Origin of the sequence: Anoxybacillus sp. B2M1 (genome assembly GCF_001634265.1) — a bacterium.
Lineage (GTDB): Bacteria > Bacillota > Bacilli > Bacillales > Anoxybacillaceae > Anoxybacteroides > Anoxybacteroides rupiense.
Window position 1 is genome coordinate 2,575,001 of the sequence record NZ_CP015435.1, and the last position, 55,000, is coordinate 2,630,000.

The window sequence follows — 55,000 nt, forward strand, 5'->3', positions numbered from 1 at the left end:
AAAGTCGGCTGAATGAGTTTATCTTCTACCTTTTGCTCGAAAAACTCATTGACAATATGACCAAATGTCATATGTGGCGCTACCTCCACGCCATGTTGTTTTGCCAATTCGCGAGCTTGCTCATCCGCCATTTGCTGCCAAAAATCTACTCCCACATATTCTTTAATAGCATCCACCATGTGAAGCCGTTTCCATTGTGGGGTTAAGTCTACTTCGTGCTCTCCGTATTGAATTTTTGTTGTACCTAGTACTTCTTGAGCGATATGGGCAATCATATTTTCCGTCAGGTTCATAATATCTTGATAATCCGCATACGCTTCATATAACTCAAGCATCGTGAATTCTGGATTATGTCGTGTAGAAACTCCTTCATTGCGGAATACACGGCCAATTTCATATACTTTTTCTAATCCACCTACAATAAGCCGTTTCAAATGCAATTCAATGGCGATCCGCATATATAGCGGGATATCTAGAGCATTATGATGCGTAATAAACGGACGCGCCGCTGCTCCTCCAGCGATGGAATGCATCATCGGTGTCTCTACTTCCAAATATCCATGCGTATCTAAATAACGACGCATCGATTGAATAATTAAACTACGAGTAATAAATGTATTTTTGCTTTCTGGATTTACAATTAAATCCAGATAACGCTGACGATAACGCTGTTCAATATCCTTCAAGCCATGATATTTTTCTGGAAGAGGCCGCAAAGACTTTGTTAGCAACTCATAAGCGGATACTTTAATCGACAATTCGCCTACTTTAGTTTTAAAAACGGTTCCTTGAACACCAACGATATCTCCTAGATCGGAAGTATCAAATATTTCATATTGTTCTTCACCAACATCATCTTTTCGCACATAAATTTGAATTTGACCTGTCAAATCTTGAATATGGGCAAATCCAGCTTTCCCTTTTCCCCTTTTTGTCATAATGCGGCCTGCAATGGCTACCTGGATCTTCTTTTCTTCCAATTCATCTTTTGATAAATCCCCATATAATTCAAAAAGCTCTTCGGCTTTATGCGTGCGTTCAAATCGTTTTCCAAATGGGTCAATACCCTTCTGTCTTAGTTTGCTTAGTTTTTCTCGACGTACTCGTAATTGGTCATTCAATTCTTCGTGACTCATATTCCATTCACTCCATTTTTTTAATTTATTAAAAATACTGTCAGCAAAGGCTGACAGTAAATAGTCATGACATATATTCCTTCACTTACACAGCCTGCGCATCACTCTGTTGTTTTGCTTCTACTTCTTCAACAAACTGTCTTAAAAGACTGACCAGCTCTTCCCGAGTATTGCATTCGTTAATGGCATTTCTTACCCTTGCATTTCCACGTACGCCTTTTAAATACCAAGCGGCGTGTTTGCGCATTTCTTTGACTGCAATATGCTCATTTTTTAAAGCAATGAGACGATCTAAATGCAAAATGCACACATCTATTTTTTCTCGGACAGATGGCTCTGGTATCAATTCTCCAGTTTCTAAATAGCGAACTGTTCGATAAATCATCCATGGATTTCCCAAAGCAGCACGACCGATCATAACACCGTCAACGCCTATTTCATCAAGCATTCTTTTGGCATCTTGAGGAGTTTGTACGTCTCCATTTCCAATCACCGGAATATTAACAGCTTCTTTTACCTGTTTAATGATATTCCAATCTGCTTTTCCTTCGTACATTTGCACTCTTGTTCTCCCGTGAACAGCAACAGCCTTGCCGCCTGCGCGCTCTACTGCTTGGGCATTTTCCACTGCATAAATATGATCTTCGTCCCAGCCGATACGCATTTTTACTGTTACAGGTTTTTCAACCGCATCGACGACAGCACTTACGACATCATAAATTTTATTCGGATCTAGCAACCATTTAGCTCCAGCGTCACATTTTGTGATTTTTGGAACAGGACATCCCATATTAATATCAATAATATCAGCATTTGTATTTTTATCGACAAATTTCGCTGCCTCGACAAGCGTTTCCTTCTCTCCGCCAAAAATTTGCAAACTTAGCGGCTTTTCACGTTCATCAATATAAAGCATATTTAATGTTTTTTCATTATTGAACAAAATTCCTTTATCACTGACCATTTCTGCGCAGACCAAACCCGCACCAAATTCCTTCACCGTCAGGCGGAACGCAGAATTACACACTCCTGCCATTGGCGCTAGAACAACACGGTTATTGATCTGAACATCACCAATTTTAAACATTTCTTGCCCTCCTTTCTTCTCCCGCTATGATCTCTGGTGGCGAGAGTTCCTCAACCGTAATGTTTAAGCATTGAGCTACCATTTGCAAAAACTGTTCTGTCGGCAAGCGATTGCCTCGTTCAATTTCCCCTAACACCGATACAGAAATGCCCAACTGTTTGGCAAATCTCTCTTGTGTGTAGCCTTTTAGCTTTCGAAAAGCGCGAATACGTCTCCCCCACTTTTCTGCTTCCATAAATATACCCCTTCTTTATTTAATAATTGATCTATACATAACGATAAATCACCATTCAAATTTGGAATGTATATTCTCTCATTAAGCTCAAACAACGGGACTAATACAAACGCTCTTTCTGCCATTCGCGGATGCGGAATGGTAAGTCGTTCTGTTTCAATATTTTCATGATTATATAATAAAATGTCAAGGTCTATCGTACGCGGTCCCCAGCGAATCTCTCGTTTTCGCCCAAGCTCCTGCTCAATTTTTTGCGTTTCTTCCAATAGTTCAAAAGGAGATAGCAATGTCTGAATTTGCACAACCATATTTAAAAATTTGTTCTGTTGGATGTAGCCAACCGGATCCGTTTCATAAATAGAAGAAGTTTGAATCACAGAGATTTGCGGATGTTCCGCTAGTTTTTGAACAGCTTTGTATAAATAAAGCATACGTTGTCCAATATTAGATCCCAAGGCAATATATGCGCAGTTTTCCATTTAACGTCTCCTTACTATTTCTACCGCTACAGATTGGTAATGGCCTTTAATAGGCGGGTTCGGCTTTACAACTTTGACCGTGCATTGCAGAATCGAAGAAAACGCAGATAAAACACGGCAAGCAATTTGTTCCGCTACCGCCTCAATCAGTTTAAAGCGCTGCTCCTCGACGATTTCACGGCATATTTCATATAGAGCGGCATAATTAATCGTATCATCTAAACAATCGCTTTCTCCTGCTTTTTTCAAGTCTGTCTCAATCACTAAATCCACTATAAATCGCTGCCCCAATCTATTTTCTTCTGGGATGGCCCCGTGATATCCATAAAACTCCATTGCGTTTAGATAAATTTTATCGATGACCATCGCCCCCTTTGCCTATCATGGCATCCATCATTTTTGCCATTCTAGCGATCGGCTGAACATCGTGGACACGAACGATGTGAACCCCTTTCGCAATCCCTAAACAAATCGTGGCTCCCGTCCCTTCCATACGCTCATGAACTGGCAAATCAAGAACATGGCCGATAAATGATTTTCGCGATGTTCCTAATAACAATGGATAGCCTAATTGTACAAACTTGTCCAAATGTCTCATGACTTGCAAATTATGCTCGGCTGTTTTTGCAAATCCGATGCCCGGGTCTAAAATAATATTTTCGTCCTTCACCCCAGCTTTTTTGGCTAACTCCACACTTTCCAACAGATCGGAAATCATATCGTTAATTAAGTCTCTATAATCTACTTGATGGCGATTATGCATTAAAATAATCGGCACTTGATAATGGGCAGCTACTTCTGCCATTTTCGTATCGGCTTTAGCCCCCCATATATCGTTAATTATATGCGCTCCCGCCTCAATAGCTTGCTTCGCTACTTCTGCCTTGTAAGTGTCTACAGAAATAGGAACCTTTATTTCATTGGCCAACGCTTTTACTACAGGTATCACTCGTTTTAATTCTTCTTCTAGTGCTATTTTCTCAGCTCCGGGGCGCGTCGATTCCCCCCCAATATCAATAATATCTGCTCCAGCATCTACCAATTGCTTGGCATGTTCAACAGCGCGATCGATTGCATTAAATTTTCCTCCATCCGAAAATGAATCAGGTGTTACATTTAAAATTCCCATGATGATTGTTTTTTGCTTTATATCAAGTGTATACGGTCCACACTGAATCACATTCATTTTTCCATACTGATCCTTTCTGTTAATTGATATCTTGTCCATAAAGAATGTGTGAAGCGAGCATAATGGGCCTTCAAAGATTGAACAAAGACGCCGCGTTCACCCGGATAAACGAAATGATCGATTCGCGAAACGGGAACAATTTCTTGAATTGAGTTCGTTAAAAATACCTCTTCTGCTTGTTCTAAATCCTTTAAGGTGTAAAGTCCTTCTTCACAGCGAATTCCTGAAACGCCGAGCATAGCCATGACAAACTGTCGTGTAACTCCATTTAAAATTCCTGTTTCTAGCGCTGGAGTATATACAATTCCGTCTTTCACCCAAAACAGATTGGAGACAATTCCTTCAGCAAGAAAGCCATAATCATTCAGAAAAATCCCTTCCATGTGAGGATGGTTTCTCATCTCGCGCTTACCAAGCACATTATTAAAATAATGATGCGATTTAAGACGCGTTTCTCCCTCAGGACTATTTCTCCTTGTTTTTAAAATGGTACCCATTTTTTCTTTTACAGCTATTTCCGGTAATGATTTCATATATACAATAACAGTCGGCTCAGTATATGCATCGATTTGCAAACCAATATCGCCAATTCCCGCTGAGATATTTAAGCGAATATAAGCATCTTCTAAGCGATTAGCTGCTAATAGCTGCTGAATGATTGCGATTGTCTCTTCCCGGCTAACTGAAAAACGGATTTGCATATCCACTAAACTTTTATGAAGGCGTGCAAGATGGTCATCCAGTAAAAACGGATGACGATTATAAGTACGAAAGGTTTCAAAGACTCCTAATCCATACATAAAGCCGTGATCAAATGGCGAAATACGGGCCTGTTCATTCGGAATAACTTCACCATTTATATATACATACATGGATTATCGATTCCTTTTATATGTTTGAATAAAATTGTTCAAAAGCTCCATCCCATATACAGTCATGATCGACTCTGGATGAAACTGAACCCCCTCTATAGGCAGCGTTTTATGACGGATTGCCATAATCTCGTCGTCTTCTGTCCACGCTGAAATGTCAAAGCATTCAGGCAATGTTTCTTTTTTTACAATTAATGAATGGTAGCGGGTAGCTGTAAATGGATTTGGAACCTCCGAAAAAATCGTTTTTCCATCATGTAAGATTTGTGATGTTTTTCCATGCATCAGCTTTTCCGCGCGAACCACTTCCCCGCCAAATACTTGTGCAATGGATTGATGGCCGAGACACACTCCGAAAATAGGAATTTTGCCAGCGAAGTGCTCAATGGCTGCCAAGCTGACCCCCGCTTCATTCGGACTGCATGGCCCAGGGGAGATCATTAGAAAATCAGGATTCAATTGTTGTATGCCCTGCACATCGATCTCATCATTTCGTTTGACAATTAACTCCTCACCTAATTCTCCTAAATATTGAACTAAATTGTACGTAAATGAATCATAGTTATCGATCATTAAAATCATCTTTTCTCACCTCGTCATAAATAATCGCTCTGCTTCGCTCATCTCTTTTGCTTGCCACAGGGCTCTTGCTTTTTTCAAACATTCTTTGTATTCATGCGGTGGACGAGAATCAATAACAATCCCGGCGCCAGCTTGTACGTGCGCCATCCCGTCTTTGGCGATCATGGTTCGAATCGCAATATTAAACTCCATATCTCCATTAAAGCCGATCCAACCAATTGATCCGGTATAGATTCCGCGTCGCACTGGCTCTAATTCCTCAATGATTTCCATCGTGCGCACTTTTGGAGCCCCGGTAATCGTCCCGCCTGGAAATACGGCCTTTATCACATCAAAAACATCTTTTTCCTTTTTCATTTCTCCTGATACATGCGATACAATATGCATGACATGAGAATATGCTTCAATGGTCATCCATTCATCTACTTTTACTGTACCATATTTGCATACTCTGCCTAAATCATTGCGCTCTAAATCAACAAGCATGAGATGCTCTGCTCGCTCTTTCTCGTTTTCTAACAACTGATTAGCGATTTGTTGATCCTCCTCCGCTGTACTGCCTCGCGAACGTGTCCCCGCAATCGGTCTTGTACTCAGACGAGATTTCCGCTTTTTTATGAGCAATTCTGGTGAGCCGCTCACCACCTGAAATTCCGGAAAATGAAGGTACCCCATATATGGAGAAGGATTTAACAGACGCAGCTTTTCATAAATGTGAAATGGATGTGTGAACAAAGGCTTGGATTGCCGCACTGACAGGTTGACTTGAAACACATCTCCTTGCCCGATATATTGCCGAACTTTTTCAACCGCCTCCATAAACTCCGTTTCTGTCATGGAAACAGATTCGCTTTGCGCCTTTGGAGTAAAAAACCACCCATTCGGCTGCTTGCTCTCCTGTAACCATAAGAATTCATAAAGCGAAAGACGCTTTTGTGCATCTTCTTGTTCTTCCTCTACATAATGAACAATGAGATGCAGAGCTTGTTCCTCATGATCATAAACAACAATATCGTCAAAAATTAAAAAATAAAGATCTGGAACTTTAAGATCATCCTCTGCTTGGGAAGGAAGGCGTTCGATATAGCGGACACAATCATAGCTAACATAGCCCATCAATCCTCCTTGAAAATCGGGACCATCATCATCAAAATCCGTCTTCCATTGCGCAAACCATTGCTTTAGTAAATGTAACGGATTTCCTTGTAGCTTCATTTCTTCTCCTCGATAGCGAAGCAAAAGCTCCTGTCCGCTTCCTTGTACCATTCCGGCTGGGCGCAAGCCGATAATGCTGTAACGCCCGGAACGTCCACTTTCTAGCAAAATATGATAAGGCTCAGCTTGTGCGAGCCATTGATATTGTTTGAACCAATCCTTATGCTGATAAGCAATCTTTTTTTTGAGTATTCGCCTCTGTCTCATAAAAGATCAATACCTCCCTTCCTTTGTTGCACCATACTTATTGTACTATAAAAAAATTTCGACAGGGAGTACTCCCTGCCGAGATATGCGACTTTTCCTTATTCTTCGAATTGATATAGCGCTGTACTTAAGTAACGTTCTCCATTACTTGGAACAATTGCTAATACTTTTTTTCCTTTTCCAAGCTGCTTGGCCACCTTTAGCGCCGCATGGATAGCTGCCCCTGATGAAATGCCTCCTAAAATTCCTTCTTCGCGGGCAGCGCGGCGAGCAGCCTCAAATGCTTCCTCTGTCTTCACAGCAATGACTTCATCGTAAATATCCGTATTTAAAATATCTGGGACAAATCCAGCTCCAATGCCTTGAATTTTATGCGGTCCCGGTTTTCCTCCTGATAACACAGGGGAATCTGCAGGCTCTACTGCATAAATTTTAATATTTGGGTAGGCTTCACGCAGTACCTCGCCAGCTCCTGTAATGGTTCCACCAGTACCGATTCCAGCAATAAACGCATCCAGCTGATCGCCCATTTGCTCTACAATTTCTTTTCCTGTCGTAATTCGATGGATTTCCGGGTTCGCTTCGTTTTTAAATTGCTGCGGCATAAAATAGCCGTGTTCTTTAGCCAACTCTTCCGCTTTGTTGATCGCTCCTCGCATTCCTTCACTGCCTGGTGTCAATATAAGCTCCGCACCATATGCCCGCAATAGATTACGGCGTTCCAAGCTCATTGTATCAGGCATGACCAGAATGGCTTTATATCCTTTCGCAGCCGCTACCATCGCTAAGCCAATTCCAGTATTGCCGCTTGTCGGCTCAATAAGTGTATCTCCTGGCTTTAGCTTTCCTTCTCTTTCAGCAGCTTCAATCATTGCTAAAGCAATACGGTCTTTCACGCTGCTGCCTGGATTCATAAATTCCAGCTTTACGTATACATCTGCGCTGTCTTCGTCCACGATGCGATTTAATTTTACTGCTGGTGTGTCTCCGATTAATTCTGTAATAGAGTTTACTGCACGTGCCATTTTTTATCCACCCCTAATCCCGAGTAATTTTATAGAATTTGTTTAAAATTTATCAACTATTTTCTCAATTGTCAATTATTTAATTTTTTACTCGGTCGACGATTCAGCCATTTTCTTTAATTCATATAGCTCCCGTGTTGTAAAATGATACGCTTCATTGCAAAAATGGCACATTGCCTCAGCCTGCCCTTCTTCATCAATAATCGCTTGAATTTCTTCGGGGCCTAAGCTGATAAGGGCATTTGCAATTCTTTCTCGTGAACAGCTGCATACAAAAGCAACGGGAAGCGTTTCAAGAATTTTTACATTTCCTTTGCCTAGCAATTCTTCTAAAATCTCTTCAGGAGTCACTCCTTTTTCAATCATTTTTGAAACCGGAGGAATGGCTTGAAGCCTTCGTTCAATTTCATGAATCGTTTGTTCTTCTGTATTAGGCATCAGCTGAATAATAAATCCGCCGGCTGCTAGGATTGTATGATCAGGGTTTACAAGTACCCCAACCCCAACAGAGGAAGGCACCTGCTCAGACGAAACAAAATAGTATGTGAAATCCTCTCCAAGCTCTCCAGACACAAGAGGAACTTGACCAGTGAAAAAATCACGCAGCCCTAGATCTTTCACAATCGTCAATGTTCCGTTTGTCCCTACTGCTCTGGCTACATCTAATTTGCCGTACTGATTTAAGTCAAAATGGACTTGCGGATTGGTCACATACCCTCTGACTTCTCCCTGGGCATTGCTGTCAACCATAATGGCGCCAAGCGGGCCCCCACCCTCGATTTTAATGGTGAGCTTGCTATTTCCTTTTAGCATCGCTCCCATCATAACACCGGCTGTCATAGCGCGGCCAAGAGCGGCAGAAGCCGTTGGCCATGTTTGGTGACGTCGCTGTGCCTCTCCAACGGTCGCTGTGGTTCGTACTGCATACGCCCTTACTTGTCCATCATAAGCCAAAGCTTTTACTAAGTAGTCTGACATTTCATTCACCTTTTCTTATTTTTTATCTGCATTTTTTACATAAAGGAGCTGCAGTCCTTTTAATGTTAAAAATGGATCAACGACATCGATTACGTTCGATTCGTTGGCAATCAAAGAAGCCAACCCTCCAGTTGCAATCACCTTCGGAGGAATGGCACTTTTTTCTTTCATTCGTGATACAATGCCTTCTACCTGTCCAACATAACCATATAGTATACCAGCCTGCATCGCACTGACAGTATTTTTCCCAATAATATCATCTGGACGCGCAATTTCAATCCTTGGCAATTTAGCAGCACGAGAATACAAAGCTTCTGTTGAAATCGTGATTCCCGGAGCAATCGCTCCCCCCATATATTGTTTATGTTCATTAATATAGCAATATGTTGTGGCAGTTCCAAAGTCAACGATAATTAACGGGCTTCCATAAAGGTGGATACCCGCAACAGCATTGACAATGCGGTCTGCCCCTACTTCTTTCGGGTTATCATATTTAATATTGAGCCCTGTCTTAATTCCTGGTCCAACAATGAGTGGTTTAATATGAAAATATTTGTGACACATTCGTTCAAGCGCAAACATGATCGGCGGCACAACAGAAGAAATAATAATTCCATCAATATCAGAAAAATCAAGATCGACATGATTAAGGAGTGCTTTAATCGTCATTCCATATTCATCTTCTGTTTTTCCCCTGCTTGTTTCAATACGCCAATGATGCTTTAGCTCATCTCCATCATATACCCCTAATACAGTATTAGTATTTCCGACATCTAACACAAAAATCATCGCTTCATCCCCACTTTTCACACATTCTCGCCTTTCCATCATACCATAAGAATAGAAAAATTGCCTGTAAGGTAGAAGCACGCAAAGTGTCCACCGATGGCGCTTGAAGCTAGACAGCGCCTTACTTCTAAAAAAAGAACCGGCGGTAATTTCTGATATGATGAAAAAAGATGCCTCTGTAAAAAGAGACATCTTATTCTTCTTCTTTCTTTGTATGAATATTTACTTTTACGTCTTCTTGTTGCTCTCCATTTCCCGTACGATTCGGAAGCGTTCCATGCTCAAAAAGATGTTTAATTTGCTCGGCATCTAACGTTTCCACTTGGAGTAATGTTTGGGCAATAAGCTCTAGTTTATCCCGTTGCTCTGTTAGGATATTTTTGGCTTTATCATAGCATTCCTTAATAATTCGCTGGATTTCTAGGTCAATTTCATATGCGATTTGATCGCTATAGTTTTGCTCACTATGCAAATCGCGGCCTAAAAACACTTGGCTATGAGACTGGCCGAACTGCATTGGGCCAAGCTTATCGCTCATTCCGAACTCTGTTACCATCCGGCGAGCAATGTTTGTCGCACGCTGAAAATCGTTATGGGCTCCTGTGCTCACTTCATCAAAGACGATTTCTTCAGCGACACGGCCGCCCAGCAAGCCAGTAATTTTATCTAACAACTCTGGCTTGGTCATAAAGTAACGATCTTCTTTTGGCAACATTACCGCATAGCCACCTGCTTGCCCGCGTGGCACAATGGTTACTTTATGAACCATTTCCGCATCAGCTAATACCATGCCGATAACCGTATGTCCCGCTTCATGGTAAGCAACAATGCGACGCTCTTTCTCAGAAATCACGCGGCTCTTTTTCGCCGGCCCGGCGATGACGCGATCGGTAGCTTCGTCAATATCGCTCATATCAATTTTCTTTTTGTTTTGCCGCGCAGCTACGAGAGCTGCTTCATTGAGCAAATTCTCTAAATCAGCGCCAGAAAATCCTGGAGTGCGCATAGCAATGGCTTTTAAATCAACAGATTCATCCAATGGTTTGTTGCGGGCATGGACTCGCAACACCGCTTCACGCCCTTTCACATCCGGGCGATCTACCGTGATTTGACGGTCAAAGCGGCCCGGGCGCAGCAATGCTGGATCAAGAATGTCTGGACGGTTCGTTGCCGCAATAATAATAATGCCTTCATTGCCGCTAAATCCATCCATTTCCACAAGCAATTGGTTCAGCGTTTGCTCGCGTTCATCATGTCCACCACCAAGCCCCGCACCACGCTGACGGCCGACCGCATCGATTTCATCAATAAAAATAATACAAGGCGCATTCTTTTTCGCAGTTTCAAACAAATCACGCACGCGTGATGCACCGACACCTACAAACATTTCTACAAAGTCCGAACCGCTGATGGAGAAAAACGGAACTCCTGCTTCTCCAGCTACCGCACGAGCTAACAACGTCTTCCCTGTACCAGGAGGTCCAACAAGCAGCACTCCCTTTGGAATGCGAGCACCCAACTCGGCAAATTTTCTCGGGTCTTTTAAAAATTCCACAATCTCTACAAGTTCCTGCTTCTCTTCATCTGCGCCAGCCACATCGCGGAAGCGCACTTTTTTCTTTTCTTCGTTATAAAGTCTTGCGCGGCTTTTTCCGAAATTCATTACTCGGCTACCGCCGCCTTGCGCTTGATTCAGCAAGAAGAAAAATAAAATGAAAATGATAACAAACGGAATAATCGACGTAAAGAACGTCACCCAACCGCTTGTTTCATCCGCCGGCATCACTTCTACTCTCGTCCGTTTAGCCGCCGCGTCAATACGGTTTAAAACAGGATCACTGTTCATTACATACGTAGAAAAATACTGGCCTTCACGATAGTCTTTTAGCTGGCCTCTAATCTCGTATACGCCACGTTCCGGCTTCATGGAAAACGTTTTGACATCACCGTTTTCTAGATGGGTAATAAAAGCATCGTATGTCATCGGTTCAGTCCGCTGGTTGCTCCCATTAAAGAAGCTGACAACGCCAATGACCACGAGAAAAATTAGTAAATAAAATATCGTATTACGGAAGATCCGATTCATTTCTTGCCTCCTCCCATATGAAACACGCTATATTCAATAGTACCATAGAAAATCATTCCAACACAACCAATTCACCGTATGGACTGCCGCTTTATTTGCTGTATACTTCAGGCTTTAACACACCGATATAAGGAAGGTTGCGATATTTTTCACAATAGTCTAGCCCATACCCCACCACAAACTCATCCGGAACGACAAAGCCAACATAATCTGCTTCAATATCTGCTTTTCGTCCAGCCGGTTTATCTAAAAGCGTCACAATCTTGATCGATTTTGCTTTGCGGTAGCGGAACAGCTCTACCAAGTAACTCAGGGTCAGACCGCTGTCAATAATGTCCTCGATAATTAAGATGTCACGTCCTTCAACAGACGTATTCAAATCTTTTAAGATTTTGACTTCTCCAGATGACACCGTCGCATTTCCATAGCTAGACACATCCATAAAATCCATTTCTAAGTATGTATCAATATGCTTTAGCAAATCCGACATGAAAGGCATTGCCCCCTTTAACACGCCCACAGCCAGCGGAAACCGTCCGTCATATTCCTCTGTAAGCAGTTTACCTAGCTCCTTTACCTTTTCCTGTATTTGTTCCTGTGTCACTAAAACTTTTTGAATATCTTGATTCATCCCCATTTTCTTTTTTCCTCCTAGATGTTCATTGCTCTTTATAGTGTAATACAAGATATCGCATTTTTGTAACATCAGTTGCTTCAAAAGCGGATTTTTTTAGCTTTGGAAGCCACAAAATTCTCCCTTGTCCATCTTCAAGTACAGGCCAGCTATCTCGTTCATGCAAAGGGATTTTTTTTTCAATAAAAATATCCTTGATTTTTTTTGTTCCCTTCATCCCTTTTAATGTCATGCGATCACCCTTGCGCCTTGTTCGCACACGCAGAGGAAGTTCAAGCGTTTCTGGATCTAGAACCAGTATGTCATTTCCCTTTCGCTCTCTCGGATAGTGTTCCCAAAATTCGCTTATGATTGCACATCCATTTGGCAAATACAACGTTGTTGGTATGGCTGCATCAAATTCGACCATATAAGCCCCTGTTTTCTTTTCTTGGAACGTGAAGGTACAGCTATCATAAGAACGAATGATTTTTAGACCATTTGGAAAATCCAGCCTGCCTGAAGGATGGTTATTGTTTAAAATGGCTAACACATTTTTTATATGTAACGAGGACAAAGAGGAAGGCTTTCCATCATAAAGACAGTTCAATATTAGTTGAATCCCTCTTCTTTGTAAAGGCTTAGGCATCGCTTGAAACGGCTGAATCCGCAAAGTAATTTCGCCAGATTGCTTTTCCATTACCTTATTCATCGCTTGCTCCGTTAATTCCTCTAAAAAGGCTTCATCCTCCATCATCGTTTCACTATAATATTGAAACCGTTCATGGACACGCGGATTTTCTTTTTTCAAAAAAGGAAGGAGCACGTGGCGAAATCGGTTTCTTGTATAGCTATCTTTCGTATTGCTTTCATCGTAGCGAGGCTGAAGGCCATGATCATAACAGTACGCTTCAATATCATCCCGACTGATGCATAAAAATGGACGGATGATATAACCGTCGTGAAAGGGCCGCTTAACCGGAATCCCAGCATATCCCTTCTGGCTACTTCCACGAACAAGCCTCATTAAAATTGTTTCAATTTGGTCGTCACCATGATGCGCCAACGCTACATAAGAAGCAGAATGCTTCTCCATGATTTCCTGAAAAAAACGGTAACGGCATATGCGAGCTGCCTCCTGTACACCTATCTTGGTCTGACGTTGGAAAGAAGGAACGTCAATTTGTGTTGCCTCACATATAATACCGAACTGAGCGCAAAAATGTTTCACAAAATTCATATCTTCTTCTGATTGTAGACCGCGAAACATATGATCTACATGAGCAGCAACAAGCTTGATTTTCCATTCATGCCGAATAGTATAAAAAAAATGTAGCAAAGCAAGAGAATCAGGTCCACCTGATACACCAACTACAACAGTCGAATTCGGCTCAAGCAGCTGATGCGTCTGAATAAAGGAACGGACGGTCGAAAGCATATAGCAAAAACCCTCTTCTATCAATTTTCTTCATTATTTATCGTATCATTAATGAAATATTTTCTCAAAAAAGAAGGTTTGTCAATTTAAAGAACTTGTCCATATAAGTATAGTACGTATACGAATAATAAAATGGCAGCAATAAATGCCGTTTCAATCACTCCTCCTCGCCGCTTTTTTGCTTTCCGCCGTTTTTTCCTGCTTCTTGATGAAGGAATTGTTTGGGGAGGAACATGCTTTTCTTTTGGCGGGAGATCAGAATGATGAATAGCTGCTACCAGATCTCGTTTCATTTCAATCGCTTGCTTATAGGTTCCATCAATCGCTTTCATAAGGGCTTTGCGATATTTTCGCAATGTCGCATCCGCTTCAATCATAGATAGTAACTGCTGACGCGCATTTTCCTTTTTGGTAAATTGTGTAGGATAGCAAACATGAATCATCATCATTGCGACTGCGAATAGATCATAAGCAGGGTCTGCTTTTCGTGAACCAAGTCCCCAATATCCCCGATCATAAAATTCAGTAAATTCTTTAATTGCTCTTCCTTGCAAAGTCGTACCGCCAACATCAAGTAGCCGAATAGTTGGTGGCATTCCTGCCACTAGCAAATTCTCTGGTTTTAAATCTCCAAATACCCAGCCTTCTTTATGCAGCTTATCTAATGCAGATAGCAATTGCAAAATTAAAATGATCATCCATTCTTTTCCTCTTTTTTTAATAAAGGAAAAGAACTCCTCTCCTTTAATATATTCCATTACATAAAAAGGAGTCAGGCGATTGGTAGAGGGATCAAGCCAGTCATCCACGTCTAGCAAAGAAGGCCCAAGGGCGGCTCCTTGGACCTTGGAAAAACGTTTTAATACATTTACTTCAGATAAAATGGTGGTGTTATTATCACTTAATTTAATCGCCACAAGCCCCTTTTGGCTTTCCGCCAAATAAACAACCCCATTTGCTCCGTTGCCGAGCAGCTTAATCATTTTGTATGCTTTGCGATGCCATTTTCCCGTAATAATCGTTCCAGTCGGCAGCTTACATAGATGATTCTTCAAAGTATGATTCATCACCAGAGATCAAACTCCTTAAGGAACGTTTTTTATTGAAGTAGTAGGAAACCGCTTCACGTAATGCAGGACCTGTCGGTGTAAGTCCTCCAGACGTTAATTTCGGAAATACGGACGATAGTGCCTCCAGATTAGGTGTCCAGTCCATCACTTTTTCTACATTTCCTTGTTTCCCAGGAAATACGAAAACAGAGAATTGGTTATCTCCGGTACGGGCATTTAAGCTCAACGATAAATCAAATAATGCTTCTTTGACTGTTGGCAGCTTGGTTTTCATGCTTCCGCTTGTGTCTATTAATATTAAAACTTCCAATTCAATCGTTTCGCCGAGTTCATCGACAACTTCCATGACTTCTCCGCGCTTTTCTGGAGGCAGATCCTCTAACGATGTATCGGAACCTAAAATCTGCTTTAGCTCTTTATTAACCACTCCTTGCAATGTTTGTGTCATCGCTTTTCGTGTGACCATTTGCACGGTTTGTGATAGCTGTTTAGCATAAACAACCTGACTAACTCCACCTCCCGCCATTGCAATTCCTTCTATTTCACGCAAGCCGTTTTCATCAATCGTATCTTGATCAAGCACACCAATGACATTGACTGTAATTCCCTGCTCCTTAGCTAGAGAAGCCATTGCGATCGGATCTTCTCCGTGGTTGGAGCAACCATCCGTAATTAATAAAATTTGCCGTAATGTTCCTTTTCGCACCTTTCATTCCCCTCCTCAAATGATGTATTACCATCATCGACGGAATGAAAGAATTTTATACTTATTGAGCTTTTTTCGCATACATATAAGCCGGAATCGTTGCCCATTTTGGCGTATTATGCTTAATCTTAGCTACGATTACGGTCATATCATCCTCGATTTTTCCAGAACGAGTTCGAATCACCTCTTCCATGATTAAATCTGCTACTTCTTGTGGATCATTGGTTTGCAATTCGGTAATTTTTCTTTTCATCCATAGCTCATGATTCTCGACATGGGAAGGCCCTTCAAATACTCCATCGCTCATCATAATTAATAGATCGCCCGCTTTTAATTGCTCGCTAACCATTTCAAATTCGAATTCTTTAATAATTCCTATTGGTAAATTGCTTGATTCAATTTTTATCACTTTATTTCCTCTTTTAACAAAACTAGGAATAGATCCGATTTTCAAAAATTTCGTGGCCGCATTTTGCAGATCAATAATCGCTAAATCAAGTGTTGAAAAAATTTCATCCGTCGTTCTCAGTGAAAGAATCGAATTAATCGACTTAATGGCTACTGTTTCATCAATACCTGTTTGTAAAATTTTTTGCAATAACCGAAGCGTTTCATTGCTTTCATTATGCGCTCTTTCTCCATTCCCCATCCCATCGCTGATTGCAATCGCATATTTTCCTGCGCCAAGCTCAATCATGGAATAACTATCACCAGAAACAAATCCCCCTCCTTTTGCTGCAAACGCTACCCCTGTTTCGACAACAAAAGCTTTCGTTGATCCGAATGCAACACGGCAATATCCATTTGGATAGGCGGCACACTCCTCTCTTTTGACAACAATGGTTTCATCTAAAATATCAGAAAGCATCGGCGCGATTAATTTTTCACATTCCCCTCGCCCCTCGCAATATGGAATGCTCATCTCAATATCAATATTTCCTTTTTCCAAACTATAAATATCAACATGCCCCACCTCGATGCCAAACTCCTGCAACGCGTGGAAAATTTGTTCCTCCTGTAAATAATGATTTTCGCGCTCCCGTTGAATCTCTTTAGCGAAATCTTCCATAACTTGCGAAACTCCCATAAGTTGTTCAGCCACAAGCTTGCGGCTCTCTTGAATTTGCTTTCGCAGTTTTTGATTAGCTTGATAAATCGCAACATCCTTTTCCATCACTTCAACCATTTTTTTGGCCTTCATGCAGTAGCGATCCCATTCACGCAAAAGTTTATGGTTTTGCATGAGATTTCCTGTCTCAGCCTCTGTCATAATCTGTTTCATATAATCATATGTTGTATCAAACTGTTGAGACCAGCATTGTTCTTTCCTAAAGCATGTTTGGCATGTTTTCTCAGCAATATTGCTAAGGAAATAGTCAACCTCTTTTTCGCTATATTCATGATCTGAAAGAAGCCGATCGCTAGAAAAACTGTTAGCCAATGCCTGAAACACACGGGAAAATTGCGAAACTCTCTGAGCAGTCACATCGCGCACTTTCCGCACATATTGCTGTTGTTCATTCATATACTCGACAGTGCCAGGTACATACTTGGCTACCTTTTCTATTAACGAGCTAGGAGTAAGCAGAAACAACAATGTCGCAACGCAAGATTCCAATATGGTTGGAACGACATCCATTTTTCCGTTTCCATACAATCCGATCAATAAAGTAGCAACAAGCATTCCAAAAGCAGCACCAATTTTCTTGCCTTCTTTCAATAAGCCGCCTAAAAGCCCAGCAAATGCAAGCAATCCCATTTCATATAAATTGTCCACATTCGCTAAGCTTAAAATCAGTCCTGTTACTACTCCTACTGTCGAACCAACTGTTGTACCTGCCACAAAAGCAAATAGTAATACGAGATAACGGGATAAAATATACTCAGCAGATAAATCAGATAGCTGCCAACCAATCGTACCTGTTAGCATCGAAGCAAGTAAAATAACGAGAGAAATAATTTCCTCAGATCTTAATGATTGCTTATATTTTTGCATGGTTAACAGAGGAATGCTTTGCAGAAAAATTAGAGTAAGGACAAACCCAAGACCAGCTTCAATCAAAGCCATGATATTTTCGTACATTGTCGGTGTACCCGATAAAAGGTAAATAACCGCCAATTTTGTAGAAAAAGAGAGACAAAATACAACAACAGGGAGCGTTTTCAGTGATTCATCAAAAAATTTCTTAATGAATGGATAGAGCAGCAAAAAGCTAACCATCCCTCCCAAAACAAACAACGCCGTTTCAAATGATACCGTTAGTGATCCTGCTACTAAAGCAATAAAAGCTAACCCTGCTTTTTCACGGCGCATCATATAAACAGACACAAAAAATGGCAAAGCAAATGGAATCAGCTTTGATAAAATGAGCGCGCGCCCAAGCAAAAAACCAATGACTAATAATAGAAATCCTTTATGAATAAACAAATGCCCTAACCTTAATTTCAAATGCTTCGTCCAACGTGAGAAAATAGCTGGTGTGTTGTTAAGCGGCACCTCTGAAATTTGGTTGATTAAACGACTTTCAATTCTTTCCACTTCCGAACCACTCCTTTGTTTTTTCTATTAGCCCTATTATATCTCCTGAATTATCAAAAATTTGTCAAAAAAGGAACGCTGTATAAAAAACTGTTCGACGAATTTCATGCTCACTTGCCATAATGATACAGGCTCTGCCTTGTTTGAAAAAAATAAAAAAGGATGCTTCCTATTGCTAGGAAGCATCCTCCTGTAGTGACCCGTACGGGATTCGAACCCGTGTTACCGCCGTGAAAGGGCGGTGTCTTAACCACTTGACCAACGGGCCTTATTTTTATGATAGCGGCGGAGGGAATCGAACCCCCGACCTCACGGGTATGAACCGTACGCTCTAGCCAGCTGAGCTACGCCGCCATATAACGACAATTATAATTTTAATTTTCTACCTTTCTTTTGTCAATATTTTTTTATCTATTTTTTGAATGCAAAAAGGAATATGGCCACTGTTCTGCCTTGCCTGTACTTACATAACAAGCATCGCTGTCTATCGCATGATGATCCCTGTATTCCTTGACAGAACAAGCCACATTTACGCATGTCAGCCGCTTGAGTTTGTATGACCTTCATCAGATGCGACATAGAAAAAGCATCCATAAGCTGGATGCTTCTATACGTTCATCATTTACTTATCTGCCCGATTATTATGGTAATTCAGCAGCAAGTCAACCGCGTCTCGCGCCACGACCTCCTCGTTTTGATTCAGTATGACGTTTTATAGAGGCTAAACGATCTTCGCTTTCTTTTAAAAAGCGGCTGATTTTTTGTTCGAAACTCTCTTTTGCGGCACGATCATTTACTTTCGTACGCGGGCGCTGTGAAGACTGCGATTCTTTTGCCTTTTTAATCGACAAGCCGATTTTTCCGTCTTTTTCAACATTAATGACTCTGACATCTACCACATCGCCGACTTTAAGATGGTCATTAATATCTTTTACATAATTATCGGCTACTTCGCTAATATGCACCAAGCCTGTTACGCCGTCTGGCAGCTCCACAAACGCTCCGAATTTTGTAATTCCCGTTACTTTGCCTTGTAACTTGCTGCCTACTTCAATTGACATAAAAAAAGTGCTCCTCCTTAATCATTAAAAAAGTAAAAATTATTTTCTTTATTATAACGAATGCGAAAAACAGGTGTCAATAAGCTCAATGCCCATGTCTTGAGGGATTCGCTGATTATTTTTTCGGAACAGCAAATATGATTTCCCCTTCTTTTGATAAATAATACTTTTTTCGGGCCAGTTCCGCAATATAGTCATCGTCATGCAGCTTTTTAATTTCGTCCTCCAATTGCTTTTGCTGCTTCTCCAACGCTTTTAATTGTTTCTCGAGCTTCTGCTGCTCTTTTACCTTCGCCTCAATATCTGCGGACTGAGAGTGGAGAGAATATAAAAATACAGTGGACAGCGCCATGAGCACCGCACATAAAAAAGCAAAACGAATAACAACCATACGCCGTCTTTTTGCCGTTTTCCTTTCTTTTTCTTCGTGTGCTAGAGCATATGAAGAATGAAGCTTTTTCACATTGTTTTTATGTAAAGCACTCACATTTTATACCTCCACTCCTATTTTCGGAATTTAGAGCTCCTTTTTATGATGATATTCTTGACTCTTTGCACAACTCCTGCCGCCCAATCAAAAAATTTAGCTATTTTCTCTCTTTGCTTAAGCGGAACCATCATCCAAAGCCATTTTATCAGCCAAAAAACAGGCATTAGCAAAAAAATGGCACAACGATAGAGCAGTTTACATGTCGAAAGAATCAATTTCCATATCACAAGCAAAAGCAGCAGTAATAGATGCAGAAGCCCTTGTAGAGGGCGAACCACTACATAATAGCATGTCCTGACAAAAAAGCGGAACAATGCTGTAAAAAAGCGGATTAACATTTCTAATAGCCGCAAATATAGGGCGCGCAACAAGCTTTGATAAGCGGCATAACCACATAAAATAGCTAAAAAAATATAAACTCGCAGTTCCCCTTCATTGACAAGCAATAATACATAAAAAATAATGAGACCTTGGAGGAGCCAGAATAAAACATCATTAATAAAAACGATGAAACGAGCCCGCTTCCGGCGTTGTAAAAAGCGGCTATATGTGTCGATCGACAGGCCGAGCCAACCGCCCATTCCAATCATAGCAAGCATCGTTTCGAGTTGAGTGGTTACACTCATTTGAACAACTTGCTAAAGAATCCTTTAGCTTTCTCCTGATGATGTTCATCTAAATAAATCAAATCGAAAATTTTCCCCTTGATGGAAACAATTCCTTTATCAACATCTAAGTTTTTCATTTGCAAGTTTTGTCCCCGAATAGACAAAAATCCCATCACTGTTTCCAACAAAAACTCTTCGCTGTCAAAGCTTTCTACCTGCTTGACACCCGTAATATCTAAAAGCCGGCGCCCCCGCATCACCACATCATGCTCTTGCACAGCTCCTTTATTGTTCATTCCTTCGTAATGTTGGCTCATATTCATCCCCCGCAATCATCTCACATTTGTACCATATGTATGAATGCGAGGGACATTTTAGAACAAGCTATCATCATTCATTTTGTGGGAGTTCCGCTTCGATACGCTCTTCCTTTATAATTTCATAAAGCTGCGACGCTTCTTCTTTTTTTGTCGTTTCTTTTAAATCAGTAATTTTAACAGTCAATTTTTTCTGTCCAAATTGAATCGTCACTTCATCCCCTATTTTCACTGTTGAGCTAGCCTTTGCAATGGTATCGTTGATCGCGATACGCCCTTGCTCTGCCACTTCTTTCGCTAAGGTCCGCCTTTTAATAAGGCGTGATACCTTCAAAAACTTATCAAGCCGCATTAGCCTTCCTCCTTTTATAGACCTTTCTCCTTTGCTTCCTCCCACCATTGATCAAGCTCTTGTAGAGATAGTGCCTCCATGCGCAAGCCGCGCGTCTTCACCTGCTCTTCAATATAAGAAAAACGACGGTAAAATTTCATATTTGTTGCCTGTAACGCCTCTTCCGGATTGATCTTATAATAACGAGCGATGTTGACAAGAGCAAACAATAGATCTCCGAACTCATTCATTTGCTTTTTCACATCTTGGTGTCCTTGCAAAAGCTCCTGTTTAAATTCTTGCATTTCTTCTTCTACTTTCTCCCACATCGGTTTTACGTCATCCCAATCAAAGCCGACTTTTGCTGCTTTTGCTTGAAATTCATAAGCCTTTAGAAGACTTGATAAACTTTTCGGCACTTGGTCAAGCAACGATACAGAACGGTCTTGTTTTTCTTTTTCCTTAATCAGCTGCCAATTTTGCAAAACTTCCTCTGCATTTTGTACCTCTATGTCTCCAAATACATGGGGATGGCGGCGAATCATTTTCTCCGTAATTCCTTTGATGACATCAAATATGGAAAAAAGACCCTCATCCTCACCAATTTGCGCATGCAGCATCACTTGCAATAAAACATCTCCCAATTCTTCAATGATGCCGTCATCGTCCTGCATATCAATAGCATCAAACAGTTCATATGCTTCTTCTAGCAAATATTTTTTTAATGATTCGTGCGTCTGCTTACGATCCCATGGACAGCCATTTGGTCCGCGGAGTGTAGCAATGACATGACGCAATTTCTCAAAACGATGATACAGCCACTTTTCTTCCTTCACAGGCGGAACGTAGACGCTCGTTAAATTGTTCAGCTCCGTAACACGATCCAGCTCATATAAAGGAACTTGAATCACTTTTTCTGCTGCCGTCCCTGCCGCTGTCACCACATAAACAGGATAATCATCTGGCAGTTGTTCCATTAATGTGAGTTTCACTTCAGAAGCAATGAATGAATCATATACTTGACAAAAAACAACGTGATTCGTTAACTGCCACTCCTCTTGCTGAAACGATGTTGCATCCAGAAGCTGAAAGCCTTCAATTGGATCGATTTTCACAGCGGCAAACAGCGGATCCAAAAAGCTTTGGCCCCCTGAAACCACCACCCGGCATTGCTGCTTTTGTTCAGCCTCTAATAAAAGCTGTACCGTTTTTTCTGCTACGAGAGGATGTCCAGGTACCGCATAATATACATCGCTCGTTTGCGCTTTGTTCAACAGTACACGAACAATCGCTTCATATACTTCTTCAAACGTTTCATATGTTTGATATAACTCATCAAAAGAGGTGGCCGAGACCCCTTCATCAATAAGTGCTTGTACAACCGGATGCTCTTTTGTGCGCAAAAAAAGTGGAGAAGCCGTTTTTAATTGACGGTAAATGCCAAGCGGCAATTGATCTATATCTCCCGCACCCAAGCCAAAAATAAAAATCGTATTCACTTTTCATCACCTATTTTGCCAAGAAATATGCATAATTTTTCTCCAAAAGGAAATAAAGCAATCTCTTTTGGAGAGAAAAGCTTTCCTCTTAAAATCATTATAATATAAACGCTTCCTCCAAGCAGCACGCCAAGCAATGCTTGACCTGTCGCTCCCAGCCGGCTTCCTCCCCACAGCTGCGTTCCCCACATATATAGTTTTAATGATACCACCATTATAAGCGCCGCTTTCATTACAGCATATACATCTTTCTTCCTAATAAACCAAACACCTATCTTCTTTCGTAATACTTGATACAGAAACAAAAACATCACGATGTATGAAAGCCAGGTAGCCCATGACGCTCCGGCAATTCCAAACATAGGGACAAACCAAAGATTGCCCAACCACTTACTAATAAACGCAATGAGTACGCCAATGACGGCAAATTGCTCATATCCAATCCCTTGTAAAAGGGCGGAAGCTGTAAGAGACATCGTGGTAAAAAAAATAGATAGCGATAAAATAGCTAATGGCCAAGAGCCGGCATCATTTTTGAACAGCATGATGTTGACCGGACGGATTAACGCAGCCAAGCCAAAAGCCGCACCGATACCGACAACAAGAGCAACCCGCAAGGTGACGTCTATTTTTTCTAAAATAAATGTCTCGTCCCCGCGTTTTTTCGCTCCTGCAATGAGCGGCACAAGCGTTAATGAGAACGACGTCGCAACAACGGTTCCTAGCTGCACAAGCGGCTGACCGCGATCATATACTCCTTTAAATGCTTTCGCAGCCTGCTCCTCTATTCCTTTTTCCATTAACAATGATAATAACGACATCGCATCAGCAAGTTGAGTAAGCGTTAGTGCCATATTGGCTATACAGATCGTCAATCCTTGTACAAATAAATACCGAATAACACTTTGAGCAGACAGCCTCGAAGCTTCGTAGAAATACAGTGAACGTGCGCTACGCAGCCAATACGCACTTAAAAGCAAAAGCGCTGCAAACCCTCCCGTCAACGATCCAAAAATAGCACCTGTTCCAGCTTCATACATGGTATGTCCCGTTTTCACTAAAAGATATGAACAGATGATAATCGTGGCTACTCGCACGGATTGCTCTGCTACTTGTGACAGAGCCGTTGGCATCATCTCATTTTTTCCTTGGAAATAACCGCGTAATACGGAAAGAAAGGGCAGGAGTAAAAATGAGAAAGAAATGGTACGAATCAGCGGTGTCAGCTTTTCATCTCCCATCCATCGCGCAATCCACCCTCCCCCTACGTACAACACACCGAAGCAAAGCAGGCCCATAACAGCTAAAAACCAGAATGAGACTTGCAAAACATAGCGAATTCCCGCTTCATTTTTTTCTTCTGCTTGCTCCGCTACAAGTTTAGAGATGACAACGGGATAGCCGTATGTAGCTAAAGCTATAACCATTGCATAAATCGGATAAACCTGCTGATAAATGTAGAAACCGATATCGCCTACAATATTTTGATAAGGGATACGGTAAAAAGCGCTCAATATTTTCGTTACAACGGCTGCAATAGCCAAAACAGTAGCTCCGCGCCATATGCTTGCATTTCGCGATTCACCATTTATAGCCATTTCGCTTCACCTTCCAACACTCTAAAAGCTAGCCCTTGCCATTATAACGCAAAAAGAAAAAGACAGCATAGCAGCTGCCTTTCTGAAGGAATAGAATGCTGTTTATTCAAAACAGCCCGCTCGCCTCAAAGCTCGTTGCATAAAGTACAAACATTCCTTAAGGGGATCACATTTTATTGGGCGTCCATTCTGTTTTAAAATCTCAAGCGCTCTTTTTAGCATACCCCGTAAACGATAACCCAATAGCAAGCAGGTCGACATTGATAGCCGTTATAACATTTGCCTGCTTTAGACATGCGAGCGGAGGCCATTCACGTGTTACCGCTCAAAATATAGCGATATCGTTTGTTAAGTAATCCACTTTATTTCATTATTGCTCCATTTGCCGCGCTAAAAAGCTTGCAGCAGTTTCCGCTGATTTGTGCTCTACTTCGCCAATCGTTTTGTCTTTTGATAAAATGACAACAGCTCCAATTGGATCCCCGTTCGCCACAATCGGTCCGATTGTATATGATTTCAATCGTTCTTCATGGCCATCGACAAGCTCCACTTCACTCTCTTCTGTATGGATCACAGACTGGCGCTCCTCCATTGCTTTCTCAATAAGAGAGCTTACACCTTTATTGAGAAATTCTTTTTTCGACACACCAGCTACGGCGATAAAGGTATCTCGGTCACAAATTAAAACCGGATGACCTAAGCTGTCAAACAATGCCTCTGCATATTCTTTCGCAAAATCACCAAGCTCGCTAATAGGCGAATATTTTTTTAATATAACCTCACCATCACGATCAACGAATATTTCGAGCGGATCTCCTTCTCGAATACGCAACGTTCTGCGAATTTCTTTTGGAATGACAACGCGTCCTAAATCATCAATTCGACGAACAATACCAGTTGCTTTCATCTATTGATGCCTCACTTTCATCTAAATTTAAAAATTACATCGATGAATCCTTCGTTGAAGAATTCACCATTGTTGTGATTAGTATCCTTCACAACCCAACTTCTATACACGATGAAAGTGATTTTTTCAATTTTAGATAAAATTCCCCAACCTCCATGATCGACAACATTCCTAAAAAATAAACATGAGATCCCCATGATGCTAGGTAAGCATTATGCTCAACTACTATTATAGATACATCTTGATACATCAACATTTGTCCCATGCGAACAAGGGATGATCCGATTGGAATGATCGGACAACCCAATAAAACCGCTTCCAGATAAATTCATTTATCTGGAAGCGGCTTGTTGGTTGGCTTTGGCGTCCCCGAGGCAGGTCGGTGACTTTTCTTCCGGTCCCGGATTTTTGTAGATAACGTTCGTTGATATTTATACAGCACAAGGGCAACAAATAAACCAAGTATATCCGACACCACGGGTAAACATGGGATGCTTAAGCTGTCACCGATTTTCCGTCTTTCTCATATACTAACTCTTTTAAGGTTTCATATAAGATGACCAGCCATTCCTGAGGCTTTAGCCCCTTTACATACAGCACAATTTTTAGCTTTGGACCTTCCATGCCAAATCCAAATATTCGTCCATATCTGTTTCCTATTTTCGATAAACGTTGGATTTGTACATCCTTAGAAGCCTGATCATTAAATAGTAAATCAATTTGTTGCTTATGCTGTTTAATGGACTCGACTCCATTTTGTTTTGCATATACCTTCATTTCAGCAATTTGGAATAAATAATCTACCTCATCTGGATATTCTCCAAAACGATCCAACATTTCTTCGCGAAGCTCCTCCAACTCTTCTAGGGTGCTGATCGCTTTAAAGCGTTTATACATATCAATTTTTTGCAAGCCATCAGAAATATACGTATCAGGAATATAAGCATCGATTTCGATATCGATTTCCACATCAGCTGGCTTTTCTTCTTGTTCCACTCCTCTTCGTTTTTCAATCGCTTCTTTCAGCATTTGTGAATACAAGTCAAAACCAACCGAGTCAATAAATCCATGCTGCTCAGCTCCCAGTATATTTCCGGCTCCACGAATGGATAAATCACGCATGGCAATTTTAAATCCCGATCCGAGCTCTGTAAATTCTTTAATTGCCTGCAGCCGTTTCTCAGCAACCTCATTTAATACTTTATCCTTTCGATACGTAAAATAGGCATACGCTACCCGATTTGAACGGCCAACGCGCCCTCTTAACTGATAAAGCTGAGATAGTCCCATTTTATCTGCCTCATATACAATCAATGTATTAACGCTTGGTATATCAACGCCTGTTTCAATAATTGTCGTCGTCACTAGCACATCGTATTGTCCCTCTAAAAATGCAAGAAGCACAGATTCCAGTTCGTTCTCGCTCATTCTCCCGTGCGCATATGTGACACGAGCGTCGGGTACAAGCATCGAGATCTCTTCCGCTCTTATATCAATATCTTCAATGCGGTTGTACAAGACAAATACTTGCCCATCTCTGGCAAGCTCTCGCTCAATGGCCTCGCGAATGAGCTCTGGTGTATGTTCCATCACATATGTCTGTACAGGAAAACGATTTTCCGGCGGAGTCTCAATAATGGATAAATCACGCACGCCAATCATGGACATATGCAATGTTCTAGGAATCGGCGTTGCAGTCAATGTTAGCACATCAATATTCGCTTTTAGCTGTTTGATTTTCTCTTTATGGCTTACACCAAACCGTTGCTCTTCATCAATAATGAGCAGCCCTAAGTCTTTAAAGGCTACATCCTTTGATAATAATCGATGGGTGCCAATCACAATGTCAACCGTGCCATTTTTCAATCCTTGGATCGTCTCTGATTGCTGCTTCCTTGTGCGAAAACGATTAAGCAGGCCAATTTCAATCGGATATCCTTGAAACCGCTCTCGAATCGTTTCATAATGCTGCTGAGCCAAAATAGTGGTTGGAACTAAAAAAGCTACTTGCTTTCCATCCATAATCGCTTTAAAGGCTGCGCGAAGGGCCACTTCTGTTTTTCCGTAGCCGACATCGCCGCATAATAAACGATCCATCGGCTTTTCGCTCTCCATATCCCGTTTAATTTCCTCAATAGAACGCAGCTGATCATCTGTTTCTTGATAAGGAAAGGCTGCTTCAAATTCGCGCTGCATTTCCGTATCTGGAGAAAACGCATATCCCTTGCTTGCTTCCCGCTCTGCATAAAGTTTAATTAAGTCTTCCGCAATATCTTGAACAGACGACTCAACCTTTTTCTTTACCTTTTTCCATTCCGAACCGCCCAATTTATAAATTTTCGGTTCTTTTCCCTCTGAGCCTACGTATTTTTGCACCTGATCAATTTGATCAACAGGAACATAGAGCGTATCGCTCCCTTGATATTGAATATGAATATAGTCTTTATGAATCCCATTGATTTCTAACGTCTCGATGCCTAAGTATTTACCAATCCCATGATTGACATGGACCACATAATCTCCTACTTGCAGCTCTGAATAGCTTTTAATTCGCTCTGCATTTGATAATTTCTGTCGGCGAGCTGGTTTTTTTGCCCGCTTTTTAAATAGTTCTTCTTCAGTAATGACCGCCAGCTTTTGCATCGGCAACTCAAAACCAGTGCCCAAGTCTCCTTGAATAATCTGGATCTTGCCATGCATCGGCAGCGCTCCTCCAGGCAAAGGAGAAGCATCCATCTCATAATCTTCCAAAACAGATTGTAATTTTCGCATTCGTTCTGCATTCGCAGCTAAAAAAACGATGGCGTATTTCGCCTTTTTCCATCTTTCTAGCTCCGCCTTTAGCAACGGCATTTGTCCATGAAAATTTTGCATTTGCTTGCAGGAAATATTGACGATATTTTGCGGATGAGTGTGCGGAACATGCCGTAAAAAGAGCGATAAATATAAAATCGGCCTTTTGTTTTTCTGCAATAGATCAGAAAATGAGTGAGAAACAAAAGCAGTATGAATCGTTTTACCCTCTGCAAGTAAACTTGTCTGCCACTCTGCTTCCTCTTCATCTAAATTTTCTGACGTTTCTTGCAGTCGGCTCACTTCATCAAGCAACAACAAACCGTTTTCTGGCAGATAATCTAGCAAACTAGCAGGCTGCTCATAAAAAAGTGCCGAATATTTATATGGCTGCTCAATTTCTTGCCCTTGCTTCAAGCGCTCGAGCTCATATGAAATATGCTCCAATAGCAGCTGCTTCGTTTTTTCATCTTTGACCTTTTGAAGACTTTCTTTTAATCCCATCTCAATGCGCTTGATTCCTTGCTGCAGCGCATCCCCATATACAAGTGTCTCATTTACAGGTCCGATTAAAACTTGCTGCACTTCCTCATGAGAGCGTTGATCGTCAACCGTAAATGTTCGAATCGATTCTACCTCTGTATCAAATAATTCCATTCGGTATGGCAATTCAGCTGTTAACGGATAAATATCAATAATACCACCGCGGATGCTAAATTCTCCCGGGGTTGATACAACGGACACACGCTTATATCCCATTTGAACAAAACGATGTTTATAAGCTTCAATATCGAATTCTTGCTCCACAGTAATTTTCAGTAAATTTTCTTTCCATAACGACTTTGGCGGCAATAAACGCCGCACCCCAGCAACAGGAGCAATCACAATTCCTCTTTTTTGCTCTGACCAATAATTCATGACCTCTAAACGCTGAGCCTTTAGTTCCGGGCTAGCAATGGCCATTTCTGCGGCAATCATTTCATTAACTGGATACAGAAACACTTCCTCTGATCCTAAAATTTGAACAAGATCATCATATATTTTTTGCGCTTGAAATAGGTTATGAGCAACAATAAGAAGCGGTCTTGCTGTTTCTTTATAAAGAGCAGATAAAAATACGGATCGAGCAGAGCCAGATAATCCTGTTATAAGCTGCTCTTTTAACCCCGCCTCAATTCCTTTCATGATCGATTGAATATCTTGGTTTTCGATAAAATAATGATGCAACGAACGCACCTTGCTCTCCCTCCTCTCGCAAAGCAATAAATGCAAAAATGCTTTGGTCACCCAAAGCGATCTACTGAATAAATTTTTCGCATTGATGCAGTTCCGGATTTCTCTCAAGCGCCTCATAGCAATCTTCACAAATCGTTTTTACATGAATTTCCCCGTTTGGAAGATAGGAGATCATATCTAATCGCTCTTCTTCTGTTAAATGGTGAAAGCCCAGTTGTTCACTATATATCGGCACTTGACTGATCGTTCCTATTTTTACTCCACAATGCCGACAATAATAGTGTAATGCCATATGGATAACCTCCTAACGGTCTCTTGCTCACATTCATTTTTTACCATTTAGGAGGATTTTATTCATGCATTAAATTCATTCATCACTTGCAAAAAAGGTTCGGTCATAAATTTTTCGCAAGCGTCAGCCGCACGTATGATAGCATGCTGAATATCCGGTTGTTCCTCGCTTATAAACCGTCCTAATACGTAATCGGTTACTTTTTGACCGTTTTGTGGACGGCCAATACCAATGCGAATCCGTTTAAATTGATCTGTGCCTAAATGATGGATTAACGATTTAATCCCGTTATGACCTCCGGCGCTTCCTTTTACCCGTAAACGAATTTTTCCTACTGGCAGATCTAAATCATCATAGATAACCAATAAATCATCTATATCCATTTTAAAATAATCCATCAACGGGCGAACACACTCGCCTGATAAATTCATATATGTTAGCGGCTTACATAATATGACTTTTTCTGTTCCTACTATGTGTGATGAAAACAGCCCATTAAATTTAGTTTGATTGTATGAAAGATTCCATCTTTTCGCAAGCTCATCGATGACCATAAATCCGACATTATGTCTTGTCTGTTCATATTCTCTCCCCGGATTTCCTAGACCGACCAGTAACTTCAATGCCTTTATCTCCTCTCTATATGACACGTTCTTTCGATCTTTTCATTTTCTTGGTGTAATCCCTTGTCACGATATCGCTCTCATGGAATGTGTCAACGCTACCCCAGCATCTGGACACACGAACACAAAGCCCGTGACGGCTGTCATCGGGATGGCGAACGTAAAATTTTCACTTTTTGCTGCGGATATCATAGCAGGAAAGCCAGCAGCCAAAAGTGCAGATCAACATTCGGCCGCAAAACAGACACACAACCCTACGTCAAATATTATCACAAAAGACGTAACCGAAATACGGTTACGTCTGTCATCATGATTCAGGCGTAGTTTCTCTCCCCTCTTCAGCTTCCGGGTGACCTGGTTCCTGTTGTTCGCCGCTATGAATTTCCTCTTCCTGCTTAGGCGGTAAAATCGAGGCAATCACTTCTTCCGACCCATGATTGATTTCGTACATACCACCTGTTTGCACATCGCCCACTGTAATGGTTTCACCAACCTGTAATGTGGAAATGTCAATATCAATTGAGGAAGGGATGTTGGCTGGCAACGCCCGAATCGACAGCTGATGTAAAGACTGCTGTAATACACCGCCATCTTTCACGCCAGCTGCATTACCAACTAAATGTACATTAACAGCCACATCAACCTCTGTTGACATATCAACGACTTGAAAATCGACATGAATAATCTCATTGCGAATCGGATCTTTTTGAATATCACGTAACAACGCAGAATGACTTTCACCATTTACCTTTAACGTGATTAAGCCATTTCGTCCTGCTTCGCGAACGGTTTTCAAAAAATCTGCCGCATTCATATAAACGACACGATTTTTCACATTTTTTCCGTAAAGTACTCCGGGAATATTTCCTTGTAATCGGATTTTGCGCAATCCAAAGCCTTGCCCTTCTGTACGCTCTTTTGCTTCGAGCACAGCCATGCGTCATCCTCCTCCTGTTTAAAGACTCTACGAATTACTTTGTCCTAAAACAGGAAGATTTAAACATCTATTTTTCTCAATCAAACAAGGCACTAATCGATTGCATTTCATAAATACGAATAATCGCTTCGGCAATCAACGGGGCTACTGATAGTTCTACAATTTTATCAATTTTCTTTTCTTCTGGAAGAGCAATCGAATTTGTCACAACAAGCTCTTTAATTTTTGAATTTTGAATTCTCTCAATCGCTGGACCTGAAAGTACCGGATGCGTACAACACGCATATACTTCACTAGCTCCATTTTCTACAAGTGCATTGGCCGCCAATGTTATCGTTCCAGCGGTATCAATAATATCGTCAATGAGAATGGCCGTTTTGCCTTCCACTTGTCCGACGATATTCATAACTTCAGCAACGTTTGGTTTAGGGCGGCGTTTATCAATAATCGCAATCGGAGCTTTTAACCGATCAGCTAACCGACGGGCCCGTGTTACTCCTCCATGGTCTGGGGATACGATCACGATGTCTTGAAGATTTTTGTTTTTAAAATAGTCCGCTAAAATTGGCACACCCATTAAATGGTCGATTGGAACATCGAAAAATCCTTGAATTTGTGGAGCATGGAGATCAAGCGTAATCACGCGAGAAGCCCCCGCCGTTTCTAGCAGATTCGCAACCAGCTTAGCTGTAATCGGCTCGCGAGAACGCGCTTTACGATCTTGTCTAGCATATCCATAGTAAGGCATAACGATATTAATCGTTTTGGCTGACGCCCGCTTCAGTGCATCAATCATAATTAAAAGCTCCATTAAATGTTCATTGACAGGGGCGCTGGTCGATTGGATAACAAATACATCTCCGCCGCGAATGCTCTCCTCAATGTTGATTTGAATTTCTCCATCACTGAATCGGGATACAGAGCATTTTCCCAATTGTACCCCAATCACTTGAGCAATTTCCTCTGCCAGCTTCATATTCGAATTTAACGAAAATAATTTTAGACTGGAATCAAGATATTGAGACATGATAAACCTCCATCAGGAATTTTTCTTGAAGTTAAGGCGATCCACATAATTTTCTTTATTAACCTGGCGGGCGCGAGCAATCGATAAAGCATTTCCCGGGACATCGTCTGTAATGGTAGAGCCAGCAGCTACATAAGCGCCTTTTCCAATGGTCACTGGAGCAATCAAGTTAGCATTGCAGCCGATAAATGCGCCATCTTCAATTTTGGTTAAATATTTATGCTTTCCATCATAGTTCACTGTGATAGAACCGCAGCCTAAATTGACATCTTCCCCGACCTCAGCGTCGCCAATGTAGCTTAAATGCGAAGCTTTGCTGCCTTTGCCAAAGGTGGATTTTTTAATTTCAACAAAATTGCCAATCCGAACATCATCGCCGATTTGAGACGATGGACGAATATGAGCAAAGGGACCAATCGTTACTTGATGTCCAATTTCACTGTCATGGGCAACTGAGTGACGAACCGTCGTGCCGTCACCAATCGAACAATCTTTAATTTCAGAATGAGGGCCAATGATACACTCTTTTCCAATCGTTGTTTTTCCTTCAATGATCGTACCAGGATAAATGATGGTGTCACGTCCAATTTCCGCTTCTGGTGATATATAGGTATGCTCTGGATCAATAATTGTCACGCCATTGGTCATATGCGCATAGTTAATCCGTTTGCGCATAATCGCCTCAGCTTGAGAAAGGGCAATGCGGTCGTTGATCCCTATTGTTTCCTCAAACGAAGGGGACTGATAAGCAGAAATGATTTCGCCTTTTTTTCTTAAAATTTCAATCACATCAGTTAAATAATACTCGCCTTGAACATTCTGATTCGATACATTTGTAAGCGCTTCAAACAATGCTTTGTTATCGAAACAATACGTTCCTGTATTAATCTCTTGAATAGACCGTTCCTCTTCTGTAGCATCTTTATGCTCTACAATTTTTTCTACGCTTCCTTCATCATTTCGGACAATCCGGCCATATCCGCTAGGATTTTCTGCAATTGCCGTTAAAATCGTCGCTTTAGCCTTGGTTGAAAGATGATGCTCTAATAGCGCTTTCATCGTTTCAGCCGTGATGAGTGGGGTATCACCGCACACAACAAGTGTTACACCTTCCAGTCCTTTCAAGTAAGGAGAAGCTTGCATAACAGCATGAGCAGTCCCTAGCTGCTTTTCTTGGAGAGCAAATTCGCTTTTATCACCGATTTGTTTTTTTACTTGTTCCGCACCAAATCCAACTACGGTAATTAACTTCTCAAGATCAAGCCGCGATACTTGATCGACTACATGCTGAACCATTGGCTTGCCGCAGACAGGATGTAAGACTTTATATAGGTTTGATTTCATTCTTGTTCCCTGTCCCGCCGCCAATATTATCGCGTATCGTTTTACCATAAACAGGGCCTCCAATTACCTTTTTATCCATAATTGAATATATCCTAATTAGCTATGTATTTCAAGGAAACATTCCATTTTACCAGAAAATAAAAAAAGCCTGTTGCACAGAACAGGCTTTTTTTATTTAAGAAGCACCGGCTTCTTCTAACTCTTCTTCAAGTTCCCCTAAACGGTGATACTCAGCTAATACTGCTTCTTGAATTTTTCCACGAGTTGTGGAATTAATTGGATGTGCGATGTCGCGAAACTCCCCGTCAGGAGTACGCTTGCTTGGCATAGCCACAAACAAGCCGTTATTGCCATCAATTACGCGAATATCATGCACCACAAATTCGTTATCCAGCGTAATAGAAGCAATCGCTCTCATACGTCCTTCGGTATTCACGCGGCGTAATCTAACGTCGGTTACTTCCATTCTGCTCACCACCTTTTCCCTATATAAGAACTTGGTTAATTTATTCCACATTCATCTCGCATTTCCTTCTTTTAATTTAAAAAATTTCATAAAAAATAGATAAAATGACCTGTTTTTGTCAAAATAAGTGTTTATTCTAGCCGATGCTGTCGAATGAAGATATGCGGGAAAATCTAATAAGGGAAAAGGAGAGTAGAAAAGCTATCATTCACTCGTGGGGCCTGATAAAATGGATTTGCTTGTTATTCTTGCGCCTCATAAATGATGAACGGACCGTATCTATATCTGTAAAAAGCCTCGATCGAAAGGCAAGTGGGTGCACGGTCACGCTTTGGCGTGACCGTGCACCCGCCAACAAGTATCTTATAGTTGGGATATCACTAAACTTATTTCACTAAAGCAATCACTTCAATTTCAACAAGTGCGTCTTTTGGCAGCTGAGCTACTGCTACGCAAGAACGCGCTGGTTTATGCTCATTAAAATACTGGCCATATACTTCATTCACAGCTGCAAAATCGTCCATGCTTTTTAAGAAAACGGTTGTTTTTACCACTGTTTCAAGTGATGCTCCTGCTGCTTCCAGAACGGCCTTCAAATTTTTGAACACTTGATGAGTTTGCTCTTTGACATCTCCCTGCACCATTTCTCCTTCTGGTGTCAAGGCAATTTGACCTGAGCTGTAGAACATATTATGAACAATGATTCCTTGGGAGTATGGGCCAATCGCCTGAGGCGCTTTCGATGTTTGTACTTTTTCCATCTTTGTATGACTCCTTTCTTTTACTCGAGAAAATTTAAATAGTTTCCTTCTTTTACAGCAATGTGCTTCTCTTTTATATTAACAGAAGAAAGCTTCACTAAGGAAACGTATTCATCCACAAGCCGTTCACTTATATCTTCTGACTCGACAAGCACTCCGATTCCAGCCAAACGAGCGTTAAACTCATTTAATAGACTGGTCATACCATGTATCGTGCCGCCTGCTTTCATAAAATCATCGATAATTAATACGTTCGTTCCCTCTGCTAAACTGCGTTTTGCCAATACCATTGTTTGAATGCGTTTAGACGAGCCAGATACGTAATTAATGCTAACCATCGATCCTTCTGTCACTTTATTATCATGACGCACGATCACCACAGGCACATTCAAAAAATGGGCTACAGCATAAGCTAACGGAATCCCCTTTGTCGCAATGGTCATAACGACATCAATAGTCCGTTCGGCAAAAAGAGACGCATATAATTGGCCGATTTTATTGACAATTCGCGGATCTCCAAGAATATCCGTCATATAAAGATACCCACCGGGCAGCAATCGATCCGGATTTGCCAGCTGCTCACATAAGTAATGAACCGTCTCTTTGGCTTCATCAACAGAGATTTTAGGAATATATTGAACTCCGCCTGCCGCGCCTGAAAGTGTTTTCAATGTTCCGATCCCTTGCTGTTCAAATGTTTGCTTAATAATCGCTAAATCCTCACTAATGGAAGATTTGGCCGACTGATAGCGTTCAGCAAAAAAAGTGAGCGGGACCAGCTGATGGGGATGTTCTAGGAGATAGTGCGTCATATCGACTAAGCGGCTACTGCGCCTTAATTTCATAAACGAACCCCCTAAAAACCGAATGTTATATGGTAAATATAACATTAATGTACGTATTTAATCAAGCGTATTCCGCTCTCCTAATAACCTCACTGTAAAGACTTGGTCACAAAAACCTCTTAAACCGTTATAAATGCGCTGCAATCGTGAATCATACTGGACGAGTCCAAAAACCGTCGGGCCGCTTCCGCTCATTAATACCGCATCAGCCCCGAAACGCTTCATTTGCTCTTTAATATGGGCTACCTCTGGATATTTTTTTAACGTCACATCTTCCAATACATTTCCAACAAGAGAACAAATTCCTTCGTAATCTTGGTGTTTAATGGCTTGTACCATTCCATCGACATCAGGGTGCTCAATCGTGTTGACATTTAAACTTCGATACACTTCGGCTGTTGAAACCCCGATGGCTGGTTTTGCTAGAATGACCCAGCACGGTGGAGGAGCAGGAATATGTTCAATTTTTTCTCCTCGTCCGGTGGCAATGGCTGTTCCGCCATAGACGCAAAACGATACGTCAGAACCTATTTTTGCACCAAGCTCGGCTAATTCATCGAGAGTAAGTCCCAGTCTCCAAAGTTTATTTAGTCCTCGCAGTGTAGCTGCTGCATCACTGCTTCCTCCAGCCAAACCAGCAGCGACCGGAATCGCTTTCGCAATTGAAATAGCGACCCCCTTGCGAATTCCAAACGTTTCTTTCAGCAATTTTGCTGCTTGGTAAGCTAAATTCCGATGATCGTCAGGAACAAATCGATTATGTGAGACAATTTTAATTATATCGCTGGCTAATGGGACTAGTTCGATTCGGTCAGCAAGATCAATCGTCGTCATCACCATTTTGACTTCGTGATATCCGTCTGGCCGTTTATGTAGCACATCTAACGATAAATTGATTTTAGCCGGAGCTTTTACCAATAGTCTCAAACTTTCCACCTACTTTATCCACTTCAAACTTATACGAACATTTTACCACAAACCAACGAACTCCATTATGCAATCTTTCAAGAGCCTTGTCAAAGAAAAACCGAAGCCATTAAGCTTCGGCTGCCGCGGTTATCATTTTTATTTAGTGATTTTGACTACTTTGTCCTCTCAGCCAAATGACGTTCCGCCATTTGTATCGCTAATTTCACCATATTTCCCGCATCTTTCGCGCGAATAGCTCCCCAGCCTTCTTTTTGAACGACATCGTAAAATCCTAACTCTTTGGCCAACTCTTCCTTAAACTGCTGTGACATCATTCCTCGACGTCTGCTCAATTGCAAGCAGCTCCTTTCCTTTCAAAAACCGCGACAATTTTATTATTTAAAAACAGACGCATCTTTATGTTTCCTTCATAAAGAAAAGTACAAAACAAAAAGCAGCAAACAAATGTCTACTGCCCGCCCATTACCATATGATCGTCATCTAAAAAGGTTAATTTTACTGTTTCTGTTAACACGTCAGCATAGCTATAAGATACACGCTCGAATGCGTTTTCCGCTTGATCAAGCTCAATGACAAAGACAGATGGATACGTTTCTGCAAGAATCCCACAGCGTTCAATGGTTTTTCTTCGCCCACCGTTCGCTTTTAATGTTAGGCGTTTACCGATGTTAGAGTCTAACGCCTTCTTAATATCGGATAAAGTTTTTGCCATCATTCGCCCTCCACCTCACTGATTTAATTATAACAAATTATTACTCAAAAATCAAAAATAAAAATTATACCAGCCATTTTTTATTTATGTCAATGTGTATTTTTCTACATTTTTCTCATTTCTGTGCATATTATATACTGTTTATGAAAAATTATGTATCAAACATAGAAAAGATCGCCCGACTATCTCCCGTCGTAGCGACCTTGCTGATTTTCTTTTTCAATTAGACGAAATGGCATTCCTGTGCGCAGGACTCCTTTCGTTTCTATGCCTCCGAGCCCTTTTTCACCAGTCAATGTATTTCGTAATACATCCCAAACATGAATCGTTTCAATAAAAGGAGTAAAGCTAATCCTAGAAACAATATAGACAGGGTCAAGGGCATGAATATTGACCCGAGCTGGAGAACTAGCAAAGTTGGCACCTGCGCGAATAAGCGATTCAAAATATGATTGACAAGCTCCTGCGAAAATGACGAGCTGGTCGAGATGAGGTATTCTTTTGCGCGCTTCTTTCACAGTCTGCACAAAATATCGCGAGTGACGATATGCCTTTAAATCCGTCGCTTTTCCTTTCGATTTCGAATAAGAGTCATGTCCTGTAATCACTAAAATATCAGGACGAATTCGGTCGATAAGCTCCCCAACCCTTTCTGGCATTTCCTTTTCTTCACAATATATTCCATGTACCGGGACGCCAATTCGCTCATACATGCTTAAGCATTTTCGTAAATACACAGGGTCACCGTCCATGTGCAGAACGCGCCCCGGGATTTGAAAAAAATCTTCCTCTGTTTGATAGCCTCCTGTTGCTCGGTACTCTGATTTTTGCTTCAATAAGTGATAATCTTGCCTGAACAATTTATACGACTGCTCGATTAATTCACTTTCTTTTTTCTGTCTCATTTGCTGCTCTTGCTCATCAATAATGATTAAATCATCGAATGGAGCATCAGCTATTAATCGCACATCTTCTCCATGCAAAATGACTTCTTTTTCTCCGTCATTCTTCACCTTAATGTCAATGACTCGGAATAGCAAATCGCATTCATATGACTTCCTAGCGACAATATCGCCGATTTTGATATCCATTGCCTCTTCACTCCAAAAATATACGATTTATTAAGTACAATATGCATAGATTTTCAAGAGGTGAAGCGAAAAGAAAAAAAGGTCTAGAGCTAGACCTTTTTTTCAAAAATATCCACTAAGCGATTACTAAGAGCAGCAAATTCTTGAATGGTCAGCGTCTCACCTCTTCTTTTTGAATCAATGCCACTATCCGCTAACCCGCGCTCAATATTTTCTTTTTGCTGTTTTCCGTTGGGCAGATGGCTTATTAGATTATTTAAAATCGTTTTGCGCCTTTGTCCGAAGCTAGCCCGAACCACCTGAAAGAAAAATGATTCATCAACGACTTCAACCGCTGGCTTTTCTCTTTTTGTTAAACGAATCACAGCAGAATCAACATTTGGCTGAGGCATAAAAACCGTTCTAGGCACATTCATCACGGTTTCAGCTTTTGTATAGTATTGAACAGCAATGGATAAAGAGCCATAATCTTTCGTACCAGGAGAAGCAGAAATGCGGTCTGCCACTTCTTTTTGCAACATGACCACAATGCCACGGATCGGCAAACGATCTGTAAGCAGCTTCATAATAATAGGTGTCGTTACATAATAAGGCAAATTGGCCACAACCATAATATCATGAACTTCTGCCAATTCTTCATCAATAATGTGCTGAATATTAGCCTTAAGTACATCTTGATGAATAATACGAATATTGGAATATAAGGAGAGGGTATCCGCTAAAATAGGCAAAAGGCGCTGATCGATTTCAAAGGCAATCACTTTTTTGGCCTGGCGCGCCAGCTGCTCAGTAAGGGCCCCAATCCCTGGGCCAATTTCAATTACGCCTGTTTCGTTAGACAATTCTGCAAAATCGACAATGCGACGCAAAATGTTCGTGTCAATGAGAAAATTTTGTCCTAAACTTTTCTTAAATGAAAAACCATATTTATTTAAAATTTCACGCGTACGTGCCGGTGTAGCAATATCCTTATTCATTGTTTTTTTCCTCCTGAAGCACTTGCTCAAGCGCATGATAAAACGCTTCTTTAGAAATTTGAAACATGAGCAGCCGTTTATAGAGCTGCTTTCCATTTGTATAGCCAATTTTTAATATTTGCCCTAAACGCTGCCGCCGAGCTTTGGCTAATGCTCCGCCAATCAACCCAGCAGCTATGAGGTCATCCAGCGTAATATCTTCTCGCCATTCTGCCGCTTCCTCATATACGTGTCTTAGTGCTTGCTGAATCGCTTCAACAGAAGCATATTCAACGCCAACTCCCCTTCCTTTTTTAGAAAGCGCCTCCTGCTTTGGTAAAAACGCATGTTTACAACCAGGTACGCGTTCAGCAATTGTTTTTCGAATCTTTTCACCAGGGAAGTCTGGATCAGTAAAAATAATAACGCCACGCTTTTCATTTGCCAGCTTGATCCGTTCAATCGTTTCTTCTGTAATGGCAGAACCATTCGTTTCAATCGTATCTGCTGTAACCGCGCGCTGAATGGCTACTGTATCATCTCGTCCTTCAACAACAATAATTTCTTTAATTTTCAATCCTTCTGCGCAGAAATATGGTTCCGCGCTTCCCCCTTTCTTTCACAAAAAATGTTCCATGATGATCCTATAAAACCGAATGAACAATTGTGTCCCAGACTTTATTTAATATTTTTTATCATTACTACATAAAAAACGCGAAACTTTTTGCCCATTTCTTCGTCTAATAATGTAGAAAATCACTTCCCATTATAACGAAAAAAAAGAGGGGAGAAAAACCCCTCTCTTGCGTTTTGCCTATTGTATAATTCTTACCTTTACGCGTTTCGTTCCCCAACGAAATGCAGCGGACTTATTTGGAAAGAAAACATCAATTTTATACCCATTAATGCTGCCTCCTGTATCAGCAGCAATTGCATAGCCATAGCCTTCTACGTATACTTTAGAGCCAAGAGGAATAACGCGAGGATCCACAGCAATGACTTTCATATGCGGATTCGCCCGCAGGTTGATTCCTGTACTCGTTCTTCCCGAACAGCCGCCGCAATAGGCTGTATACGCTGTCGCATTAACATAAAGTTCTCTAGATGATGCTGACGAGCCGCGCGATGTCATCGCTGGCCTTTCTTTCGTACCCACAGCGATCACTCGATTTTGGCTTTGCTTCACGGTTTCAGTTTTTAATAGCTTCCTAGATATTTCCTTTCCGTTTTCTAGCACAACCTCATAATGCTTTGATAAAAGCCCTTTTTGACCTGGATTAATGACTCGTTGCTCACCTTTAGGCAAGCTAGCATCCTTCTGAGTAACGACTGCGAAATTTACCGGTTCTTCCACTACATCGGTGACTTTTTGAACTTTCGTAACCTTCACAACCATATTCGCTTTTATTTGATCTTGTAATGCTGGCTCTACACGGTCGAGTTCATTTAACGTGATATGGTGCTGCTTTAAAAAGTCAGCGACAGTAGTCGAAGTTGCCCACACTTGCTGTTGCTTACCGCCGACATTCAACTGAACAGGAAACGCTTTTTGCAGCGAAATGCTCATCCCTTTTTGGATCGGTGCATCCAGTGATGGAGATACTCGATCATATGGTCCGACGGTAATATGCTGGCTCGCTAATAACTCTCTTACACTTTCAGCAGTCGTCCATAGTTCCTTTTGCTTTCCATCTATTTTGACGGTAACTTGTTTGCTCGCTTCCCAGACAATATTCAAATCGTCTGTAACAACCGTATCAAGAGAAGGGTACACATGATCCTCTGGACGAAGGTCAATATGCTGCTCCTTTAACACTTCTTTCACTGTGTTAGCGTGTGTGCGAATCTCTTGCCTCTCTCCATTTTTAGTAAGAACTACATGCTCCTTTGTTGCTTCATATCCCGCAAATCCAGTCGTCGCTGAAAAAGCTATTAAACTACTAGCTGTTACTGTAAAGTTTTTCCTTAATGAATCAGAAAGCAGACTCCTCATGCTAGTCAACACGGTCTAAACCGCCTCCTTCATTTGCCTATATTTCCCCTTTCCCTAACCTTTACGCATAAGCACACTCTATTATGCAAAAAATAAAGGTAAAAGGGAAGGAAGACTTGTCGACATGTCTATACTATGCATCGTTCTAAATTTGTAGAACTCTTTTTTATTTCTCGATGATTAGACAAGCCTTCTCAAAAAACGACACATTTTGTTAGCGATTAATGCCGAATAATTTTTTCGCATTTTCAGTTGTTTTCATCGCTACTTCCTCAAAAGAAACCCCTTTCAGCTCAGCAATCGCTTCGGCAACATACTTCACATAGCTCGGTTCATTGCGCTTGCCTCGAAAAGGATGCGGGGTTAAATAAGGACAGTCCGTTTCTATAAGCAAATGTTCAAGAGGGATTTCTTTCGCAACTTCTTTAGGCTTCTTCGCATTTTTGAATGTCACAGGTCCGCCAAACGAAAGATAAAAATTCATATGGATGCACTGCTTTGCCACCTCAATACTGCCGGTAAAACAATGCATGACCCCGCCGACTTCTTGTGCGTTTTCCGATTGTAAAACTTCCAAAATATCCGCTGTCGCCTCGCGATTATGTATAATAATCGGCAGCTTCACCTTTTTCGCCAGTTCAATTTGCTGCCGAAATACTTCTTTTTGTATTTCCTTCGGTGATTTATCCCAGTAATAATCTAATCCCATCTCTCCTAATGCCACTACTTTAGGATGCGATGCTAGTTCTTCAATCATTTGCAAATCTTTGTCCGTCATATCAATCGCATCGACAGGATGCCAGCCAACCGCAGCATAAATAAACTCATATTGCTCTGCCAGTTCCATCGCACCGGCAATCGTCGGACGATCAAATCCCACGACTACAATATGAGATACTCCTTCATCCCGGGCTCGCTGAATGACCTCTGTCACATCCTCGCTATATTGCATCGCATTTAGATGTGCATGCGTATCAAATAACATAAGCAATGACCCCTTTTCTAACCTGTTGTTAAGTGTAGCATACAAAGCGATTACATATATCACATATCCTTAACATTTATATTACAAAATGACAACAAAGAGGTGTCGTGTGTTTCATTCACGTCCACCTCTCTGATTGATGCTACTTAATTTTGGTTCCGTTCGGCAGATTCTCATCAACAGTTGCTAAAGAAAGCATTCCATTTGTCTCGCCAGCCAAAATCATTCCTTGAGATAGCTCTCCTCGCAACTTAACTGGCTTCAAATTCGTTACACAAATCACTTTTTTGCCAATTAATTGTTCAGGTTGATAAAATTCAGCAATTCCTGACACAACTTGACGCTTTTCATAGCCAAGGTCGAGCTGTAGTTTAAGAAGCTTGTTGGCTTTTTTTACCGGTTCAGCATGGAGAATTTGCGCCACTCGCAAATCTACTTTCATAAAATCATCAATTGTAATTTCCGCCGCCGTTTCTTTGGATGGATCGTTTGCTGAAGGATTTTGTGCCGCTTGATCTCCTTGCATGTGCGATTTAATATACGCCACTTCCGTTTCCATCTCCAATCTCGGAAATAAAGGCTCTCCTTTTTCAACCTTTGTTCCTTCTTTTAAAAGGCCAAATTGATATAAGCTTTCCCATTCTTTTAATTCTTGTTGTTTGATGCCGAGCTGCTGAAAGATTTTGTCTGGAGTGCGAGTTAAAAATGGCTGAAGCAAAATCGCCATGTGACGGAGCGATTCTGCCAAGTGCGTCATGACGGACGCCAATTTTTCCTTATTTGCTTCCTCTTTCGCTAATATCCACGGTTGTGTCTCGTCAATATATTTATTAGCTCGGCTGATGAATTGCCACAACGCTGTCAGAGCAACAGAAAACTCCATTTTTTCCATTGCCTCTTCATAATGCTTTACCGTTTCCTTCGATGTTTCAACAAGCTGATTATCGAACGCGGTTTTCGGTCCATCATAAACCGGAATCACACCATCAAAATATTTTTGAATCATCGCAATCGTACGATTTAGTAAATTTCCTAAATCATTGGCTAAATCATAATTAATTCGTTCGACAAACCCTTCCGGAGTAAATACCCCATCTGAACCAAATGGAACTTCGCGGAGTAAATAATAGCGAAGCGCATCTAAACCATAACGGTCAATTAATGTCACAGGATCGACGACATTTCCTTTAGATTTCGACATTTTCCCATCTTTCATTAGCAGCCAGCCATGGGCAAATACCTTCTTCGGCAACGGTAAATCCAGTGCCATTAGCATAATCGGCCAGTAAATCGTATGGAAGCGAACAATTTCTTTCCCTACCAGATGAACATCTGCCGGCCAATATTTCAAAAACTTCTCATCATTTTCCGTACCATAGCCCAATGCTGTAATATAATTAGATAACGCATCAATCCATACATAAATCACATGTTTCGGATCTCCCGGCACTTTAATGCCCCAGTCAAAGGTTGTTCGCGACACAGCTAAATCTTCCAAGCCAGGCTTAATAAAGTTGTTAATCATTTCATTTTTGCGAGATTCTGGCTGGATAAATTCCGGATTTTCTTCGTAATATTGAAGAAGACGATCGACATATTTGCTCATATTAAAGAAATACGATTCTTCTTTTACCTTTTCAACCGGACGCCCGCAATCTGGACAATTACCATCTACCAACTGTCTTTCTGTATAAAATGATTCACAAGGTGTACAATACCAGCCTTCATATTGATCTAAATAAATATCTCCTTGTTCTACTAGGCGGGCAAAAATCTTTTCAACCACCTCTTTGTGGCGATCCTCTGTCGTACGAATGAAATCATCATAAGAAATATCGAGCTTTTTCCATAGCTCTTGAATCCCAGCAACGATTTCATCTACATATGCTTGAGGTGTAACTCCTTTTTCTTCCGCTTTTCGCTGAATTTTTTGTCCGTGTTCGTCCGTTCCTGTCAAATACATCACATCGTATCCGCGAAGCCGCTTATATCGAGCCATCGCATCTCCAGCCACCGTCGTATAAGCATGGCCAATATGTAACTTGCCGCTTGGATAGTAAATCGGTGTCGTCAGATAAAAGGTTTTCTTCTCCATTTTATACCCTCCTCGATATGCAAAAACCCTCGTCCAAAGACGAGAGCAATTATCGCTTATTATATATTTTATATGATTTTGATGGTATATAAAAACATCTATTTCTCTCGTCTTGGAAAAATATACATAAACACTTGAACAAATGTCAACCAATACAGTTGATTTTTGTCGAATATTCTTTATGAACTTATATTTATAAAAAAAGAAGTGGAAAAAATAGAAAAATATGCTTATTTTTTGATAAATTTATATATTTTATTGCTTTCCTAATATATAAATAAAAAGATATAAACTCTGAATTGAAAGCATGTGGTATTGAATAAAATTTTTCTGAAATAACAAAATACATTTTTTTTAAATTTTACATATAAAAGGATTGACGTATAATGGAAACATTGATATGATTAGGTTGTAGGAATTTTGTCGAATATTGACGAATAAACAAACAGGCACATAGAATTTATGATGGAGAGGAGATTATTTCAATGAAATCTACAGGTATCGTTCGTAAAGTGGATGAATTAGGCCGTGTTGTTATTCCAATTGAGTTACGCCGTACATTAGATATCGCGGAAAAAGATGCGTTAGAAATTTATGTTGACGATGAGCGCATCATCCTCAAAAAATATAAACCAAATATGACATGTGTCGTAACAGGTGAAGTTTCTGACGATAACTTCAAGCTTGCTGGCGGCAAAATCATTTTAAGCCGTGAAGGTGCTGAAATCCTTCTTAAAGAAATTCAAGAACAATTAGAAACATCAAAATAAAAGTTTCTCTAGATTTTCTAGAGAAACTTTTTTATTGGTGATACTCTTGATAGATTTCCCGTTTCGGCACCTTTCGATCTTTTGCTACTTCTTTTATTGCATCCTTGACGCTCAAATGTTTTTCATCAATATAATATTCAACATGTTCGCTGACTGAAAGCGAATGCCACCAATCGCTCACCTGTTCCTCGTTTTCCTTTGCCCCTTCCACAATGATGCAAAATTCGCCGCGAATCTCCCCATTCTTTGTCCATTCGATTACCTCGCTTATAGTACCGCGAATAAATTCTTCAAACCGCTTAGTTAATTCGCGGCCTATCGCAATTTTCCGCTCTCCCATGACTTCATGCATCATCGCCAGTGTATCGGCCAATCGGTGCGGCGCTTCATAGAAAATCATGGTGTCACGTATATTCTTTAATGCTTCAAGCTGTTTTTTCTTCTCTTTTTTCGCCCGATCAAGGAAACCAAAAAAATAAAAATGTTCAGTTGGCAGCCCAGAAGCAACAAGGGAGGTGAGCGCCGCATTCGCTCCCGGCAATGGTACAACAGGGCAACGCTCTTCCAAAGCGGCAGCAACGAGATCATAGCCTGGATCAGAAATAGCAGGCATTCCAGCATCGCTCACCAATGCAATCGTTTTTCCTTCTTGCAGCCATTCGACAATTTTTTTGCCAGCTGTATATTTATTATGTTCATGATAACTGATGATTGGTGTCGTAATTTCAAAATGGTTAAGCAACTTTTTCGTTTGTCTCGTATCTTCTGCTGCTATCATATCTGCTTCCTTTAACACCCGCAATGCACGAAATGTTATATCCTCTAAATTGCCAATCGGAGTCGGCACAATATATAAAATTCCTTGATGAGTTTGCTCTGCAAAGCTTTTCTGCTGCCAAACCATAATTTTTTCTCCTTTTTATCACATTCCATATAATATTTGTCTTACTTCTTCTGTATACTCATTATGATCATTATATACAAATAATGGTGGCAAAATTTTTAAATCAGGATTCCCATCTTTTATCCCTTCGATCAAAAGCGTATTGGCTTCCTTCCCCAGTTTGGGGTATACGAAACGTAACCGCTTTGGCTCTAAACGATATTTCCGCATCAGGGTCACAATATCTAATAAGCGACCCGGCCGATGAACAAATGCCGCTTTTCCTCCTTGCTTAAGCAGCTGGCTGCTAACCTTCATGACATCCTCTAGCGTACAATAAATCTCATGACGCGCAATCGCTAAATGCCTATTTTTATTCATTTCCTCCTCACTTACAGTCGGAAAATATGGCGGATTGCATGTCACCACATCATATTTGCTGTAACCGAGCTTCTGAGGCATGTCCTTAATATCTCCATGAATCATCTCAATTTGCTCTGTCAGCCCATTATATTGCACACTTCTTCTAGCCATATCATAAATTCGTTCTTGAATTTCAACACCGATAATTTTTCCTTTCGTCCTTCTGCTGAGCAAAAGTGGAATCACACCATTACCTGTACATAAATCAACAATATGGCCTTTTTGAATGGGCAAATATGCGAATTTCGCCAACAACACTGCATCTAATGAAAAGGCAAAAACAGATGGACTCTGAACAATGCGCATATCTTCATTTAAGAGATAATCGAGTCTTTCACCGTGCTGCAATTCAATCATCGTTCTAATCCCTCTTTCATGTTCTTTCAAGAAAAGAGCCTCTCCTTGTTGGAAAGGCTCCGTTATTACTTTTTATTTAAAAAAGACAAGCAAAATAAGCAATCTTCCGTACGAACGCTGCCATAATGAACATTGCAAATATGAAACCCTTCTTGATAAAGCCGCGCCAAATTGTCATATCCTTCACCAATATCAATCGGCTTGCGTTCATTTTTTACCTTATGGCTTTTTTCTTTTCGTTTTATGCTGACCGCATCTTCAGTAAGTTGCTCGAGACGCATGCGCAAATGGCTGTTCTCCATTTGCAACTGCCGGTTCTCCTCAAGTAATTGAGCAAGATGTTCCTTCAGTTCAACAAGCTGACTATACAAATGGCTGATTTGTTCTTCCATACTTGTTACTGATTGAAAAATCTCTTTCTTATCCACGCAAATCCACCTCAATTAATCTGTGGCCTGAATCGACAAAACTCCTTCTTTTACTAGCTCATCAATGGTATATTCGACTACTCGTTCGTGCTCTGGCAATTCCACTTGCAGCACTCTTTCCAAAATATTTAAGCCAACTACTCTGCCGAGGCCATGCGGGGTTTCAATATATTCCCCTAAATCAGGCAACTGCTCTTTTGCTGTTTCATATTCGTCGTTTTCATATTTTAAGCAGCACATTAGCCGTCCGCAAAGACCAGAAATTTTGGTAGGGTTTAAAGATAAATTTTGATCCTTCGCCATTTTAATGGATACAGGATCAAAATCCCCTAAAAAAGTAGAGCAACAAAGCATTCTTCCGCAAGGCCCGATTCCTCCAAGCATTTTTGCTTCATCGCGAACACCTATTTGTCTTAGCTCGATGCGAGTGCGAAAAATAGCTGCTAGATCTTTCACAAGCTCACGGAAATCAACTCGTCCATCAGCTGTAAAATAGAAAATCACTTTATTGCGATCAAACGTGTACTCCACATCAACAAGCTTCATTTCAAGCCCGTGCTCTTCAACCTTTTTTAAACAAATTTGATACGCTTCCTGCGCTGCTTTTTTGTTTTCTTCAACGACCATTTTGTCTTTCGAATCTGCTATGCGAATCACCTTTTTTAAAGGCAAAACGATATCATTCTCATCCACTTGTTTATTTCCAATAACGACCTTACCGAATTCAATGCCACGAACAGTTTCTACAATGACAAACTCTCCGGTTGGAATCGTTAATTCTCCAGGATCAAAATAATAAATTTTTCCTGCTTTTTTAAAACGGACGCCTACTACATTATACAAACGGTCTTCCCTCCTTTAAGTTGAGGACAAGCTGCTCCATTAAAAGCTGGGTATTCATATTTGTATTTAAACGTGCTTTTGCTTGTAAAATCGTCGACATATTTTGGATCATTCGTTTTTGCGAACAGGCAAGAGCCCATTGCTGCAAGCTATCTAATCGATCGCAGTAAACAATGTTTTCAAGCTGATCGAGTTGCAAATACATTAGATCCTTATATAAATACAACAATAAATCCAGTCCTATATCCATTTGCTGCTTCTCTTGAAAATGGGGCATCCATTTTTCATGTATCATGAAAAGTGCATATGAGGGGTTTCCCTGTAATGCTTCATATAATTGTAACACTATTTTTCGGGCATCTGCAAACCAATCATCTCGACTTAATTCGAGAGCTTCTTCGCGATTGTTCGTAACATGTGCCGCAAGAAGGGCGAGATGGGGAGGAATTTGTTGTTCTCTTAAATAATCAGCGATGGCAGTAGGCGGCAACGTCCGAAATGATAAAACTTGGCAACGGGAAATGATGGTTGGTAACATGCGATGATATTGCTCTGTTAACAAAACCGCCGTTGTGCCTCGGTGAGGCTCCTCCAAAAACTTCAGCAAACTATTAGCCGCATTGTTTGTCATTTTATCTGCATGCCTAATGATGTAAAGCTTTTGGTTTGATTCGACTCCCGTTTTAGAAAATTCCTCTTGCAATGCTTCAATTTGCCCTTTTTTGATCGATTGACCATCCGGTTCAATCCAGTGTACATCCGGATGGTTTCCTGAATCGATCCTTCGACAATTTCTACATTCATTACAAGGTCTATACGTTAAACGGTTGAGACAAAATAAACTTTTGGCCAGCAATAAACTGACTTCTCTTTTGCCTGTTCCCCGTTGTCCTTCAAATAAATAAGCATGTGCCACACGCTCTTTTTCAATGCTGCGAGCGAGCATCTTCATCACAATCGGTTGATACTGCTCAAGCCGGTCCCAAAGAACAGCCACATCCATCACTCACTTATCTATGATCTAAAATCGAAAAACGCTCCCGTTTTGCATTGATCCTGCTGCTTATTCAGGATGATGAGACAGACATCGTCTTCGTTCAACTGCATCATATTTATTATGAAGCAATAGCCCCCAAAACGGGAGACCTTATTTTTATTCTAACATGTCTTATGAATTTCATCATTTTATGTTTCATGGTCGAACGATTTTTCCTGTTCTCCAAGCTTCTTTAAGATAATATGGGCCGTGTCAGCCAACACCTCATCAACTGGTTTTGAAGCATCAATTTGTACAATACGTTCAGGAAAACGTTGGGCTAACTGCAAATATCCTTGCCGTACTTTATGATGAAACGACAAGCTTTCCATATCCAGTCGATTCATTTCACGCTGCTGGCTTTTACGAATTCGCTCTAAGCCTACCTCCGGTTCTAAATCAAAATAAAACGTCAACGATGGAAAGTATCCATCAATGGCAAATTGATTAATACTTAATATCTCATCCATTCCCAGCCCTCTTGCAAAGCCTTGATAAGCAAGGGAGCTATCAATAAAACGATCACACAATACAATTTTCCCGCTTGTCATGGCAGGAATAATTTTTTCTACAAGATGCTGTCTTCTTGCTGCAGCATATAATAAAGCCTCGGTTCGTCCATCCATTTTTATATGTGCTGGATTTAAAATAATGGAACGAATTTCCTCGGCAATTTCAATTCCTCCTGGTTCTCTTGTCGCCACAACCTCCCAGCCCCGCTCTGTCAAAAAGTCCTTCAACATAGCCATAATCGTCGTTTTTCCTGCTCCTTCTGGTCCTTCAAATGAGAAAAATGGTCCTACCACATCTGTCACCCTTTTCATTTTCTTTTTTATTATTCGAACACCTCAATTTGATGAAAATCGAGTCGTTTTCCTCCTTGGAAATGAGAACCGTATTGTCGTAATTCAAGAAGCGAGGCAATATGTTCTCCGTTAATGATTTCTCCAATAATCAATAAAGGAATCCCTGGGGGATACGGTATAATGGTTTCTGCTGCTATGAGCCCCTCTGCTTGTTCCATATGAACAAATTTTCTGTTTCGCTTCTTTAATGATGAATATGGAATGACCTCTGATGCTGCCGCAAACGAAATGGGCGAGACAGAATCAAGGGAACGGTCACAACGGTGAAGACTAGAAAATGCCTTTTTGATTTTTTCAATAATCTCCTCCAGATTTTCAAATAATGCTAAGGGATAAACAAAAAGAACATTCAATGGATCAGCCAATTCAGTAAAAATCCCTGCTTGCTCTAAACAGCGCTGCAATTCATAACCTGATAACGAGCTTCTTGTTTGAACCGTAATTTTTAATAAATCGGTCATCACACATGGATCAGTGGATTCCACTACCGCTATTCCTTCTATTCCATTTAATGCTTTTTTAAATAAAGATACTTGAGCTTGTATATGACGGATCTCTTCTATAGATAAATGAGCTAAATAGCTTCGAGCTAAATCAAGTGAAGCCATAATTGGATAAGATGGGCTGCTCGATTGAAATATTCGCAAAAAGTGATGCAGTTTTTCTTTGTCGACTAACGAGCTGTTTACATGTAAATACGACCCCATTGTCATAGCCGGCAATGTTTTGTGAGCGGATTGTACAACCACATCAGCACCATATGTTATCGCTGTTGAAGGAAAAGGATCTCCTAATATAAAATGAGCGCCATGAGCTTCGTCAACAAGCACAGGGATACCATAGCGATGGGCCATACTCACCGCTTCTTTTAGATCAACTGCCATGCCATAATAATTGGGGTTTGTCAAAATCAAAGCTTTAGCGTTAGGATAAGCTTCCATCGCCTGTTTAATTGTCTCATTAGAAACATAAGAAGCCACTTTCACCTCACCATCAAACTGAGGAGAAAGAAACACAGGCACTGCTCCTACTAGCTGCAACGCATGGATAATTGATTTATGGCAATTTCTTTGCACAATGACCGGCTCGTCTTCTTCGCACGTAGCAAAAATCATGGCTAAATTGCCAACAGTTGAACCATTAATCAAAAAAAAGGTTTCATCCACTCCATACAACTCAGCTGTTAATCGTTGTGCAGCTGCAATCACAGATTCCGGTTGATGGAGATCATCCAATCCATTCAATTCAGTAACATCAATCTTTAATAAATGCTCATAATGGTTTTTTGATTCGTTTAAAAATACATTTCCATATTTATGTCCTGGTACATGGAAAGAAATTGGATGTGCAGAGAAATGCTTTTTTAAAGCCGTATATAAAGGTGTTTCTTGTTGTCGATGACTCATACGAAATCATTCCTTTTTTATTCTATCAATTAAATATATTAAAATAAAATAGGTCCTATTAATAGGACCTTAAACTATGAATATATTTCTCGATTGATAATTTTTTTTAGTTGCTGTAAATAAAATTGGTATTTGGGATCATCTATCTCTGTATGAACGATTTCTTGTTCACAATCGATACAAAGGAATTTTGTATAGATTCGGATGCCTTGATGCTTTAGTTGCTCACAAACAATACACGTATCACCTACTGTATGATTGGTCGTAGACTGGTTCAACTTCTCCACCTCCCATTTGTCAGGATTGCCATCTTTATGAGTTTCTATACTTACAAGATATGTATTTTTAGTTTGTTTGTATTAAGATGAAATAAAAAAACCTGACTAAACTGATGTTTGAATTGACCTCATAAAGTTAGACAGGTGATTTTGTTAGGCGGCTGTTTGGGCATGAGTTCGGAATTGTACCGGGCTCATGCCTTTTAATTTTGCCTTCATTCGTTTGTGATTGTAATACTCGATATATTTTGCTAATTCTTCTTTAAAATGGACCACACTTTCAAATTCTTTTAGATATAAGAATTCGGATTTCATCATATCAAAGAAATTCTCAATGACTGCATGATCGTAACAGTTACCTTTTCGTGACATACTTTGTGTAATCCCTCGTTCTTTGAGGACATCCCGATACTGGCGCATTTGGTAGTGCCAACCTTGGTCTGAGTGTAAGAGGAGGGCGTCACCATCTGTCAACCGTTCAAAGGCCTGCTCTAACAATTTCAATTTGTTATCCACTTTTCATTTGGTTTTTCTGCCTTGAAATTACGTTCTAAAATGTTTGGCGCAATCTTGCCGACTTTACCTTTGTCTGAACGATAGTTCTTTATACGAACAATACTTTTTAATCCCCATTTTTTCATGATACGTTGCACCTTTTTGTGATTTACTTTGTGTCCACGATTTGTCAGTTCATCGCGAATACGGCGGTAGCCATAACGACCTTCATGTTCATCATCAATCGCTTGAATGATTCCTTTCAGTTCTGCATCTGGATCGGGCCGACCAAAGTTTTTCACCCAATAATAATATGTGCTACGCGGAATATCAGCGAGTGGCAGAAGTGCTTTCACCGGAAATGCATGCCTTAGTTCATAGACTACTTGCGCTTGGTCTTGTGTAAACTTCTCCATAACAAAACTGCACCTCCAACTGTTAGTTGTGTCTAACAATTGGAGGTGCAGTTCAAACTGATGTTTAGTCAGGTTTTTAGTTTGTTTGCCTAGCAACGTCCTACTCTTGCAGGGGCGTTAGCCCCAACTACCATCGGCGCTGGAGAGCTTAACTTCCGTGTTCGGGATGGGAACGGGTGTGACCTCTCCGCCATCGTCACTAGACTATTCGAAGGATGATTCCTTCAAAACTAGATAACAGATCAGAGAAGAAAGGATAGGCGGTGCTTTTCTTGATGTCTAGCTCCGCTTTCCATCGACATGCAAACATGTCTCGTCGGAAGAACATTTTCCTTCCGGCGCTAAGCGCTCGCTTCCACTTTTCGTATTGCCTAGTTCCGCAAGCTGCATCCTACGGTCGTTTCCGCTTCTTCTGTCCAAGTCTCCTGACTTGTCCGTCAGAAGCTTGAACGCCCTATGGATGCAAGCGAGCTTGCTCCCCTTTTCGTATTGGTTAAGTCCTCGATCGATTAGTATCCGTCAGCTGCACGTGTCGCCACGCTTCCACCTCGGACCTATCTACCTCGTCATCTTCGAGGGATCTTACTTGCTTATGCAATGGGAAATCTCATCTTGAGGGGGGCTTCACGCTTAGATGCTTTCAGCGCTTATCCCTTCCGCACATAGCTACCCAGCGGTGCCCTTGGCAGGACAACTGGTACACCAGCGGTGCGTCCATCCCGGTCCTCTCGTACTAAGGACAGCTCCTCTCAAATTTCCTGCGCCCGCGACGGATAGGGACCGAACTGTCTCACGACGTTCTGAACCCAGCTCGCGTACCGCTTTAATGGGCGAACAGCCCAACCCTTGGGACCGACTACAGCCCCAGGATGCGATGAGCCGACATCGAGGTGCCAAACCTCCCCGTCGATGTGGACTCTTGGGGGAGATAAGCCTGTTATCCCCGGGGTAGCTTTTATCCGTTGAGCGATGGCCCTTCCATGCGGAACCACCGGATCACTAAGCCCGACTTTCGTCCCTGCTCGACTTGTAGGTCTCGCAGTCAAGCTCCCTTCTGCCTTTACACTCTACGAATGATTTCCAACCATTCTGAGGGAACCTTTGGGCGCCTCCGTTACTCTTTGGGAGGCGACCGCCCCAGTCAAACTGCCCACCTGACACGGTCTCCCACCCCGATCAGGGGTGCGGGTTAGAACTTCAGTACGACAAGGGTGGTATCCCAAGGGCGACTCCGCCAAGACTGGCGTCCTGGCTTCTCGGTCTCCCACCTATCCTGTACATGACGTACCAAAATTCAATATCAGGCTGCAGTAAAGCTCCACGGGGTCTTTCCGTCCTGTCGCGGGTAACCTGCATCTTCACAGGTACTATAATTTCACCGGGTCTCTCGTTGAGACAGTGCCCAAGTCGTTACACCTTTCGTGCGGGTCGGAACTTACCCGACAAGGAATTTCGCTACCTTAGGACCGTTATAGTTACGGCCGCCGTTTACTGGGGCTTCGGTTCGCACCTTCGCTTTGAGCTAAGCGCTCCCCTTAACCTTCCAGCACCGGGCAGGTGTCAGCCCCTATACTTCGCCTTTCGGCTTCGCAGAGACCTGTGTTTTTGTTAAACAGTCGCTTGGGCCTTTTCACTGCGGCTCTCTCGGGCTCAACACCCAAGAGAGCACCCCTTCTCCCGAAGTTACGGGGTCATTTTGCCGAGTTCCTTAACGAGAGTTCTCCCGCGCACCTTAGGATTCTCTCCTCGCCTACCTGTGTCGGTTTGCGGTACGGGCACCTCTCACCTCGCTAGAGGCTTTTCTTGGCAGTGGAAGATCAGGGACTTCGGTACTTGGATTCCCTCGCCATCACGGCTCAGCCTGGACGCCAGACGGATTTGCCTATCTGGCAGCCTAACCGCTTGGACAGGCTATTCCAGCAGCCTGCTCACCCTACCTTCCTGCGTCCCCCCATTGCTCAAACGGTGAGGAGGTGGTACAGGAATCTCTACCTGTTGTCCATCGCCTACGCCTTTCGGCCTCGGCTTAGGTCCCGACTAACCCTGAGCGGACGAGCCTTCCTCAGGAAACCTTAGGCTTTCGGTGCAGAGGATTCTCACCTCTGTTTTCGCTACTCATACCGGCATTCTCACTTCTAAGCGCTCCACCCGTCCTTCCGGTCTGGCTTCGACGCCCTTAGAACGCTCCCCTACCGATGACGTCAGTCATCCCACAGCTTCGGTGATACGTTTAGCCCCGGTACATTTTCGGCGCAGAGTCACTCGACCAGTGAGCTATTACGCACTCTTTAAATGGTGGCTGCTTCTAAGCCAACATCCTGGTTGTCTAAGCAACTCCACATCCTTTTCCACTTAACGTATACTTTGGGACCTTAGCTGGTGATCTGGGCTGTTTCCCTTTTGACCACGGATCTTATCACTCGTAGTCTGACTCCCAAGGATAAGTCATTGGCATTCGGAGTTTGACTGAGTTCGGTAACCCGATGAGGGCCCCTAGCCCAATCAGTGCTCTACCTCCAAGACTCTTCCCTTGAGGCTAGCCCTAAAGCTATTTCGGGGAGAACCAGCTATCTCCAAGTTCGATTGGCATTTCACCCCTACCCACACCTCATCCCCGCACTTTTCAACGTGCGTGGGTTCGGGCCTCCAGTAGGTG

53 protein-coding genes, 2 tRNA genes, 2 rRNA genes and 1 pseudogene (2 of these 58 cut by a window edge) are annotated in these 55,000 nt (G+C 41.4%); 1 reads left to right on the plus strand and 57 read right to left on the minus strand.

Features of this window, described 5'->3' with window-relative positions; genetic code table 11:
* The 46 genes from lysS to metG form a co-directional block, all read right to left on the minus strand.
* A protein-coding gene (gene lysS / locus GFC28_RS12570) for a lysine--tRNA ligase (RefSeq protein ID WP_044743292.1) crosses the window boundary here: on the minus strand, positions 1-1,136 show its 5' portion. Its footprint begins 349 nt before the window's first position; only the first 1,136 of its 1,485 coding nucleotides appear in the window; it begins with the start codon at positions 1,134-1,136; the stop codon falls past the left edge of the window.
* A gap of 85 nt (positions 1,137-1,221) precedes the next feature.
* Positions 1,222-2,223, minus strand: a complete 1,002-nt coding sequence (gene dusB / locus GFC28_RS12575) for a tRNA dihydrouridine synthase DusB (RefSeq protein ID WP_044743291.1) — start codon at positions 2,221-2,223, stop codon at positions 1,222-1,224.
* Positions 2,216-2,458: a helix-turn-helix domain-containing protein gene (locus GFC28_RS12580; RefSeq protein WP_066151163.1), complete on the minus strand. Its 243-nt coding sequence runs from the start codon at positions 2,456-2,458 to the stop codon at positions 2,216-2,218. The genes dusB and GFC28_RS12580 overlap by 8 nt, the downstream gene beginning before the upstream one ends.
* The gene (folK, locus tag GFC28_RS12585) at positions 2,410-2,937 is read right to left on the minus strand and encodes a 2-amino-4-hydroxy-6-hydroxymethyldihydropteridine diphosphokinase (protein ID WP_044743290.1); all 528 of its coding nucleotides are present in this window, start codon (positions 2,935-2,937) and stop codon (positions 2,410-2,412) included. The genes GFC28_RS12580 and folK overlap by 49 nt, the downstream gene beginning before the upstream one ends.
* On the minus strand, positions 2,938-3,297 hold the full coding sequence (gene folB, locus GFC28_RS12590; RefSeq protein WP_044743294.1) for a dihydroneopterin aldolase: 360 nt from the start codon (positions 3,295-3,297) through the stop codon (positions 2,938-2,940).
* Positions 3,290-4,123, minus strand: a complete 834-nt coding sequence (gene folP, locus GFC28_RS12595; RefSeq protein ID WP_044743289.1) for a dihydropteroate synthase — start codon at positions 4,121-4,123, stop codon at positions 3,290-3,292. Before folP ends, folB begins: the two co-directional genes overlap by 8 nt.
* Entirely contained in the window at positions 4,120-4,998 is an 879-nt protein-coding gene (gene pabC, locus GFC28_RS12600) for an aminodeoxychorismate lyase (RefSeq protein WP_044743288.1), read from the minus strand. Before pabC ends, folP begins: the two co-directional genes overlap by 4 nt.
* A 3-nt stretch (positions 4,999-5,001) precedes the next feature.
* Complete coding sequence (gene pabA, locus GFC28_RS12605; protein ID WP_044743287.1) at positions 5,002-5,580, minus strand: aminodeoxychorismate/anthranilate synthase component II; 579 nt, start codon at positions 5,578-5,580, stop codon at positions 5,002-5,004.
* Positions 5,581-5,586: 6 nt separating this feature from the next.
* Positions 5,587-7,002 carry an anthranilate synthase component I gene (gene trpE, locus GFC28_RS12610; protein ID WP_044743286.1) on the minus strand — a complete coding sequence of 472 codons (1,416 nt, stop codon included), beginning with the start codon at positions 7,000-7,002 and terminating at the stop codon, positions 5,587-5,589.
* A gap of 98 nt (positions 7,003-7,100) precedes the next feature.
* Positions 7,101-8,027, minus strand: a complete 927-nt coding sequence (gene cysK, locus GFC28_RS12615; protein WP_044743285.1) for a cysteine synthase A — start codon at positions 8,025-8,027, stop codon at positions 7,101-7,103.
* Positions 8,028-8,114: 87 nt separating this feature from the next.
* Positions 8,115-9,005, minus strand: coding sequence for an Hsp33 family molecular chaperone HslO (hslO, locus tag GFC28_RS12620; RefSeq protein WP_044743284.1), 891 nt, complete (start codon positions 9,003-9,005; stop codon positions 8,115-8,117).
* A 15-nt stretch (positions 9,006-9,020) separates the two neighbouring features.
* A complete protein-coding gene (locus GFC28_RS12625; protein WP_044743293.1) occupies positions 9,021-9,794 on the minus strand; it encodes a type III pantothenate kinase in 774 nt (257 codons plus the stop codon).
* Between the two features lie 193 nt (positions 9,795-9,987).
* Complete coding sequence (ftsH, locus tag GFC28_RS12630) at positions 9,988-11,880, minus strand: ATP-dependent zinc metalloprotease FtsH (RefSeq protein ID WP_044743283.1); 1,893 nt, start codon at positions 11,878-11,880, stop codon at positions 9,988-9,990.
* A gap of 91 nt (positions 11,881-11,971) precedes the next feature.
* Positions 11,972-12,517: a hypoxanthine phosphoribosyltransferase gene (gene hpt, locus GFC28_RS12635; RefSeq protein WP_044743282.1), complete on the minus strand. Its 546-nt coding sequence runs from the start codon at positions 12,515-12,517 to the stop codon at positions 11,972-11,974.
* 22 nt (positions 12,518-12,539) lie between these two features.
* The gene (gene tilS / locus GFC28_RS12640; RefSeq protein ID WP_044743281.1) at positions 12,540-13,931 is read right to left on the minus strand and encodes a tRNA lysidine(34) synthetase TilS; all 1,392 of its coding nucleotides are present in this window, start codon (positions 13,929-13,931) and stop codon (positions 12,540-12,542) included.
* An 86-nt stretch (positions 13,932-14,017) separates the two neighbouring features.
* Positions 14,018-15,001 (minus strand): protein kinase domain-containing protein, encoded by a 984-nt coding sequence (locus GFC28_RS12645; protein ID WP_082063646.1) that lies wholly within the window; start codon positions 14,999-15,001, stop codon positions 14,018-14,020.
* A complete protein-coding gene (locus tag GFC28_RS12650; protein WP_044743279.1) occupies positions 14,967-15,707 on the minus strand; it encodes a VWA domain-containing protein in 741 nt (246 codons plus the stop codon). The genes GFC28_RS12645 and GFC28_RS12650 overlap by 35 nt, the downstream gene beginning before the upstream one ends.
* A gap of 61 nt (positions 15,708-15,768) precedes the next feature.
* Positions 15,769-18,246, minus strand: coding sequence for a stage II sporulation protein E (gene spoIIE, locus GFC28_RS12655; protein WP_044743278.1), 2,478 nt, complete (start codon positions 18,244-18,246; stop codon positions 15,769-15,771).
* Between the two features lie 196 nt (positions 18,247-18,442).
* Positions 18,443-18,514 (minus strand) — tRNA-Glu (locus GFC28_RS12660).
* A gap of 12 nt (positions 18,515-18,526) precedes the next feature.
* Positions 18,527-18,600 (minus strand) — tRNA-Met (locus GFC28_RS12665).
* Between the two features lie 308 nt (positions 18,601-18,908).
* Positions 18,909-19,307 carry a S1 domain-containing RNA-binding protein gene (locus GFC28_RS12670; RefSeq protein WP_044742015.1) on the minus strand — a complete coding sequence of 133 codons (399 nt, stop codon included), beginning with the start codon at positions 19,305-19,307 and terminating at the stop codon, positions 18,909-18,911.
* A gap of 115 nt (positions 19,308-19,422) precedes the next feature.
* Positions 19,423-19,794: an FtsB family cell division protein gene (locus GFC28_RS12675; protein ID WP_044742016.1), complete on the minus strand. Its 372-nt coding sequence runs from the start codon at positions 19,792-19,794 to the stop codon at positions 19,423-19,425.
* Positions 19,795-19,811: 17 nt separating this feature from the next.
* A complete protein-coding gene (yabQ, locus tag GFC28_RS12680) occupies positions 19,812-20,423 on the minus strand; it encodes a spore cortex biosynthesis protein YabQ (RefSeq protein WP_044742017.1) in 612 nt (203 codons plus the stop codon).
* Positions 20,420-20,722: a sporulation protein YabP gene (gene yabP / locus GFC28_RS12685; RefSeq protein ID WP_044742018.1), complete on the minus strand. Its 303-nt coding sequence runs from the start codon at positions 20,720-20,722 to the stop codon at positions 20,420-20,422. Before yabP ends, yabQ begins: the two co-directional genes overlap by 4 nt.
* A 73-nt stretch (positions 20,723-20,795) precedes the next feature.
* Positions 20,796-21,074, minus strand: a complete 279-nt coding sequence (locus tag GFC28_RS12690) for an RNA-binding S4 domain-containing protein (RefSeq protein ID WP_044742019.1) — start codon at positions 21,072-21,074, stop codon at positions 20,796-20,798.
* A 14-nt stretch (positions 21,075-21,088) separates the two neighbouring features.
* Positions 21,089-22,552: a bifunctional methyltransferase/pyrophosphohydrolase YabN gene (gene mazG / locus GFC28_RS12695; protein WP_044742020.1), complete on the minus strand. Its 1,464-nt coding sequence runs from the start codon at positions 22,550-22,552 to the stop codon at positions 21,089-21,091.
* On the minus strand, positions 22,549-24,150 hold the full coding sequence (locus GFC28_RS12700) for a putative polysaccharide biosynthesis protein (protein ID WP_044742021.1): 1,602 nt from the start codon (positions 24,148-24,150) through the stop codon (positions 22,549-22,551). Before GFC28_RS12700 ends, mazG begins: the two co-directional genes overlap by 4 nt.
* 370 nt (positions 24,151-24,520) lie before the next feature.
* Positions 24,521-25,057 (minus strand): stage V sporulation protein T, encoded by a 537-nt coding sequence (spoVT, locus tag GFC28_RS12705; RefSeq protein WP_044742022.1) that lies wholly within the window; start codon positions 25,055-25,057, stop codon positions 24,521-24,523.
* A gap of 495 nt (positions 25,058-25,552) precedes the next feature.
* On the minus strand, positions 25,553-29,086 hold the full coding sequence (mfd, locus tag GFC28_RS12710) for a transcription-repair coupling factor (protein ID WP_044742023.1): 3,534 nt from the start codon (positions 29,084-29,086) through the stop codon (positions 25,553-25,555).
* A gap of 61 nt (positions 29,087-29,147) precedes the next feature.
* Positions 29,148-29,378: an anti-sigma-F factor Fin gene (locus GFC28_RS12715; protein WP_044742024.1), complete on the minus strand. Its 231-nt coding sequence runs from the start codon at positions 29,376-29,378 to the stop codon at positions 29,148-29,150.
* A 62-nt stretch (positions 29,379-29,440) separates the two neighbouring features.
* Positions 29,441-30,001 carry an aminoacyl-tRNA hydrolase gene (pth, locus tag GFC28_RS12720; protein ID WP_044742025.1) on the minus strand — a complete coding sequence of 187 codons (561 nt, stop codon included), beginning with the start codon at positions 29,999-30,001 and terminating at the stop codon, positions 29,441-29,443.
* A gap of 307 nt (positions 30,002-30,308) precedes the next feature.
* Entirely contained in the window at positions 30,309-30,938 is a 630-nt protein-coding gene (locus GFC28_RS12725) for a 50S ribosomal protein L25/general stress protein Ctc (RefSeq protein WP_044742026.1), read from the minus strand.
* 76 nt (positions 30,939-31,014) lie between these two features.
* Positions 31,015-31,968, minus strand: coding sequence for a ribose-phosphate diphosphokinase (locus GFC28_RS12730; RefSeq protein ID WP_156450564.1), 954 nt, complete (start codon positions 31,966-31,968; stop codon positions 31,015-31,017).
* Positions 31,969-31,977: 9 nt separating this feature from the next.
* Positions 31,978-33,357, minus strand: coding sequence for a bifunctional UDP-N-acetylglucosamine diphosphorylase/glucosamine-1-phosphate N-acetyltransferase GlmU (gene glmU, locus GFC28_RS12735; protein WP_044742028.1), 1,380 nt, complete (start codon positions 33,355-33,357; stop codon positions 31,978-31,980).
* Positions 33,358-33,484: 127 nt separating this feature from the next.
* Positions 33,485-33,775: a septation regulator SpoVG gene (spoVG, locus tag GFC28_RS12740; RefSeq protein ID WP_044742029.1), complete on the minus strand. Its 291-nt coding sequence runs from the start codon at positions 33,773-33,775 to the stop codon at positions 33,485-33,487.
* A 386-nt stretch (positions 33,776-34,161) separates the two neighbouring features.
* Positions 34,162-34,536, minus strand: a complete 375-nt coding sequence (gene ridA, locus GFC28_RS12745) for a 2-iminobutanoate/2-iminopropanoate deaminase (protein WP_044742030.1) — start codon at positions 34,534-34,536, stop codon at positions 34,162-34,164.
* A gap of 20 nt (positions 34,537-34,556) precedes the next feature.
* Positions 34,557-35,381, minus strand: a complete 825-nt coding sequence (gene purR / locus GFC28_RS12750; RefSeq protein WP_044742031.1) for a pur operon repressor — start codon at positions 35,379-35,381, stop codon at positions 34,557-34,559.
* Between the two features lie 57 nt (positions 35,382-35,438).
* Positions 35,439-36,308 carry a 4-(cytidine 5'-diphospho)-2-C-methyl-D-erythritol kinase gene (ispE, locus tag GFC28_RS12755; protein WP_044742032.1) on the minus strand — a complete coding sequence of 290 codons (870 nt, stop codon included), beginning with the start codon at positions 36,306-36,308 and terminating at the stop codon, positions 35,439-35,441.
* A 155-nt stretch (positions 36,309-36,463) separates the two neighbouring features.
* On the minus strand, positions 36,464-36,643 hold the full coding sequence (locus GFC28_RS12760; RefSeq protein WP_066151258.1) for a small, acid-soluble spore protein, alpha/beta type: 180 nt from the start codon (positions 36,641-36,643) through the stop codon (positions 36,464-36,466).
* Positions 36,644-36,759: 116 nt separating this feature from the next.
* Positions 36,760-37,023, minus strand: a complete 264-nt coding sequence (gene veg / locus GFC28_RS12765) for a biofilm formation stimulator Veg (protein WP_044742047.1) — start codon at positions 37,021-37,023, stop codon at positions 36,760-36,762.
* Between the two features lie 182 nt (positions 37,024-37,205).
* Entirely contained in the window at positions 37,206-38,114 is a 909-nt protein-coding gene (yabG, locus tag GFC28_RS12770; RefSeq protein ID WP_044742033.1) for a sporulation peptidase YabG, read from the minus strand.
* Between the two features lie 89 nt (positions 38,115-38,203).
* Complete coding sequence (gene rsmA / locus GFC28_RS12775) at positions 38,204-39,091, minus strand: 16S rRNA (adenine(1518)-N(6)/adenine(1519)-N(6))-dimethyltransferase RsmA (protein WP_044742034.1); 888 nt, start codon at positions 39,089-39,091, stop codon at positions 38,204-38,206.
* On the minus strand, positions 39,084-39,647 hold the full coding sequence (rnmV, locus tag GFC28_RS12780) for a ribonuclease M5 (RefSeq protein WP_044742035.1): 564 nt from the start codon (positions 39,645-39,647) through the stop codon (positions 39,084-39,086). Before rnmV ends, rsmA begins: the two co-directional genes overlap by 8 nt.
* A 237-nt stretch (positions 39,648-39,884) precedes the next feature.
* A complete protein-coding gene (locus GFC28_RS12785) occupies positions 39,885-41,075 on the minus strand; it encodes a G5 and 3D domain-containing protein (RefSeq protein ID WP_044742036.1) in 1,191 nt (396 codons plus the stop codon).
* Positions 41,076-41,277: 202 nt separating this feature from the next.
* A complete protein-coding gene (locus GFC28_RS12790) occupies positions 41,278-42,048 on the minus strand; it encodes a TatD family hydrolase (RefSeq protein ID WP_044742037.1) in 771 nt (256 codons plus the stop codon).
* A 142-nt stretch (positions 42,049-42,190) separates the two neighbouring features.
* Positions 42,191-44,203, minus strand: a complete 2,013-nt coding sequence (gene metG, locus GFC28_RS12795) for a methionine--tRNA ligase (RefSeq protein WP_257722999.1) — start codon at positions 44,201-44,203, stop codon at positions 42,191-42,193.
* A 425-nt stretch (positions 44,204-44,628) separates the two neighbouring features.
* On the opposite strand from metG, the gene GFC28_RS12800 reads away from it, so the two are divergent.
* Positions 44,629-44,913 carry a transition state genes transcriptional regulator AbrB gene (locus GFC28_RS12800; protein WP_044742039.1) on the plus strand — a complete coding sequence of 95 codons (285 nt, stop codon included), beginning with the start codon at positions 44,629-44,631 and terminating at the stop codon, positions 44,911-44,913.
* A 31-nt stretch (positions 44,914-44,944) separates the two neighbouring features.
* Here GFC28_RS12800 and rsmI read toward each other — a convergent pair whose 3' ends face one another.
* The 11 genes and pseudogenes from rsmI to GFC28_RS12855 all read right to left on the minus strand — a co-directional run.
* Entirely contained in the window at positions 44,945-45,817 is an 873-nt protein-coding gene (gene rsmI, locus GFC28_RS12805) for a 16S rRNA (cytidine(1402)-2'-O)-methyltransferase (protein WP_044742040.1), read from the minus strand.
* Positions 45,818-45,835: 18 nt separating this feature from the next.
* Positions 45,836-46,576, minus strand: a complete 741-nt coding sequence (locus GFC28_RS12810; RefSeq protein WP_044742048.1) for a tRNA1(Val) (adenine(37)-N6)-methyltransferase — start codon at positions 46,574-46,576, stop codon at positions 45,836-45,838.
* A 65-nt stretch (positions 46,577-46,641) separates the two neighbouring features.
* The gene (gene yabA / locus GFC28_RS12815) at positions 46,642-47,004 is read right to left on the minus strand and encodes a DNA replication initiation control protein YabA (RefSeq protein WP_044742041.1); all 363 of its coding nucleotides are present in this window, start codon (positions 47,002-47,004) and stop codon (positions 46,642-46,644) included.
* 15 nt (positions 47,005-47,019) lie between these two features.
* Entirely contained in the window at positions 47,020-47,847 is an 828-nt protein-coding gene (locus tag GFC28_RS12820; RefSeq protein WP_044742042.1) for a PSP1 domain-containing protein, read from the minus strand.
* Positions 47,840-48,850, minus strand: a complete 1,011-nt coding sequence (holB, locus tag GFC28_RS12825; protein WP_369818731.1) for a DNA polymerase III subunit delta' — start codon at positions 48,848-48,850, stop codon at positions 47,840-47,842. The genes GFC28_RS12820 and holB overlap by 8 nt, the downstream gene beginning before the upstream one ends.
* Positions 48,851-49,032: 182 nt before the next feature.
* Positions 49,033-49,689, minus strand: a complete 657-nt coding sequence (tmk, locus tag GFC28_RS12830) for a dTMP kinase (protein ID WP_044742043.1) — start codon at positions 49,687-49,689, stop codon at positions 49,033-49,035.
* A gap of 29 nt (positions 49,690-49,718) precedes the next feature.
* Positions 49,719-51,155 carry an aminotransferase class I/II-fold pyridoxal phosphate-dependent enzyme gene (locus GFC28_RS12835; RefSeq protein WP_044742044.1) on the minus strand — a complete coding sequence of 479 codons (1,437 nt, stop codon included), beginning with the start codon at positions 51,153-51,155 and terminating at the stop codon, positions 49,719-49,721.
* A 74-nt stretch (positions 51,156-51,229) separates the two neighbouring features.
* The gene (locus tag GFC28_RS12840; protein ID WP_044742045.1) at positions 51,230-51,433 is read right to left on the minus strand and encodes a sigma factor G inhibitor Gin; all 204 of its coding nucleotides are present in this window, start codon (positions 51,431-51,433) and stop codon (positions 51,230-51,232) included.
* A 153-nt stretch (positions 51,434-51,586) separates the two neighbouring features.
* Positions 51,587-52,329: pseudogene (locus GFC28_RS12845) on the minus strand (IS3 family transposase); the annotation flags it as partial.
* Positions 52,330-52,431: 102 nt separating this feature from the next.
* Positions 52,432-52,548: ribosomal RNA gene (gene rrf / locus GFC28_RS12850) — 5S ribosomal RNA — on the minus strand.
* Positions 52,549-52,833: 285 nt separating this feature from the next.
* A 23S ribosomal RNA gene (locus GFC28_RS12855) occupies positions 52,834-55,000 on the minus strand; it runs 762 nt beyond the window's last position.

Bases quoted from the DNA above. Each gene is read 5' to 3' on its own strand.
- dusB (WP_044743291.1), bottom strand. From the start codon at position 2,223: ATGTTTAAAATTGGTGATGTTCAGATCAATAACCGTGTTGTTCTAGCG.
- GFC28_RS12580 (WP_066151163.1), bottom strand. From the start codon at position 2,458: ATGGAAGCAGAAAAGTGGGGGAGACGTATTCGCGCTTTTCGAAAGCTA.
- folK (WP_044743290.1), bottom strand. From the start codon at position 2,937: ATGGAAAACTGCGCATATATTGCCTTGGGATCTAATATTGGACAACGT.
- folP (WP_044743289.1), bottom strand. From the start codon at position 4,123: ATGAATGTGATTCAGTGTGGACCGTATACACTTGATATAAAGCAAAAA.
- pabC (WP_044743288.1), bottom strand. From the start codon at position 4,998: ATGTATGTATATATAAATGGTGAAGTTATTCCGAATGAACAGGCCCGT.
- pabA (WP_044743287.1), bottom strand. From the start codon at position 5,580: ATGATTTTAATGATCGATAACTATGATTCATTTACGTACAATTTAGTT.
- trpE (WP_044743286.1), bottom strand. From the start codon at position 7,002: ATGAGACAGAGGCGAATACTCAAAAAAAAGATTGCTTATCAGCATAAG.
- cysK (WP_044743285.1), bottom strand. From the start codon at position 8,027: ATGGCACGTGCAGTAAACTCTATTACAGAATTAATCGGAGACACACCA.
- hslO (WP_044743284.1), bottom strand. From the start codon at position 9,005: ATGTCAGACTACTTAGTAAAAGCTTTGGCTTATGATGGACAAGTAAGG.
- GFC28_RS12625 (WP_044743293.1), bottom strand. From the start codon at position 9,794: ATGATTTTTGTGTTAGATGTCGGAAATACTAATACTGTATTAGGGGTA.
- ftsH (WP_044743283.1), bottom strand. From the start codon at position 11,880: ATGAATCGGATCTTCCGTAATACGATATTTTATTTACTAATTTTTCTC.
- hpt (WP_044743282.1), bottom strand. From the start codon at position 12,517: ATGGGGATGAATCAAGATATTCAAAAAGTTTTAGTGACACAGGAACAA.
- tilS (WP_044743281.1), bottom strand. From the start codon at position 13,931: ATGCTTTCGACCGTCCGTTCCTTTATTCAGACGCATCAGCTGCTTGAG.
- GFC28_RS12670 (WP_044742015.1), bottom strand. From the start codon at position 19,307: ATGTCAATTGAAGTAGGCAGCAAGTTACAAGGCAAAGTAACGGGAATT.
- yabQ (WP_044742017.1), bottom strand. From the start codon at position 20,423: ATGAGTGTAACCACTCAACTCGAAACGATGCTTGCTATGATTGGAATG.
- yabP (WP_044742018.1), bottom strand. From the start codon at position 20,722: ATGAGCCAACATTACGAAGGAATGAACAATAAAGGAGCTGTGCAAGAG.
- GFC28_RS12690 (WP_044742019.1), bottom strand. From the start codon at position 21,074: ATGCGGCTTGATAAGTTTTTGAAGGTATCACGCCTTATTAAAAGGCGG.
- GFC28_RS12700 (WP_044742021.1), bottom strand. From the start codon at position 24,150: ATGGCTATAAATGGTGAATCGCGAAATGCAAGCATATGGCGCGGAGCT.
- spoVT (WP_044742022.1), bottom strand. From the start codon at position 25,057: ATGAAAGCAACTGGTATTGTTCGTCGAATTGATGATTTAGGACGCGTT.
- GFC28_RS12715 (WP_044742024.1), bottom strand. From the start codon at position 29,378: ATGGCATTACACTATTATTGTCGGCATTGTGGAGTAAAAATAGGAACG.
- GFC28_RS12725 (WP_044742026.1), bottom strand. From the start codon at position 30,938: ATGGCTGTGCTCGAAGCAAAAGAGCGTACAGAAGGGCAAGGCTTTGGA.
- glmU (WP_044742028.1), bottom strand. From the start codon at position 33,357: ATGGTAAAACGATACGCGATAATATTGGCGGCGGGACAGGGAACAAGA.
- spoVG (WP_044742029.1), bottom strand. From the start codon at position 33,775: ATGGAAGTAACCGACGTTAGATTACGCCGCGTGAATACCGAAGGACGT.
- ridA (WP_044742030.1), bottom strand. From the start codon at position 34,536: ATGGAAAAAGTACAAACATCGAAAGCGCCTCAGGCGATTGGCCCATAC.
- purR (WP_044742031.1), bottom strand. From the start codon at position 35,381: ATGAAATTAAGGCGCAGTAGCCGCTTAGTCGATATGACGCACTATCTC.
- veg (WP_044742047.1), bottom strand. From the start codon at position 37,023: ATGGCAAAAACTTTATCCGATATTAAGAAGGCGTTAGACTCTAACATC.
- yabG (WP_044742033.1), bottom strand. From the start codon at position 38,114: ATGGATATCAAAATCGGCGATATTGTCGCTAGGAAGTCATATGAATGC.
- rsmA (WP_044742034.1), bottom strand. From the start codon at position 39,091: ATGAATAAGGATATTGCTACACCGGCACGTACGCGTGAAATTTTAAAT.
- GFC28_RS12790 (WP_044742037.1), bottom strand. From the start codon at position 42,048: ATGTTATTTGATACGCATGCACATCTAAATGCGATGCAATATAGCGAG.
- GFC28_RS12800 (WP_044742039.1), top strand. From the start codon at position 44,629: ATGAAATCTACAGGTATCGTTCGTAAAGTGGATGAATTAGGCCGTGTT.
- rsmI (WP_044742040.1), bottom strand. From the start codon at position 45,817: ATGGTTTGGCAGCAGAAAAGCTTTGCAGAGCAAACTCATCAAGGAATT.
- GFC28_RS12810 (WP_044742048.1), bottom strand. From the start codon at position 46,576: ATGATTGAATTGCAGCACGGTGAAAGACTCGATTATCTCTTAAATGAA.
- holB (WP_369818731.1), bottom strand. From the start codon at position 48,850: ATGGATGTGGCTGTTCTTTGGGACCGGCTTGAGCAGTATCAACCGATT.
- GFC28_RS12835 (WP_044742044.1), bottom strand. From the start codon at position 51,155: ATGAGTCATCGACAACAAGAAACACCTTTATATACGGCTTTAAAAAAG.